The 56,879-nt window shown below is 68.8% G+C and carries 47 protein-coding genes and 7 pseudogenes (1 of these 54 running past the window's edge); 25 read left to right on the top strand and 29 right to left on the bottom strand.

Annotated features, from left to right (window positions below):
- The 3 genes in view from ACFU53_RS07455 to ACFU53_RS07445 are tightly spaced (at most 3 nt apart) and all read right to left on the bottom strand, a layout consistent with a single transcriptional unit that may run on beyond the window.
- Window positions 1-446, bottom strand: partial view of an FtsX-like permease family protein gene (locus ACFU53_RS07455; RefSeq protein ID WP_383987105.1) — the start only. The gene continues 1,849 nt to the left of window position 1, outside the view; only the first 446 of its 2,295 coding nucleotides appear in the window; the start codon lies at window positions 444-446; its stop codon lies off the left edge, out of view.
- Between the two features lie 3 nt (window positions 447-449).
- Window positions 450-1,199, bottom strand: a complete 750-nt coding sequence (locus ACFU53_RS07450; protein ID WP_383987102.1) for an ABC transporter ATP-binding protein — start codon at window positions 1,197-1,199, stop codon at window positions 450-452.
- Entirely contained in the window at window positions 1,196-1,711 is a 516-nt protein-coding gene (locus tag ACFU53_RS07445) for a PadR family transcriptional regulator (RefSeq protein WP_383987099.1), read from the bottom strand. The genes ACFU53_RS07450 and ACFU53_RS07445 overlap by 4 nt, the downstream gene beginning before the upstream one ends.
- A 124-nt stretch (window positions 1,712-1,835) precedes the next feature.
- Here ACFU53_RS07445 and ACFU53_RS07440 point away from each other — a divergent pair, with 124 nt between their 5' ends.
- The 5 genes from ACFU53_RS07440 (at window position 1,836) to ACFU53_RS07420 (ending at window position 8,531) form a co-directional block, all read left to right on the top strand.
- Complete coding sequence (locus ACFU53_RS07440) at window positions 1,836-3,104, top strand: ABC transporter substrate-binding protein (protein WP_383987096.1); 1,269 nt, start codon at window positions 1,836-1,838, stop codon at window positions 3,102-3,104.
- Window positions 3,105-3,300: 196 nt separating this feature from the next.
- On the top strand, window positions 3,301-4,947 hold the full coding sequence (locus ACFU53_RS07435; RefSeq protein ID WP_383987093.1) for a glycoside hydrolase family 13 protein: 1,647 nt from the start codon (window positions 3,301-3,303) through the stop codon (window positions 4,945-4,947).
- 52 nt (window positions 4,948-4,999) lie between these two features.
- Window positions 5,000-6,328, top strand: coding sequence for an ABC transporter substrate-binding protein (locus ACFU53_RS07430; RefSeq protein WP_383987090.1), 1,329 nt, complete (start codon window positions 5,000-5,002; stop codon window positions 6,326-6,328).
- A 5-nt stretch (window positions 6,329-6,333) separates the two neighbouring features.
- Window positions 6,334-7,689, top strand: a complete 1,356-nt coding sequence (locus ACFU53_RS07425) for an ABC transporter permease subunit (protein WP_383987087.1) — start codon at window positions 6,334-6,336, stop codon at window positions 7,687-7,689.
- Window positions 7,686-8,531 carry a carbohydrate ABC transporter permease gene (locus ACFU53_RS07420; protein ID WP_383987084.1) on the top strand — a complete coding sequence of 282 codons (846 nt, stop codon included), beginning with the start codon at window positions 7,686-7,688 and terminating at the stop codon, window positions 8,529-8,531. Before ACFU53_RS07425 ends, ACFU53_RS07420 begins: the two co-directional genes overlap by 4 nt.
- A 35-nt stretch (window positions 8,532-8,566) precedes the next feature.
- On the opposite strand, the gene ACFU53_RS07415 is transcribed toward ACFU53_RS07420, so the two are convergent.
- Genes ACFU53_RS07415 through ACFU53_RS07395 form a run of 5 tightly spaced genes read right to left on the bottom strand, consistent with a single transcriptional unit; the run spans window position 8,567 to window position 11,337 of the window.
- A complete protein-coding gene (locus tag ACFU53_RS07415) occupies window positions 8,567-9,355 on the bottom strand; it encodes an SGNH/GDSL hydrolase family protein (protein ID WP_383987082.1) in 789 nt (262 codons plus the stop codon).
- A gap of 47 nt (window positions 9,356-9,402) precedes the next feature.
- On the bottom strand, window positions 9,403-9,702 hold the full coding sequence (locus tag ACFU53_RS07410; RefSeq protein WP_383987078.1) for a hypothetical protein: 300 nt from the start codon (window positions 9,700-9,702) through the stop codon (window positions 9,403-9,405).
- 37 nt (window positions 9,703-9,739) lie between these two features.
- A complete protein-coding gene (locus ACFU53_RS07405) occupies window positions 9,740-10,555 on the bottom strand; it encodes a rod shape-determining protein (protein WP_383987075.1) in 816 nt (271 codons plus the stop codon).
- The gene (locus ACFU53_RS07400) at window positions 10,552-10,926 is read right to left on the bottom strand and encodes a TraR/DksA family transcriptional regulator (protein ID WP_383987072.1); all 375 of its coding nucleotides are present in this window, start codon (window positions 10,924-10,926) and stop codon (window positions 10,552-10,554) included. The genes ACFU53_RS07405 and ACFU53_RS07400 overlap by 4 nt, the downstream gene beginning before the upstream one ends.
- Before the next feature lie 48 nt (window positions 10,927-10,974).
- The gene (locus ACFU53_RS07395) at window positions 10,975-11,337 is read right to left on the bottom strand and encodes a TraR/DksA family transcriptional regulator (protein WP_383987069.1); all 363 of its coding nucleotides are present in this window, start codon (window positions 11,335-11,337) and stop codon (window positions 10,975-10,977) included.
- 301 nt (window positions 11,338-11,638) lie between these two features.
- Between ACFU53_RS07395 and ACFU53_RS07390 the strand changes: the two genes are divergently transcribed.
- The 3 genes from ACFU53_RS07390 (at window position 11,639) to secD (ending at window position 16,129) form a co-directional block, all read left to right on the top strand.
- Window positions 11,639-12,592: a HAMP domain-containing sensor histidine kinase gene (locus ACFU53_RS07390; RefSeq protein WP_383987066.1), complete on the top strand. Its 954-nt coding sequence runs from the start codon at window positions 11,639-11,641 to the stop codon at window positions 12,590-12,592.
- Entirely contained in the window at window positions 12,589-13,254 is a 666-nt protein-coding gene (locus ACFU53_RS07385) for a response regulator (RefSeq protein WP_383987063.1), read from the top strand. The genes ACFU53_RS07390 and ACFU53_RS07385 overlap by 4 nt, the downstream gene beginning before the upstream one ends.
- A 622-nt stretch (window positions 13,255-13,876) precedes the next feature.
- The gene (secD, locus tag ACFU53_RS07380) at window positions 13,877-16,129 is read left to right on the top strand and encodes a protein translocase subunit SecD (protein WP_383987060.1); all 2,253 of its coding nucleotides are present in this window, start codon (window positions 13,877-13,879) and stop codon (window positions 16,127-16,129) included.
- On the opposite strand, the pseudogene ACFU53_RS07375 reads toward secD, so the two are convergent.
- Window positions 16,101-17,109, bottom strand: a pseudogene (locus ACFU53_RS07375) (IS481 family transposase). The gene secD and the pseudogene ACFU53_RS07375 sit on opposite strands and share 29 nt — an antisense overlap.
- Window positions 17,110-17,180: 71 nt before the next feature.
- Entirely contained in the window at window positions 17,181-17,546 is a 366-nt protein-coding gene (locus tag ACFU53_RS07370) for a VOC family protein (protein WP_383987058.1), read from the bottom strand.
- A gap of 92 nt (window positions 17,547-17,638) precedes the next feature.
- Here ACFU53_RS07370 and ACFU53_RS07365 point away from each other — a divergent pair, with 92 nt between their 5' ends.
- Window positions 17,639-18,604 (top strand): helix-turn-helix transcriptional regulator, encoded by a 966-nt coding sequence (locus tag ACFU53_RS07365; RefSeq protein WP_383987055.1) that lies wholly within the window; start codon window positions 17,639-17,641, stop codon window positions 18,602-18,604.
- 109 nt (window positions 18,605-18,713) lie between these two features.
- Here ACFU53_RS07365 and ACFU53_RS07360 read toward each other — a convergent pair.
- Window positions 18,714-19,247, bottom strand: a pseudogene (locus tag ACFU53_RS07360) (non-reducing end alpha-L-arabinofuranosidase family hydrolase); the annotation flags it as partial.
- A 102-nt stretch (window positions 19,248-19,349) separates the two neighbouring features.
- Here ACFU53_RS07360 and ACFU53_RS07355 point away from each other — a divergent pair.
- The 4 genes and pseudogenes from ACFU53_RS07355 to ACFU53_RS07340 form a co-directional block, all read left to right on the top strand.
- Window positions 19,350-19,817 (top strand): annotated as a pseudogene (locus tag ACFU53_RS07355) (ATP-binding protein); the annotation flags it as partial.
- A gap of 202 nt (window positions 19,818-20,019) precedes the next feature.
- The gene (locus ACFU53_RS07350; RefSeq protein WP_383987052.1) at window positions 20,020-21,366 is read left to right on the top strand and encodes a flavin-containing monooxygenase; all 1,347 of its coding nucleotides are present in this window, start codon (window positions 20,020-20,022) and stop codon (window positions 21,364-21,366) included.
- Window positions 21,363-22,241, top strand: coding sequence for an SDR family NAD(P)-dependent oxidoreductase (locus ACFU53_RS07345; protein WP_383987049.1), 879 nt, complete (start codon window positions 21,363-21,365; stop codon window positions 22,239-22,241). The genes ACFU53_RS07350 and ACFU53_RS07345 overlap by 4 nt, the downstream gene beginning before the upstream one ends.
- On the top strand, window positions 22,238-23,662 hold the full coding sequence (locus ACFU53_RS07340; protein WP_383987046.1) for an aldehyde dehydrogenase family protein: 1,425 nt from the start codon (window positions 22,238-22,240) through the stop codon (window positions 23,660-23,662). Before ACFU53_RS07345 ends, ACFU53_RS07340 begins: the two co-directional genes overlap by 4 nt.
- Window positions 23,663-23,699: 37 nt before the next feature.
- Here the strand turns inward: ACFU53_RS07340 and ACFU53_RS07335 are convergent, their stop codons facing one another.
- Window positions 23,700-24,782, bottom strand: coding sequence for an AraC family transcriptional regulator ligand-binding domain-containing protein (locus tag ACFU53_RS07335; RefSeq protein WP_383987043.1), 1,083 nt, complete (start codon window positions 24,780-24,782; stop codon window positions 23,700-23,702).
- A gap of 310 nt (window positions 24,783-25,092) precedes the next feature.
- Here ACFU53_RS07335 and ACFU53_RS07330 point away from each other — a divergent pair, with 310 nt between their 5' ends.
- Window positions 25,093-26,250 (top strand): MFS transporter, encoded by a 1,158-nt coding sequence (locus ACFU53_RS07330; protein WP_383987040.1) that lies wholly within the window; start codon window positions 25,093-25,095, stop codon window positions 26,248-26,250.
- A gap of 641 nt (window positions 26,251-26,891) precedes the next feature.
- Here the strand turns inward: ACFU53_RS07330 and ACFU53_RS07325 are convergent.
- The 6 genes from ACFU53_RS07325 to ACFU53_RS07300 all read right to left on the bottom strand — a co-directional run bounded on the left by ACFU53_RS07325 (window position 26,892) and on the right by ACFU53_RS07300 (window position 32,426).
- On the bottom strand, window positions 26,892-27,530 hold the full coding sequence (locus ACFU53_RS07325) for a 3-oxoacid CoA-transferase subunit B (RefSeq protein ID WP_383987039.1): 639 nt from the start codon (window positions 27,528-27,530) through the stop codon (window positions 26,892-26,894).
- Window positions 27,530-28,294: a CoA transferase subunit A gene (locus ACFU53_RS07320; RefSeq protein WP_383987167.1), complete on the bottom strand. Its 765-nt coding sequence runs from the start codon at window positions 28,292-28,294 to the stop codon at window positions 27,530-27,532. Before ACFU53_RS07320 ends, ACFU53_RS07325 begins: the two co-directional genes overlap by 1 nt.
- 112 nt (window positions 28,295-28,406) lie before the next feature.
- A complete protein-coding gene (locus ACFU53_RS07315) occupies window positions 28,407-29,048 on the bottom strand; it encodes a nuclear transport factor 2 family protein (protein WP_383987036.1) in 642 nt (213 codons plus the stop codon).
- Between the two features lie 12 nt (window positions 29,049-29,060).
- The gene (locus ACFU53_RS07310) at window positions 29,061-30,593 is read right to left on the bottom strand and encodes an aldehyde dehydrogenase (protein WP_383987033.1); all 1,533 of its coding nucleotides are present in this window, start codon (window positions 30,591-30,593) and stop codon (window positions 29,061-29,063) included.
- A gap of 8 nt (window positions 30,594-30,601) precedes the next feature.
- On the bottom strand, window positions 30,602-31,537 hold the full coding sequence (locus ACFU53_RS07305; protein ID WP_383987030.1) for an intradiol ring-cleavage dioxygenase: 936 nt from the start codon (window positions 31,535-31,537) through the stop codon (window positions 30,602-30,604).
- 43 nt (window positions 31,538-31,580) lie between these two features.
- Window positions 31,581-32,426: a p-hydroxycinnamoyl CoA hydratase/lyase gene (locus ACFU53_RS07300; RefSeq protein WP_383987027.1), complete on the bottom strand. Its 846-nt coding sequence runs from the start codon at window positions 32,424-32,426 to the stop codon at window positions 31,581-31,583.
- Between the two features lie 59 nt (window positions 32,427-32,485).
- On the opposite strand from ACFU53_RS07300, the gene ACFU53_RS07295 reads away from it, so the two are divergent.
- On the top strand, window positions 32,486-32,962 hold the full coding sequence (locus tag ACFU53_RS07295; protein ID WP_383987024.1) for a MarR family winged helix-turn-helix transcriptional regulator: 477 nt from the start codon (window positions 32,486-32,488) through the stop codon (window positions 32,960-32,962).
- Window positions 32,963-33,060: 98 nt separating this feature from the next.
- On the opposite strand, the gene ACFU53_RS07290 is transcribed toward ACFU53_RS07295, so the two are convergent.
- From ACFU53_RS07290 to ACFU53_RS07280, 3 genes are all read right to left on the bottom strand, one after another.
- Window positions 33,061-34,017, bottom strand: a complete 957-nt coding sequence (locus ACFU53_RS07290; RefSeq protein ID WP_383987021.1) for a fumarylacetoacetate hydrolase family protein — start codon at window positions 34,015-34,017, stop codon at window positions 33,061-33,063.
- A 127-nt stretch (window positions 34,018-34,144) separates the two neighbouring features.
- On the bottom strand, window positions 34,145-35,107 hold the full coding sequence (locus ACFU53_RS07285) for an MBL fold metallo-hydrolase (protein WP_383987018.1): 963 nt from the start codon (window positions 35,105-35,107) through the stop codon (window positions 34,145-34,147).
- On the bottom strand, window positions 35,104-36,081 hold the full coding sequence (locus tag ACFU53_RS07280; protein ID WP_383987015.1) for an ABC transporter substrate-binding protein: 978 nt from the start codon (window positions 36,079-36,081) through the stop codon (window positions 35,104-35,106). The genes ACFU53_RS07285 and ACFU53_RS07280 overlap by 4 nt, the downstream gene beginning before the upstream one ends.
- Before the next feature lie 405 nt (window positions 36,082-36,486).
- On the opposite strand from ACFU53_RS07280, the gene ACFU53_RS07275 reads away from it, so the two are divergent.
- The 7 genes from ACFU53_RS07275 (at window position 36,487) to ACFU53_RS07245 (ending at window position 43,356) form a co-directional block, all read left to right on the top strand.
- On the top strand, window positions 36,487-37,347 hold the full coding sequence (locus ACFU53_RS07275; protein WP_383987012.1) for an ABC transporter permease: 861 nt from the start codon (window positions 36,487-36,489) through the stop codon (window positions 37,345-37,347).
- 32 nt (window positions 37,348-37,379) lie between these two features.
- A complete protein-coding gene (locus ACFU53_RS07270) occupies window positions 37,380-38,150 on the top strand; it encodes an ABC transporter permease (RefSeq protein WP_383987009.1) in 771 nt (256 codons plus the stop codon).
- Window positions 38,151-38,247: 97 nt separating this feature from the next.
- Window positions 38,248-39,075: an ABC transporter ATP-binding protein gene (locus ACFU53_RS07265; RefSeq protein ID WP_383987006.1), complete on the top strand. Its 828-nt coding sequence runs from the start codon at window positions 38,248-38,250 to the stop codon at window positions 39,073-39,075.
- A gap of 65 nt (window positions 39,076-39,140) precedes the next feature.
- Window positions 39,141-40,661 (top strand): long-chain fatty acid--CoA ligase, encoded by a 1,521-nt coding sequence (locus ACFU53_RS07260; RefSeq protein WP_383987004.1) that lies wholly within the window; start codon window positions 39,141-39,143, stop codon window positions 40,659-40,661.
- Window positions 40,662-40,714: 53 nt separating this feature from the next.
- Window positions 40,715-41,794, top strand: a complete 1,080-nt coding sequence (locus tag ACFU53_RS07255) for a maleylacetate reductase (RefSeq protein WP_383987001.1) — start codon at window positions 40,715-40,717, stop codon at window positions 41,792-41,794.
- A 300-nt stretch (window positions 41,795-42,094) separates the two neighbouring features.
- Complete coding sequence (locus tag ACFU53_RS07250; protein ID WP_383986998.1) at window positions 42,095-42,700, top strand: sensor histidine kinase; 606 nt, start codon at window positions 42,095-42,097, stop codon at window positions 42,698-42,700.
- Window positions 42,697-43,356, top strand: a complete 660-nt coding sequence (locus ACFU53_RS07245; protein WP_383986995.1) for a response regulator — start codon at window positions 42,697-42,699, stop codon at window positions 43,354-43,356. The genes ACFU53_RS07250 and ACFU53_RS07245 overlap by 4 nt, the downstream gene beginning before the upstream one ends.
- A gap of 183 nt (window positions 43,357-43,539) precedes the next feature.
- Here ACFU53_RS07245 and ACFU53_RS07240 read toward each other — a convergent pair whose 3' ends face one another.
- The 5 genes and pseudogenes from ACFU53_RS07240 to ACFU53_RS07220 all read right to left on the bottom strand — a co-directional run.
- On the bottom strand, window positions 43,540-44,691 hold the full coding sequence (locus tag ACFU53_RS07240) for an ABC transporter substrate-binding protein (RefSeq protein WP_383986992.1): 1,152 nt from the start codon (window positions 44,689-44,691) through the stop codon (window positions 43,540-43,542).
- 808 nt (window positions 44,692-45,499) lie between these two features.
- A complete protein-coding gene (locus ACFU53_RS07235) occupies window positions 45,500-46,687 on the bottom strand; it encodes a right-handed parallel beta-helix repeat-containing protein (protein ID WP_383986989.1) in 1,188 nt (395 codons plus the stop codon).
- A gap of 481 nt (window positions 46,688-47,168) precedes the next feature.
- Window positions 47,169-48,272, bottom strand: a pseudogene (locus ACFU53_RS07230) (polysaccharide lyase family 1 protein); the annotation flags it as partial.
- 300 nt (window positions 48,273-48,572) lie between these two features.
- Window positions 48,573-50,154 (bottom strand): annotated as a pseudogene (locus ACFU53_RS07225) (right-handed parallel beta-helix repeat-containing protein).
- 469 nt (window positions 50,155-50,623) lie between these two features.
- Window positions 50,624-50,936: pseudogene (locus tag ACFU53_RS07220) on the bottom strand (helix-turn-helix domain-containing protein); the annotation flags it as partial.
- Window positions 50,937-51,385: 449 nt separating this feature from the next.
- Between ACFU53_RS07220 and ACFU53_RS07215 the strand changes: the two are divergent.
- On the top strand, window positions 51,386-52,456 hold the full coding sequence (locus ACFU53_RS07215) for a calcium-binding protein (RefSeq protein WP_383986987.1): 1,071 nt from the start codon (window positions 51,386-51,388) through the stop codon (window positions 52,454-52,456).
- A gap of 71 nt (window positions 52,457-52,527) precedes the next feature.
- On the opposite strand, the pseudogene ACFU53_RS07210 reads toward ACFU53_RS07215, so the two are convergent.
- Window positions 52,528-53,356 (bottom strand): annotated as a pseudogene (locus ACFU53_RS07210) (IS5 family transposase).
- Window positions 53,357-53,719: 363 nt separating this feature from the next.
- Between ACFU53_RS07210 and ACFU53_RS07205 the strand changes: the two are divergent.
- Window positions 53,720-54,148 (top strand): VOC family protein, encoded by a 429-nt coding sequence (locus tag ACFU53_RS07205; RefSeq protein WP_383986984.1) that lies wholly within the window; start codon window positions 53,720-53,722, stop codon window positions 54,146-54,148.
- Between the two features lie 18 nt (window positions 54,149-54,166).
- On the opposite strand, the gene ACFU53_RS07200 is transcribed toward ACFU53_RS07205, so the two are convergent.
- Window positions 54,167-55,171: an IS5 family transposase gene (locus ACFU53_RS07200; protein WP_383986981.1), complete on the bottom strand. Its 1,005-nt coding sequence runs from the start codon at window positions 55,169-55,171 to the stop codon at window positions 54,167-54,169.
- Between the two features lie 239 nt (window positions 55,172-55,410).
- Here ACFU53_RS07200 and ACFU53_RS07195 point away from each other — a divergent pair, with 239 nt between their 5' ends.
- Window positions 55,411-55,683 carry a hypothetical protein gene (locus ACFU53_RS07195; protein ID WP_383986978.1) on the top strand — a complete coding sequence of 91 codons (273 nt, stop codon included), beginning with the start codon at window positions 55,411-55,413 and terminating at the stop codon, window positions 55,681-55,683.
- A gap of 464 nt (window positions 55,684-56,147) precedes the next feature.
- Here the strand turns inward: ACFU53_RS07195 and ACFU53_RS07190 are convergent.
- Window positions 56,148-56,879, bottom strand: a 732-nt coding sequence (locus ACFU53_RS07190; RefSeq protein WP_383986975.1) for a biotin/lipoyl-containing protein, incomplete at its 5' end; no start/stop codon positions are given.

Below are 56,879 nucleotides of genomic sequence, written 5' to 3'. Positions count from 1 at the left end.
AGTACGTCCCCGGGCTCGGCCAGCAGCGCCTGGGCGAGGCTGCTCTCCAGCACCACACCGTCGGGCCTCCCCGGGTCCAGCCAGCGGCCGGAGGTGAGCAACGGGCGGCCGGTGACGGGCCGTTCGGCGATGCCACGCAGCTCGACGGAGGCACGGGCGCCACGGGAGGTGACCGTGGCGGAGGCGGTGGGGTAGGGGCCCGCGACAGACTCGACGCCGTCCAGACCGGCGAGCCCGGACGCGTCGGCGGAGAGAGCGGTGTGGATCCACACATGCGCGCCCCGGGACTGCGTGAAGACACGCTGCCAAGGGTTCGTCGCGTACCCGAAGAGAGCCGTCGCCAGCAGCAGGGAGGCGACGATCCCGACGGTGGCGAATACCAGGAACAGCGCCTCGCCGCGATGTGTCCGCAGGTCCGAGTGCGCCCAGCGCAACGTGGCTCGCATCGGTCAGTCCTTCAGCTCCAGCACGGCGGAGGTCCCCGCGCCGGGTGACGGCGTGCCGTCCAGCTCGACGTCGTCGGCTATGCGGCCGTCGAAGAAGCTGATCACCCGGTCCGCGGCGCTCGCCAGCCGTGCGTCATGAGTGACCAGGAGGATCGTCTGGCCCCGCTGGTGGAAACGGGACAGCAGCCGCATCACCTCACGCGTGCCCTTGCTGTCCAGGCTGCCCGCGGGCTCGTCGGCCAGCAGCAGCGGAGGATGGTTGACCAGGGCCCGGGCCAGCGCGACCCGCTGCTGCTCGCCGCCGGACAGCTCGCCCGGCATGCTCCGCTCCTTGCCCGCGAGACCCAGCTCGGCCAGCAGCCCCTCACGCTCGGCGCGTGCCCGCCTGGCGGAGACCCCGGCCAGCAACGCGGGCAGTTCCACATTGTCCGCGACCGACAGATTGGAGACCAGGTTGAAGAACTGGAAGACGATGCCGATGCGACGTCGGCGCTCCACTGCCCACCGCGCCTCGCTGTAGGCGTCCGTGCGCTCGCCGGCCAGCCAGATGCTGCCGCTGTCCGGCCGCTGCAGTCCGCCGAGCAGATGCAACAGCGTCGACTTGCCCGCGCCGGACGGACCGGTGACGGCCACGAACTCACCGGGCCGCACGCACAGATTTACCCCACGCACGGCATGGGCGGGCGCGCCCTGTCCGTAGTGGGTCTTGACGAGGCTCTCGGCCCGCAGCACAGGAGTGGGGGCGTCGCTCACTCCAACTCCTCCAGTTCCTCCTGGCAGCGCTCCAGCCAGTCGAGGTCGGCCTGGAGGTGCAGCATGGCGCCCTCGATGAGCAGCTGGGCGATGCGGTTGTCCCGGTTGTCGGCCGTGGAGAGTTTCGACAGGTTGCGCATGGTGTTCAGGTAGTGGCGCCGTTGCTTGTTGATCAGGGCGATCTGGTTGGCGAGACCGGTCTGCGGGGCGAGCGCGAGCTTCATGAAGAACTCGTCCCGCACCCGAGGCTCGTCCGCCGTCTCCTCGTACCAGGCGCGCAGCGCTTCCTGCCCGGCATCGGTGAGGTGGTAGATCTTCTTGTTGGGCCGGCTCGACTGCTCGACCTCCTCGCCCTCGATCAGTCCCGACTTCTCGAGGCGGCCGAGGGTCACGTAGATCTGGCCGATGTTCGGCTGAGGGTACGCGGCACCCAGCAGTTGCTCAAGGTCCTGCTTGAGCTCGTAGCCATGGGCCGGGCCGCGCGCCAGCAAGGCCAGGAGGGGCAGGCGCACTCGAGCTGTCCTCCTCGCAGCCTCGTATTGTGTTCCAGGCCCTAGTATCGCCCATACCTAACAGGTATACATGGCCTCTGACTCCGGGCGAAGGTGCCCGGCGCCGGTGTACAGGGAGGAACCTATGCGGTGGATACGCGCCGCCGGTAGGGGCCTCCTCGTCCTCGCGGTCGTTCTGGCCGGTTATGGCGCGTCCGGCGCTCAGGCCGACGACGGACTCGAGGGCCGCGGACCGCTGACCCTCGCCACCGCGGGCGACCTCACCGGCTACCTCGGCCCGCTCCTTCAGGGCTGGAACCGCGCACACCCCGGTGAGAAGGTCACCCTCGTCGAACTGCCGGACTCCGCCGACGAGACCCGCGCCCAGATGATCACCGATCTGCGCGGGGGCGAACGAGGCCGCTTCGACGTGCTCAACATCGACGTCACCTGGACCTCGGAGTTCGCCGCCGCCGGCTGGATCCGCCCGCTGCCGCGGAACCGCTTCCCGCTGAGCAGCTTCCTCCCGCCGGTCGTGGACACGGCCACGTACGACGGACAGCTGTACGCCGTCCCGTACGTCACCAACGCCGGCCTGCTCCTCTACCGCAAGGACGTCCTCGCCGAAGCGGGCGTCCCGCCGCCCCGCACCTGGGCCGAACTGGAGCACTACGCGAAGACCATCGCGCCCAAGCACGGACTCGACGGCTACGCGGGTCAGTTCCTGCCCTACGAGGGTCTCACCGTCAACGCGGCTGAGGCCGTGTACTCGGCGGGCGGCACGATCCTGGGCGACGAGGGCGATCGCGTCACCGTCGACTCGGCCGCCAGCGAGGGCATCGGGTTCCTCGCCCGCGGCGTACGCGACGGCTGGGTGCCAAAGGAGGCGCTGGAGTACAAGGAGGAGGAGTCCAGGCAGGCCTTCCAGGACGGCCGGCTGCTCTTCCTGCGCAACTGGCCCTACGCGTACGTCAGTGCCTCCGGCAAGGGTTCCGCGGTCGCCGGGAAGGTCGGCGCCGTACCGCTACCGGGTTCGGACGGGCCCGGAACCAGTGTGCTCGGCGGCTCCAACCTGGCCGTCAACGCGCACGCCGAACACCCCGACACCGCCGCACGCCTGATCACCTACCTCACCAGTGAGCGCGTCCAGCGGCAGGTCCTCACCCGGGGTGCGCTGCCTCCCGTACGCGCGGATCTGTACAAGGACCCGGAACTGGTGCGGGAGTTCCCGTACCTGCCGACTCTGCGCGCGAGCGTCCTCAAGGCCGCGCCGCGCCCGAAGAGCCCGCGCTACGACCAGGTCAGCATGGTCGTGCAGGCGGTCGTGCACGACGCGATGACCGGGCACTCGACGCCCGAGGCAGCGGTGCGGCGGCTGGCCCGGGAGCTGGCCGACATCTCCCGCCGCGGCTGACGTTCTCCCGGCCGCGCACGCTCCCCCTAGTTACATGTTAGGTAACGCCCGCGTATCGACCTGCTCCCCGCTGGGATGAAAAGTCGGTATATAGCGGCCTGGCTGACAGATACCTGCTGTCCATTCGTTGACACCTTCGTGAAACGCCTACATAACATGCATGCATAACTGTCAACTCGCACAGACAGGTCAACGGGTGAGCTCCAAGCACATCGACACGCGTCGCTGGTGGCGTGACGCAGTGATCTACCAGGTGTACGTCCGCAGCTTCCTGGACAGCACCGGTGACGGCGTCGGCGATCTCGCCGGAGTCCGGGCCGGGCTGCCGTATCTGAAGAAGCTGGGCGTCGACGGGATCTGGCTGAGTCCCTTCTTCCCCTCCCCACAGCACGACCACGGCTACGACGTCGCCGACTACTGCGACGTCGACCCGCTCTTCGGCGATCTCACCGAGTTCGACCTGTTGGTGGCTGCTGCCCGGCGGCTGGGCGTCAAGGTGCTGCTCGACATCGTTCCCAACCACTGCTCCAGCGAGCACCCGTGGTTCCGCGAGGCGCTGGTCTCCGCGCCCGGCAGCGCGGCCCGGGCCCGCTTCCACTTCGCCGACGGGCGGGGACCGGACGGGGTCGAGCCGCCCAACAACTGGCACGCCATGTTCGGCGGCTCCGCCTGGTCCCGCGTCACGGAGGCGGACGGCCGTCCGGGCCAGTGGTATCTGCACATGTTCACGCCCGAGCAGCCCGACTGGAACTGGCGTAGCCCCGAGGTCGGCGCGTACTTCGACCGCGTCCTGCGCTTCTGGCTCGACCGGGGTGTCGACGGCTTCCGCATCGACGTCGCCGCCGGCCTCTTCAAGCACCCCGAGCTGCCCGACTCGCCGGACCCCGAGGCCGACGCCCGCACCCGCGACTCGGTCAACCCGCTCGCCTGGAACCAGCCCGAGGTGCACGAGGTGTGGCGGCACTGGCGGGCGGTGTGCGAGGAGTACACGGCGCACGACGGCCGCGAGCGGCTCCTGGTCGGCGAGGTCTCGGTCCCGACGGCACGCGAACACGCGGAGTACGTCCGTCCCGACGAACTGCACCAGGCCTTCTTCTTCGACCTGCTGAGCGCCTCGTGGGACGCCGACGCCTTCCGCAAGGTCATCTCCGAGGCCATGCAGGACATCGCGGGCACGGGCTCGACCGTCACCTGGGTCCTCAACAACCACGACCAGGTCCGCACGGTGACCCGCTACGGCGAGCCCGCCGTCGAGGGCAGCGGCCTCGGCGCCGCCCGCGCCCGCGCGGCCGCCCTGCTGATGCTGGCGCTGCCCGGGGCCGCGTACATCTACCAGGGCGAGGAACTGGGCCTGCCCGAGGTCGTCGACCTGCCCGACGACGTCCTCACCGACCCGATCTTCCGCCGCACCGGCAGTCGCGCCCGTATCCGTGACGGCTGCCGGGTGCCGCTGCCGTGGTCCGGGCAGGCCTCGCCGTTCGGCTTCACCTCCGGCGTCGAGGGTGCCAAGCCCTGGCTGCCGCAGCCCGAGTACTTCGCCGAGTACGCCACCGACCGCGCCCTCGCCGACACCCGCTCCTTCTGGCACCTGTACCGCGACGGCCTCCAGCTGCGGGCCGCGCTGCCCCAGCTGGGCGAGGGCACGCTGCGCTGGCTGGAGACCCAGCCCGGCGTCCTCGGCTTCGTCCGCGGCGACGGCCTGGTCTGCGCCGTCAACTTCGGTACGGCACCCGCCCCGGCGCCCGTCTCCGGCACCCCGCTGCTGTCCAGCGGCCCCTGCCCGGCCGGGGTGCTCCCCGGCTCCACGGCCGCCTGGTGGATCGGCGACGACACCGATTCCTGAAGCCCCACACCTCCCCACCCCGTCAATCACCCTCCCCGAAGGGACATCAACGATGATGCGACGACGTACCACCCTGCTCACCGGCTGCACCGCCCTCGCCCTGGCGCTCGGCGCGACCGCATGCGGAGGCGGCGGCCCCGTCTCCGCAGGCGGCGGCGACAAGGCGCTCAGCGGTCAGACGGTCTCCGTGGCCGGCGTCTGGTCCGGCAGCGAGCAGAAGAACTTCCAGAAGGTGCTGGACGCCTTCACCGAGAAGACCGGCGCCAAGACCCAGTTCGTGTCCACCGGCGACAACGTCTCCACCGTCGTCGGCAGCAAGATCGAGGGCGGCAACGCCCCCGACGTGGTGATGGTCCCGCAGGTCGGCGTGCTCCAGCAGTTCGCCGGGAACGGGTGGCTCAAGCCGCTGTCCCAGACCACCCAGAAGTCCGTCGACGCCAACTACGCGAACGTGTGGAAGGACTACGGCAGTGTCGACGACACCCTCTACGGCCTGTACTTCAAGGCCGCCCACAAGTCGACCGTCTGGTACAGCCCCGACGCCCTCGACCAGGCCGGCGTCCAGCCGCCGAAGACGTACGACGAGATGCTGAAGGCCGGGCGGACCGTCTCCGACTCGGGCCTCGCCGCCTTCTCCGTCGCGGGCCAGGACGGCTGGACGCTCACCGACTGGTTCGAGAACGTCTACCTCTCCCAGGCCGGCCCCGAGAAGTACGACGCCCTCGCCGCGCACAAGCTGAAGTGGACCGACCAGAGCGTGGTCGACGCGCTCACCACGCTCAGCAAGCTCTTCAAGGACAAACAGCTCCTGGCGGGCGGGCAGAACGGCGCCCTCAACACCGACTTCCCGGGCTCCGTCGAGAAGGTCTTCGGACCCGAGCCCGAGGCCGGAATGGTCTACGAGGGCGACTTCGTCGCCGGTGTCGCCAAGGACCAGTTCGGCCGGAAGATCGGCGAGGACGCGAACTTCTTCCCGTTCCCGCCCGTCGGAGGCGGCGAGGCCCCCGTGGTCAGCGGTGGCGACGCGGCCGTCGTCCTCAAGGACGGCAAGAACACCAAGGCGGGCATGGCCCTCCTGGAGTACCTGGCCACCCCCGAAGCCGCCGCTGTGTGGGCGGAGACGGGCGGCTTCCTGTCCCCGAACAAGGAGCTCGACCTCGCCTCCTACGGCGACGACGTCACCCGTACGACCGCCAAGTCCCTCATAACCGCCGGGGACTCCGTCCGCTTCGACATGTCCGACCAGGCTCCGGCCGCGTTCGGCGGGACGAAGGGCGCCGGCGAGTGGAAGATCCTCCAGGACTTCCTGCGCGACCCGTCCGACCCGAAGGGGACCGCGGCGCAGCTGGAGGCCGCCGCGGCCAAGGCCTACAAGGGCTGATCGCGATGACCGCCACACTCACGAAGGTGGGCGGTCCGCCCGCCGCCGGAACCGCCGCCCCCAAGCGGCGCGCCCGGCGGCGGGGGAGGATCATCGCCCTGCTCTTCGTCTTCCCCGCGCTGCTCCTGCTCGGCGCCCTCGTCCTCTACCCGGTGCTGTTCTCGGTCGGCCGCAGCTTCTTCGACGCCTCCGGGACGCGGTTCGTGGGTGGCGACAACTACACCGAGATGTTCCGCGACCCGGCCACCCTCAAGGCCGTCCGCAACACCGTCATCTGGGTCGTCGTGGCGCCCGCCCTCCTCACGGGGCTGGGACTGATCCTCGCCGTGCTCGTCGAGAAGATCCGCTGGGCCACCGCGTTCAAGCTGCTGCTCTTCATGCCCATGGCCGTCTCCTTCCTGGCCGCCGGCATCATCTTCCGGCTCGCCTACGACGAGGACCCCGACAAGGGCGTCCTCAACGCGGCGGCAGTCGGCATCCACGACGCCTTCCAGGGCACCGCCTCATACCCGACGGCCCGCGCCCGTGACGGCCAGGGCCTCACCGCCGGTGACGACGGCTCGTACCGTACGAGCACGACCGTGTCACCGGGCGACACGGTCTCCCTCGGCCTGGTCGGCGTCGCGCCCAAGGACATCCAGGGCGCGGAACCCGCCTACGGGGCGGCCGCCGGGAAAGCGGGCCCCGACGAACTGCGCGGCGTCGTCTACCTGGACTTCACCCCCGGCGGGGGAGGGAAGCAGGGCGCGGTGGACCGCCGGGAGAGCGGACTGCCGGAGATGAAGGTCGAGGCCGTGCGCGACGGGAAGACGGTCGCGAGCACCACCACCGCGGCCGACGGCTCCTTCCGCTTCCCGGGCCTGGAAGCGGGCTCCTACACCGTCACGCTGCCCGGCTCGAACTTCGCCCCGCCCTACGACGGTGTCTCCTGGCTCGGTCCGACGCTCGTCACCCCGGCGATCATCGGCGCCTATCTGTGGATCTGGACCGGCTTCGCGATGGTGCTGATCGGCGCGGGCCTGTCGACGCTGCCGCGGGACACCCTGGAGGCGGCGCGCATGGACGGCGCGGGCGAGTGGCAGGTGTTCCGCAGGATCACCGTGCCGCTGCTGGCACCCGTACTGACCGTGGTCTTCGTGACCCTCGTCATCAACGTGATGAAGGTCTTCGACCTCGTCTACATCATCGCGCCCGGACCGGTGCAGGAGGACGCCACCGTGCTGGCCACCCAGATGTGGCTGGTGTCCTTCGGCGGCGGCAACGACCAGGGACTCGGCAGCGCGCTCGGCGTACTGCTCCTGCTGCTCGTCGTCCCCGCCATGGTCTTCAACGTCCGCCGCTTCCGAGGGAGTCAGCGATGAAGGTCAACGCGCTCAGGCGGGCGCTCGGCAGCAGCCTCGTCCAGGCCTTCCTCGTGCTCGTCGGGCTGATCTGGCTCACCCCGCTCGCCGGCCTGCTCCTGTCGTCCCTGCGGTCCACCGAGGACACGGCCAGAGGCGGCTGGTGGACGGCGCTCACCAGCCCCGGCCAGCTGTCCTTCGACAACTACTCGGCGCTGCTGGGGAACGCCGGCATCACCCAGGCGTTCTGGAACACCGTGCTGATCTCGGTGCCCACGACCGTGCTCGTCGTGGTCATCGCAGCGCTCGCCGGATACGCCTTCGCCTGGCTGGACTTCCCCGGCCGCGACCCGCTCTTCCTGCTCGTGGTCGCCCTGCTGGTGGTGCCGGTGCAGATCGGTCTGTTGCCGGTGGCCAAACTCTTCGGCCAGCTGGGCCTGTTCGGCACGATCCCGGGCGTCGTCCTCTTCCACGTCTCCTACGGACTGCCGTTCGCGATCTTCCTGCTGCGGAACTACTTCGCCGAGATACCGAAGGAGATGCTGGAGGCGGCCCGCATGGACGGGGGCGGCGAGTGGCGCATCTTCACCCGGCTCGTCCTGCCGGTCGGGCGGCCCGCCCTCGCGAGCCTCGCCATCTTCCAGTTCCTGTGGGTGTGGAACGACATGCTGGTGGCGCTGCTGTTCGCCGACAGCTCGGCACAGCCCTTGACGGTGGAACTGCAGTCGCAAATAAGGCAGTTCGGCAGCAACATCGACGTGCTCGCACCGGGCGCGTTCCTGTCGCTGATCGTGCCCGTGGTCGTGTTCTTCGCGTTCCAACGGCACTTCGTGCAGGGGGTCATGGCGGGATCAGTGAAGTAGGACCGGTGCAGCTCCGGACCGGTGAAGCTCCGGACTCAGGCCGTGTCCTGGAGCCTCACCGGACCCGGCTCCGGCCTCTTCGCCGAGCAATCGTCGCCCGACGAACGTCCGCGCAGTCGCCGCCACAGCCACGGCCCGAGGAAGTCCACGCCCCAGCGCACCTCGGCGCCGAACGCCCGCAGGGCGGCAACGGGGGGATGCGGAGGAAGTGGCTCTGCCCAGTTGTCGTGGCCCGGCAGACCGAGCGTGTGGGCCATGCCTGAGGCGATCCGGGCATGTCCCAGCGGGCTCGCGTGCAGCCGGTCGTCGGCCCACAGGCGCGGATCGGTGGTGACGGGGTGCGCGAAGACGTCCAGGACGACGACGCCGTGCCGCTCCGCGGTGGCGCGCAGGCGGGTGTTGAGGTCGAGGATGCGGGGGAGCACCCGGCGCGCGAGCGGCGAGACCTTCCCCAGGTCCGGGAAGGTCACGGTGGCGACCTGCGCGCCCGACGCGGTGAGACGGGCGAACATCTCCTCGATGTCGGCGACGACCGCCCCTGCGTCGAAGCCGGATCGCACCAGGTCGTTCATACCGGCCATGACGGTCACGAGGTCCGGCTCCAACTCCAGTGCCGGGCCCAGCTGTTCGGCCCTGATCAGGGCGGCCGTCCTGCCGCGTACGGCGAGGTTGGCGTACGTCAGGCTCGGCTGGTGCCCCGCCAGGACTTCGGCCAGCCGGTCGGCCCAACCGCGGTGTCCGCCCGCCGGATCGGGGTCGCCGAGGCCCTCCGTCATGCTGTCGCCGATCGCCACATAGCGCCGGTAGGGGTGCGGAGCGGTCATGGCGAGAAGCCTACGCATTTACGTCAGTAGCAAAGCATCAGGGGGCCTTACGCCTGCGTCATGGAACGCGCCTCGGGCCCGGCGAGGTAGAGCCGCAGGGCACACTGGTCCTCCGCCTCGACGACCACTTGCCGTTCCCAGTGCACGCTGAGGCGGTGCGCAACGTCAACCAGCCGACGGCGCTCCTCCGGCGTGTACGCGGGAAACCGCGCCCAGCCCCGGTCGGCGATCTCGTTGCCGAGTTCACGGAACAGCACCGCCCGCACGCGTTGTTCCTCTTCGTCGGTCAGCGGTGTGGGACCTCCTTCCGTCGGCCGCAGCTGGACGTTGTACAGGTCTCGAATCATCAAAGGCTCCAGTAGTCGCTCGGTGTCCGTTCCGAGGCTACCGACCGGCGTGGCACGGGGGCGGTGTGGTGGAGGGGTGGTTGTGGTCGGCTTGGAGGAGTGTGGCGGCGCCGCGGACGGCTGCGGTGTGCGGGGTGGGAACGGGCTTCACGGGAACGCGCAGCAGCTTGGCGAGACGGGGGGCGATGTCGGGGCGCAGCGCGCCGCCGCCGGCCAGTAGTACGCCCCGCTGCAGCGCGTCGTATGTCCGGGACGTGTGGTCCTGTTCCAGCATGGCGGTCACCATGGCGGCGATCGCGTCGGTGATCTGCGTAGCCGGGGTGAGGCGGTCCATATCGCTGGTGCCCAGGGTGGTGCGGTGGGCATCGGTCACGGCGCCGTCGTCGAGAAGGACGACATCGGTGACGTGGGCCCCGATGTCGACCACGAGCAGGGGCCGGACCAGGTCGGCGTCCGCGGCGACGGCCACGGCTCGCGCGGCGGGAACGGTGAGGACGGTGTGCGGCCGCAGAATCTCGGCCGCGCGGCGGGCTTCGGTGCGGAAGGCGACTCCCCCCAGGACGGGTGTGGTCAGGATGAGCAGGGGGCGGGTCGAGCGGGGCAGACGGTGGCCGAGCAGACGGTCGAGCATCCGGGCGGTTGCGGCGGTGTCGACGATGGCGCCGCGCTGGATGGGATGGACGGTCCCGTTGCCGAAGGCCACCGTGGGTACGTCGAAGATCAGTCCGTTTCCGGAACTCCAGGCGCGGGTGCGGGCGCTGCCCAGGTCGAGGGCGATGCCGCAGCACTGCCGGTACCAGGGCCATGGCTGATGCCGGGGCCTGCCGGAGCGGGGGCGGCGAGTCGTGGTCACCGGCCGGCCTCCCTGAGGTGCTGGCAGCGGGCGCAGTAGCGGGCCTGCGGCACGATCATCAGACGCACGCGGTCGATGGGTTTGCGGCACAGATGGCAGTTGCCGTAGTGGCCTTGGTCCATGCGCTCGAGGGCTGCTTCGACGTCGGCGAGGACCATGCGGGCGGACGCGGCGAGTTTGACGCGGACCTCGGTCTGAGAGGCGGCCTGCCGGTCGAACAGCGCCTCGGCACGGGGCACGGCCGTGGCCGTGAGCTGCTGGATCTGTTCCTGGCGGAACAGGCGCTGCTCGTGCAGGTTTTCGCGCAGCGCGGCGAGGTCCTCGGTCGACAGGGTCGTGCCGTGTTCGCCGATGATCTGCTGGTTCACCACTTCACCCCTTGGGCAGGCCGGGAGACGGAGGGACTGGGCGGGCGGTTGTCAGGCGGTGTTGCGCTGGCAGGGGACGCAGAACCGCGTGTAGGGCAGGATTTCCAGGCGCTCGACCGGGATGGGCTTGGAGCAGCCCTGGCAGGTGCCGTAACTGCGGTCCTTGACACGGGTGAAGGCGGCGTCGATCTCCTTGAGGACCCGCTCGATGGTGTCCTTCTGCGTCGACATCAACTGATCCTCCGCATCGTGCCCGGCCTCGGCGATGGCCTGCAGCTGCGTCAGGCGGGTGGCGCGTTCGTGTTCGAGGCGCTGCCGGGCCTCGTGCGTGGGTAGACGCCCGGGCCGGGGTTCGGTGCGGGGTTCGGGCCGGGGTTCGATCCGGGGTTCGGTGCGGGGCGTATCGAGTGACATGGCGGGTCCTATCTTCCGCATGGTGGGTGGGACATGACCTCACCGTGACCGATGTGCGGCGCGAAACCCATCGGGCGCAATACCCATGTGCAGCCGTTCGGGTCCTACCGTGGCGTGGGCGAGCCAGAGGCGCGGAAATGGGCATTGGAGCCCATCGACGGAACCACCCGGGAGCGGGCAGGCTTGCAGGAGGCCGGCCCGCAGCGGTGGAGCGCACCACATGCTCCGGGTACGCGGCGACCATGGGAAAGAAAAAAGCCGTGTCACAAAGCCGTGTCACGAAAAGGAAGGCGTCATCGCGGTGTCCCTGTTCTGGCGGATCTTCGCTCTCAACGCCGTGGTGTTGGGGACCGCGACCGCGCTGCTGTTGTGGGCTCCGGTGACCGTCTCCGTCCCGGTGGTGCTGACCGAGGCGATCATCCTCGTAGCCGGCCTGGTCGTCATGCTGATCGCCAACGCGGCCCTGCTGCGGATCGGGCTCGCCCCCCTGGACCGGCTGACGAAGCTCATGACCACTGTTGATCTCTTGCGCCCCGGTCAGCGGCTGCCGGAGCGCGGCCGGGGTGAGACCGCCGAGCTGATCAGCACCTTCAACGCCATGCTGGAGAGGTTGGAACACGAGCGGGCATCGAGCAGCGCCCGCGCGCTGCTCGCGCAGGAGGCCGAGCGACGCCGTATCGCCCAGGAACTTCACGACGAGGTTGGCCAGAGCATGACCGCGGTCCTGCTGGGGCTGAAGCGGGCAGCGGACGACGCGGACGAGCCCCTGCGCGGTGAGCTGCACCAGGCCCAGGAGATCACCCGTGAGAGCCTGGACGAGGTCCGTCGCCTGGTGCGCCGACTGCGGCCGGGAGTCCTGGAGGATCTCGGCCTGGTCAGTGCCCTGACCTCGCTGACCACCGAGTTCGCCACCCACACCGGGCTGCGCGTCGTACGTCGCTTTGATGGCGGCCTGCCCGAACTTGATCAGGAGACCGAACTGGTGCTGTACCGGGTCGCGCAGGAGGCCCTGACCAATGCGGCCCGCCACGCCGAGGCCGGCCGGGTGGAGGTCAGCCTGTGCCCGACTGATGGCACGGTTGTGCTGGCCGTCACGGACGACGGCCGGGGGACAGGGGTGGCCCGGGAAGGCGCGGGGATTCGCGGGATGCGTGAGCGGGCCCTGCTCATCGGGGCGACGCTGGACGTCACCTCCCAGCCGCAGGCCGGCACACAGGTCCGGCTGACCGTACCCGTTCCCAGGAAGCAGCCATGACCACGACCGACCCGCCCGTGATCCGCATCCTCCTCGCCGATGACCACGCGCTTGTTCGGCGCGGTGTGCGGCTCATCCTTGACGGGGAGCCGGACCTCCAGGTCGTCGCCGAGGCCGGAGACGGCGCGGAGGCCATCTCACTCGCCCGCACCCACGAGGTCGATCTGGCCGTGCTGGACATCGCCATGCCCCGGATGACCGGCCTGCAGGCCGCCCGTGAACTGATCGCGCGGAAGCCGGATTTGCGCGTGCTGATGCTGACCATGCACGACAACGAGCAGTACTTCTTCCAGGCACTGAAGGCGGGCGCCAGCGGATATGTGCTGAAGTCGGTTGCCGACCGTGACCTGGTCGCGGCCTGCCGGGCCGCCATGCGCGACGAGCCCTTCCTCTATCCGGGGGCGGTCACCGCGCTCATCCGCAACTATCTCGACCGCGTCCGCCACGGTGAGGAACCACCCGACCAGGTCCTCACCCCCCGGGAAGAGGAGGTGCTCAAGCTCGTCGCCGAGGGGCACTCCTCCAAGGAGATCGCCGAGATGCTCTTCATCAGCATCAAGACCGTCCACCGGCACCGGGCGAACCTGCTGCACAAACTCGGCCTGCGTGACCGCCTGGAACTCACGCGCTACGCCATCCGCGCCGGCCTCATTGAACCCTGACGCCGCTCGGACCTTTGTGACTGCCTCAGGGCTCCGGCCGCCCGCTCCACAGCCTCCACAGCCGGAACTCTGAGCCCAGGCAAACCCGTTCGCACTAGCGGACCACCGACATCAAGAAGGGGACGGCGCATGGCACGCGGCTTGCTCACCGTTCCCCGCAGCAATGACCTCGGCCCGGCAGCGCTGATCGCTGTCCTGCTTGCCGTCCTCACCGCCGTGTTCCTTCCGCCTTCGTACGGCGGTACAGAGCCCGGCATGCCGGACCGCGTGGCGTCGGCCTCCGAGCACCGCGTGGCGTCGGCCTCCGAGGCCGCGCAGGCCGGCAGTGGAACGCGGGCGGACGACGGGCACTGCGCCGCCCTGCTCCGAAGCCCTCGCGATGTTCCTGGCGAGCGGCTGTCACCGCCGGGCATGGCCACCGTCGCCTCACACTGCAGGCCCTTCAGCCCGCCGTCGCCCGTACACACGGCGTCCTTGGCTGCGGTGAGCCTGCCGGCCTCCCCCCATCCGATGGGCCGTCACCAGGGGCGGGCGCCACCTCCACCACCAGGCACCTGAACTTCTCTCTCTTTCCGTCGACCGCAGTCATGCCTGGCTGCGGTGTGCCTGCCGGAGGCCCGTCTTGACCCGCGCCCTGCGCATCCGAGGGTTGCTCGCCCTCGCCGCTGTCGCCCTGTCCCTGTACATCGCCCTCACCGTGCCCGTCCACCTCGGACTCGACCTGCGCGGCGGCACGCAGATCGTGCTGGAAACCCGCCCCACCGCCACCGCTGAGGCCGACAGCGAAGCCACTGACCGCACCCTGGAGGTGCTGCGCGGCCGCATCGACGCACTGGGCGTCGCCGAACCCACCCTCGCGCGCTCCGGCAGCAACCGGATCGTCGTCGAACTGCCCGGAGTGCAGGATCCGGCCGAGGCCGCCGATGTCCTCGGCCGCACCGCCCAGCTCACCTTCCATCAGGTCCTCGGCACTTCGACCAGTGCCGACAACACGGACGAACCGCTGCCGAAGCGGCCGCGCCAACAGGTTCTGGCGGATGAGTCCGGCCGACTCCTGCGCCTTGAAGCGGCCTCACTGACGGGCGAGAACGTCAAGGAAGCCGCCGCCCGGCTCGACCAGCAGGCCGGCGCCGGATGGCATGTAACCGTCGACTTCAAGGGGGCCGGCCGCGACGGCTGGGCCCGCCTGACCGGCCAGGCAGCCTGTGCCCCGGCGGGGGAACCGTCCCGAAGGGTCGCCATCGTCCTCGACGACAAGATCATCGCCTCGCCCCAGATCGATCCCTCGGTCGGCTGCGGCTCGGGCATCAGCGGTGGCTCCACGCAGATCACCGGATCCTTCAGCGCCGACGAAGCCAAAGAACTCGCCCTGCTCATCAACGGTGGCGCCCTGCCCGTACCCGTGGAGAACGTCGAGCAGCGCACCATCGGTCCCACCCTCGGCGCCCAAGCCATCACCGCCAGCGCCTGGGCCGCCGCGGTGGGCACCGGGCTGACCGCGCTGTTCATCATCGCCGTCTACCGGCTCATGGGCGTTCTGGCCGTCGTGGCGCTGGCCTGCTACGGCCTGATCTCCTACGCCGCCCTGGCCGCCCTGGGCGCCACCCTCACCCTCCCCGGCCTCGCCGGTTTCGTCCTGGCGATCGGCATGGCGGTCGACGCCAACGTCCTGGTCTTCGAACGGGCCCGCGAAGAGTACGCCTCCCGCCACCGGCCCAGCCCGCGCTCGGCCCTGACCGCGGGATTCCGTGGCGCCTTCAGCGCGATCGCCGACTCCAACATCACCACCCTCATCGCCGCCGGCCTGCTGTTCTTCCTCGCCTCCGGACCCGTGCGTGGCTTCGGCGTCACTCTGGGCATCGGCGTGCTCGCCTCCATGTTCAGCGCCCTGGTCATCACCCGTGCGCTCGCCGACCATGCCGCCTCCCGGCGCCGGCTCCGTCGCCGCCCACGCCTGACGGGCATCGCCCATACCGGTACCGTCCGCGACCGCCTCACTCGCACCCAACCGCATCTGATGCGTCGGCCCCGGCGGTGGCTGGCCGCTTCCGCCGCGGTCCTGGCCCTGGCCGCGGCCGGGATCGCCGTGCGCGGCATGGACTTCGGTGTCGAGTTCACCGGGGGCCGCCTCATCGAATACACCACCGCCACGCCCGTCGACCCCGACCGGGCCCGCACCGCCCTCGCCGACGCCGGTTTCCCCCGAACCGTCGTCCAGACCTCCGGCGACAACCAGCTCACCGTCCGCACCGACCGGCTGACCAACGCGCAAGCGGCCGCCGTCACCGACACCATCAGCACTCTGACCGACCAGGCCGACAAGCTCCGCGACGAAGCCATCGGCCCCAGCCTCGGCGAGGAGTTGCGCCACGGCGCCCTCATCGCCCTCGTCGTCGCCCTCGGCGCCCAACTCCTCTACCTCGCGGCCCGCTTCCGCTGGCTGTTCGGCACCTCCGCTGTTGCCGCCCTCGCCCACGACGTGGTGATCCTCATCGGGATCTTCGCCTGGCTGGACAAGCCCGTAGACGGTGTCTTTCTCGCCGCTCTGCTCACCGTCATCGGCTACTCGGTCAACGACTCCGTCGTCGTCTTCGACCGCATCAGGGATCTGAGCCGTAGTGACCGCACGCCCCCCTTCGCGGCCATCGCCAACCGAGCTCTCCTGCAGACTCTGCCCCGCACCGTCAACACCGGCATGGGTGCCGCCTTCATCCTCACCGCCTTGGTCGTCCTCGGGGGCGACTCCCTCGCCGACTTCGCCCTCGCCCTGCTGATCGGCCTCGCCGTGGGCACCTGTTCCTCCATGTTCACCGCCACCCCACTCGCCATCGAACTTCACAACGCAGCTAGCTGTATGAGGGCTCGACGTTGGTGACGCTCTCGCGGAGGCGTGCTGCTGGCGGCTTTCCGGCGGCAGCACTATGCGGCCGGTGGTAGTTGTAGTGGATGTTCCACACTGCGATCGCGGCTGACCGGGCGTCCTCGCTGGTGAACTCGCGGACGTAGAGGACTTCCTCGGCCATGATGCGCTGGTAGCGCTCCACCTTCCCGTTGTGCCGAGGTGTGTATGGCTTGGTTCTCTGATGCCGGGTGCCTTGCCCGACGATGCGGGCGAAGTCGTCGGAGCGGTAGCAAGCGCCATTGTCGGTGACGACCCGGTGGATGTGGTTGATGCCGTGGGCGGCGAACCAGACCTTCGCCCGGGCGAGGAAAACAGCAGCCGTCGCGCCCTTCTCATCGCCCAGCGGTGCTGTGTAGGCGAGCCGTGAGAAACCATCGACGACGGAGTGCAGGTAGACGTAGCCACGCTTTGCCCCGGCCGACTTCGCCCGACTAGCGACCTTGGCCTGATCGCTGTCCCGGCCATGGATCCGCCACCCGCCGCCATCAGGGATCCGGCCGACCTTCTTCACATCCAGGTGCACCATGTGTCCGGGCCAGCGGGCAGTGATCTTCCCCGGCTTCCGGTTGTTCTCACCGCCTGGGTCGATGAAGCGGCGTTTGCCGAGGCCGAGCCGGGTCAGGTGTCGGCTGACAGTTCGCCGGTCGATCACAAAACCGCTACTGACAAGTTCGTCGGTGATCCGTTGCGCGGACCACTTGAGCTCGCGGCGCCAGGACTCGATCTGCTCGATGACCCATACTGGAGTCGCGTTCGGACTCCGGTGCGGACGAACTTGACGGCCGGTCTTGCAATCCCGCATCACCGTGTAGCCGCCAGCGATTTACCCACTTGCTGGCGCATGCGCGAGAGATACCCATCTCAGCGGCGACGTGGGCGATGGGACGTGTCCGGCACCGCTTCACGAGCCGCCTACGGCCCTCGACGCTCAGGGGCGCATTCGCGTGGGGCACTCGTCGTCCTCTCGAAGTCAGACGACGGCAGGCGCGACACCTATCGTGCGCGCCTGCCGCATTGCGGCCTTTCAGTCCCGCGGTGCGACGCGGATACGGTTCCCGTCAGGATCGGCTGCGAGGAAGGTCAGCCCGAACCCCGCATCATGAGGCTCGCGCAGGATCGTGACCCCCTTGGAATTCCACTGCTCAAAGGTCGCGTTGAGCTCGTCGGGTCCACCGTCGATGGCCAGGCAAACCTCACTGGTGCGCGGGACGTCCGGTGACAGATCCTCGAACTGGCCAGACCACAGACCGAGGTCAGCGCCTGGCCCGAGGTCGAAGGTGATGTATCCCGGAGTCTCGAACGAGGGGCTCATGCCGAGGAGGTCGCCGTAGAAACGAGCTGCGGTGGGAGCGTCGTTCACGTAGACGATGGACACGACGGATGTGGTCATGGTTGTTCCTTCTCACAGGTGGTAGGTACGCATCCACCAGCCTGACCGGGATATGCGCCGCATCGTGTCGCAATTCCTGAAAAAATTGATGTGTGACCCCAGACCGCTTCTTCACCCTGATGCTGCTCCTCAAATCGAGGGATGCCGTGACCACACAGGAACTCGCCTCAGCGCTCGGAGTGTCCCTTCGAACCATCACCCGAGACCTGAACTGGCTCCGCGACGCCGGTCTGCCGGTGACCGCACACCGGGGCCGCCTCGGAGGCGTGACCATGCTGCCCGGATCCGGACTCGACCTCACGCGACTCACACCGGGCGAGCGTGATCATCTGTCGCTCACCGGGCTGGATGAGAAGCAACGTGCGGAGCTCAACGCATCGGTCGAAAGCCAGCGCGCGCTCTCCAAGATCGCCGCTACACAGCCACGTCGAGTTCATGAGCTCCTGCCGCTCACCGACGTAGTGCACGTGGACAGCCGTCCCTGGCGTCAGGCACGAGCTTCCGGCACGACTCCGGCTTCGCTGATCGGCGCAGTGCGGCGAGGTCGCCGGCTACGGATCGAGTACGACAGCCCACGCGAGTCATGCCCACGCGACCTGGTAGTGGATCCCTACGGGCTGTTCGCCAAGGCCGGCATCTGGTACCTCGTCGCCGACTGTGCCCGAGTGTCACGGATGTACCGACTCGAACGGATCACGACGTGGAAAGAAGTCGACCAGCCACGACGGATCCGCGAGAGCCAGACCCTGGCCACCGTCGCTGGAGCGCTCATTGATCAGTGGGAGCACAACCACGCGATAGAGGTCAGCGCCACCATCGACCAGACCCAGATCGAGCGAGCGCAACGGATCTTTGGCCTACGACTCGTCTGGGACGACCATGAAGAATCCGCCACCGGCCGCAAGGTAACCATCCGCTTCCTGCATCTGGAGGACGTGCGAGCACTACTGCCGTTCGGGAGCGCCATCACTGTGCACGGCCCCACCGAAGCCAGGGCTCACCTTCGCGACCTCGCCACCAATCTTGCCCACCACTATGCGCCGTCACCAACGTCCTGACCCGCAACAGCTAGCGACCTGCGCCGGAGATCGGCCTGAAGTGCCCGTGGACCCTGGGGTGTTGGGACGACCACTGGAACTCAAGGTGAGCCGGGGGCCTGCGCCGAAATCAGCAGGTCGAGTTGGTCTGGGTGAGGAGGCCGAGCCGCCACGGGAGGGTGTTGTAGTCGTCGCCCGCGTTGGGGTTCATGCCCTGGTAGAGGTATTGGAGTCGGCAGGCGGGGATGGTGAGTGTCTGGTCGTAGCCGGCACGGATCATCTCACCGTGGCTGATGTCCCTGGTCCAGGCTCCGGACGGGAAGGTGACGTTGTTCGCCCTGGCGAACGGGTTGCTCTCGGACGCGGCCAGTGGTGTCCAGGATCCGGCGAGGCTGCCGGCGGTCCAGGAGCGGAAGTAGCGTCGGCCGTCCGATCCGATGGCCTCGACCAGGAGCAGATACTGGTCGGCGCCCTGCACCTTGTACACGTTGCTCGCTTCGAAGAGGGCGTACTTGGAGTCCTGGGCCGCGATGACGGTGTTGGTGAAGCCGTTCGGGAACTGGCCGACGGTCGTCTGCGACCGGTACAGGTGCCCGTTGTCGTCGGAGGAGAACAGATGGCAGTTGGCGCTGTCGCAGATCACCCACATGTCGACCCAGTAGCCGCACTTGGGGTCGAAGGTGCTCAACGGCCGGTCCGGAGTGTCGGACGAGACGCCGGCCCGCGTCGAGCGACTCATCCACCAGTACGGTTACCGCACGTGCCCCCTGCCGACGGCATCGTCCTGCTCCTGGCCCGCACCTCCACGCTCGGCGCCGACCAGGTACGCAGCTCTGGCAGCTGCCCATGGATCCCGCGGCCGTCGCCGGGGCGCGCCGGATGACGGACGAACAGCTGGCTGACTGGGGGCTGTCCGAGCTGGAGTTCGCCACCGAGCTGGTCGTCAGCGAGCTGGTCACCAACGCCATCCGCTACGGCATCGCCCCCGTCCAGCTGCGGCTCATCCGCGCCGACGCGCTCATCTGCGAGGTCTCCGACGGCAGCAGCACCGCCCCGCACCTGCGGCGGGCCCGCGTCTTCGACGAGGGCGAACGCGGCCTGCTGCTCGTCGCCCAGGTCGCCGAACGCTGGGGCAGTCGTCAGAGCTCCCTTTAAAAAGACGATCTGGGCAGAACAGCCCCTGCCGGATGAGCGTGCGCGCGAGCGCGACAGCCGGCCCAGTGCGAGCGGCTGACGCACATCCCGCGATGTTCACCGATCACTCTGGACGGTCATCAGCGGTCGGCCGAGCAAGTCAGGCTGCCGCGCGGACGGGTGCCATGGTCGCGCGGCCGCTGAGGTCCGGTCCATGGCCGCGCAGGTCAGTTCCCGCCGCACGGCGGGCGCATACGTTTCCTCCAACACCCGTGATGCGGGATGAACGAGGAGGCAGGCCCATGAAGGAAAGCCAGTTTGATACGTGCGTGATCGGGGCGGGCCCTGCCGGCCTGGCGGTCGCCAGGGCACTGGCGGAGCGGAATCTGCCGTATACGCACCTGGAGCGGCACACCGGGCCCGGCGGTATCTGGGACATCGACAGTCCCGGCAGCCCGATGTACGAGTCGGCCCACTTCATTTCCAGCAGGACCCTGTCGGGCTTCGGCGGTTTCCCGATGCCCGACCACTTCGCGGACTACCCGCCCCACCGGCAGATCCTGTCGTACCTGCGGTCCTTCGCCGACGCCTACGGGCTGACGGACCGCATAGAGTTCGGCGTCGACGTCGAAAACGTCGAGAACAACGCGGACGGCACCTGGACGGTCACCCGGGCCGACGGGCGGGAAAGTGTGCACGGGCAGGTCGTCGTGTGCACGGGCTCGCAGTGGCACCCCAACCTCCCCGAACTGCCGGGGGAGTTCAGCGGGGAGGTCCGGCACACCGTCGGCTATCGCAGCGCGGAGGAGCTGCGGGGCAAGCGGGTCCTGGTCGTGGGCGCGGGGAACTCCGGCTGCGACATCGCGTGCGACGCGGCCCGGACCGCGGACCACGCTGTGATCAGCATGCGACGCGGGTACTGGTTCGTCCCCAAGCACCTGTTCGGCCGGCCGGTGGACACCATCGCCAACAGGGGGCCGCACCTGCCGATGTGGCTGGCGCAGCGGGTCTTCGGCGCTCTCCTGCGGGTCCTCAACGGCGACCCGACGCGGCTGGGGCTGCCGAAGCCGGACCACAAGCTGTTCGAGACCCATCCGGCCATCAACTCGATGCTGATCCACCACCTTCAGCACGGCGACATCACCGCCAGGCCCGGGATCGCCCGCACCGAGGGCCGGACCGTGTACTTCACCGACGGCACGAGCGACGACTTCGATCTCGTCCTGCTGGCCACCGGGTACGTCCACAAAGTGCCGGTCGCGCAGCGGTACTTCGGCGACGAACAGCACCCGGACCTGTATCTGTCGTCGTTCTCGCGCGAGCACGAGGGCCTGTTCGGCATCGGCTTCATCGAGACCAACTCCGGTGCGTACCAGCTCTTCGACTTCCAGGCGCAGCTGATCGCCGGGTACATCCATGACGCGCGGCACCGGCTGCCGAACGCGGAGCGGTTCGCCCGTATGATCCGCGCCGACCGGCCGGATCTGTCCGGCGGGCTGAAGTTCGTCGACTCGCCCCGCCACACCGGCTACGTCGACGGCGGGGCCTTCGTGAAGTACCTGAGCAAGGTCGCGGGGCAGATGGGCTGGCGCACCGAGGGCCAGCCTCCGCCCGTGCGGTCCCTTCGACGCGCGGAGGCGGCGGCATGAGAGGGTTCGACTTCACCGACAAGGTCATGCTGGTGACCGGCGGCGCGGGCGGCATCGGCAGTGCGCTGTGCCGCCGCTTCGCCTCCGGCGGCGCCCGCTGCGTCGTCGTCGACATCGACGCGGTCCGCGCCATGAAGGTGGCCGCGGACCTTCCCGGCGCCGGGCACACGGGCATCGGATGCGACCTGATGGACCGCGCCCAGGTGGAGCGGCTGTTCGAGCTGGTCGCCGATGAGCACGGTCGCCTCGACGTACTCGTCAACAACGTGGGCATGACCAGCGCGGAACGCTTCGACGTCCGCAGCGTCGAGAGCATCGAGCGGGAGATCACCCTCAACCTGACCTCACCGCTGGTCGCGACCCGGATCGCCATTCCTCTTCTCTTGGCTTCCGGGGACGCCCGGGTGGTCACCACGGTTTCCCTCGGCGGGATCTTCCCGCTGGGCGAGACCCCGATCTACACCGCTTCCAAGTTCGGGCTGCGTGGCGCGATGCTCGCCATCGGGCTCGACCTGAGGAGCAAGGGCATTCTGGCCGGCTCGGTACTGCCGTCGGCGACCGACACCCGGATGCTGCGTCAGGAAGCCGTGGACGGCGGCAACTCCATGCAGTTCCAGGACCGGCCCCAGCAGCCCGCCGACGTCGTCGCGGCCGTGGTGAGCCTGCTGGACAAGCCCCGACTTGAGGCCTACCCCCGGCCCGGTGAGTCCCGTCTGGTGCGGTTCGCGATGCTCATGCCGAACCTGCTGCCCCGGGTCTTCCCGCTGTTCCGCAAGCGCGGTGACCGCGGCATGGCCCGCTATCTGGAGGAACTGGGCCGACGCGGACTGGCCAGCCGGACCGACGGGCGCTGGGAGCTGGTGGAGGAAGCATGACCCCGAACGAGACGCTGACCGGGACGCTGCTGGTCGTCAACCCCGCCACCGGTGAGCCGATCACCACCCTGCCCGCCGCAAGCGCCGACGATGTCGCCAAAGCCGCCGAGCAGGCCCGGCAGGTCCACGACGCCGGGGTGTGGTCGCGGCTGCCGGTCCGGGAGCGCGGCGCGGTGCTGCTGCGCCTGGCCGACCTCATGGAACGCGACGCCGAGATCCTCGCCCGGCTGGACAGCGAGGACGCGGGCAAACCGATCACGGAGTGCCGTACGGGCGACGTACCGGGCGCGATCGAGTCGATCCGCTGGTTCGCCGAGGCCGCCGACAAGGTCTTCGGCCGTCTCGCGCAGAGCGGCTCCGGCGGTCTCGGTCTCATGAGCCGCGAACCGGTCGGGGTCGTCGCGGCGATCCTGCCGTGGAACTACCCGCTGGCCATGACCGCATGGAAGGTCGGACCGGCCCTGGCCGCAGGCAACTGTCTGCTGGTCAAGCCCGCCGAGGCGACCCCACGCTCGGCACTGCACCTGGCCGCCCTCGCAGCCGAGGCCGGCCTGCCCGACGGCGTGCTCACGATCCTGCCCGGGTACGGCCGGCAAGCCGGCGCGGCCCTCGCCCTCGACCCCCTCGTAGGGGCGCTCTCCTTCACCGGGTCCACCACGACCGGCCGCCGCATCCTCAAGCACGCCGCCGACAGCAACTTCAAGCGCGTCTCGCTGGAGATGGGCGGCAAAAGCCCCCAGGTCCTGATGGCCGACGCGCTCTCCTACGGCGACGAGCTCATCGACAACATGATCGAGGCCGCGTTCCTGACCATGGGGCAGAACTGCACGGCCGGCTCCCGGGTTCTGGTTCACCGCAGTATCGCCGAGGAGGTCCTGGAGCGGTTCACGGCCGCGGCGAGAAAGCTCGTCATCGGCGATCCGGCCGACCCGAGCACACAGATGGGGCCGCTCATCAACCACACCGCCTTCGATCGGGTCGCGGGAGCCGTGGAGGCCGCCCGGGGCGGCGGAGCCCAGATCCACACCGGGGGACTGCCCAACGGGCTGCCTCCCCGCGGCGCCTACTACCCGCCCACCGTGATCACCCGAGCCCCCGACGGCAGTGACGTCCTCACCAAGGAGTTGTTCGGTCCTGTCGTCACCGTCCAGACCTTCACCTCCGAGGACGAGGCGGTACGCAGGGCCAACGCCACCGAGTACGGTCTCGCCGCCTCGGTCTGGACCCGCGACCTGGACACCGCGCTGCGACTGGCCCGCGGCATCGAGGCCGGCGTCGTCTCCGTCAACGCCTACAGCGAGGGTGACATCACCACACCTTTCGGCGGCTGGAAGCAGTCCGGATTCGGTGGAGTGGAGAAGTCCACCAACGCCTTCGACCAGTGGACCCGGGAGAAGACGATCTGGATCCGCACCCGCTGACCCGGGCCGGCAGCCGGCAGGCGCGGCAGCCGACGCGTCATTCCGTGTACCCCGCCCCCCGGAGCATCCGCTCGCGCAGCTGGACCGGGGAGGTGCCGTGCCAGCGGCGTACCGCACGGCGCAGCGCCCGTTCGTCGGAGAACCCCGCCCGGCGGGCGATGTCGCGCAGTGTCAGTTCCGGGCGGAGCAACAGCTGTTCGACGCGTTCCCGGCGCACCCCCTCGACGAGTGCCTCGTACGTCGTGCCGCAGTCGGCCAGCCGACGGCGCAGCGTCCGCTCGCTCGTCGCATGCCGCCGCGCCTGCTCACCGAACGAAGGCACCACCGGGAGGCCCTGCGCGACGGAGATCTCCAGCACCTCCAGCAGGTCCTGTTGGTCACGGCGGCCGGCCATCTGCGTATCGAGCATCTCCAGTGTCGACGCGTAGCTCACCGGATCCCGGCCGGGCATCCGGGTACGGGCCCACGCGGAGTCGATGACCATGCGGTTGGCGGGGGCGCCGAAGCGAACCGTGCAGCGGAACAGGGCGTCGTACAGGTCGAGTTGGCGCGGTGGCGGAAAAGAGAACTCCACCGCCCTCGGCGCGAAGGCCGGACCGACGGCCAGCCGGGACAGGGTGACCACCGAGGCGAACGCCTCCTCGCTCAAAAAGGAAGCCACGGCCGGGTCCATGGCGGGATCGGGAAGATCGGCGCGCAGCACGAAGGCGTCGTCCTCCTCACCCACACCGGCCGACCACACCACCATCGCCCCGGACAGGTTCTGGTACTTCACCCCGGTCTCGATGGCGTGCCGCAGCGTGTCATCGGCCATCAGGGCGAAGCCGAGCAGGCCCCACGCGGTCAGGTGCTGCGCCGCGCCGACGTTCAGACCCAGGCGCTCGTCCCTGGTGAGCTCCAGCGCACGGCGGATCACCGCGCTGCCCTGCCGGTACGACACCCGCAGCGCGGCGGAGCGCATGACCGTCTCGTCGAGTCCCATCTGCTTCAGCAGGGGCCGCAGATCGACGCCACGCTCGTCGGCGACCACGACTAGATAACGCAGGATGTTCGGCTGGATCGTCGCCGAAGTGCTGCGGCTGGTCCCGGGAGGGTCTGCCGGGCCGGGGGCAAGGGACATCGCACTCACCTTCTCCTCGAACGACCACCGTAGGCAACGGGCATCACCGGTCGCCCGCCCTGGCCCCCGAAGTCCCCTGTACGGCCCCTGGCGTCCTGAGCCCGCCGTCCGCGCCTGCATACGGTTTCCGTAACCCGCATGGCATTCGACCTGCTGGTCCTCGACTGGTCACTCCAGCGCACACAGGAAATGAGGGCGCGACAGCGTCATGTCCTTCAATGCTCCAGCCCGGGCGGGGGCCGGGCAACCGGTCTCCAGGATTGGCGCCCGAAAGGGCGCGACCCTCGCCTTCGCCGCACAAGGTGTCTCCGTGGCCGCCGTGTACACGACCGTCCCCGCTGTCACCGAACACCTGAAACTGTCTCCGCTCCTGACGACCCTCCTGATGGTCGCGGTGGCGCTGATGGCAGGGGCCGGCAGCTTCCTGGGTCTGGCCGTGATCCGCCGCGCCGGTCCCGTAGCCACGATGCGCGGGGCCGTGCTGACGGCCGCCGCCGCGCTGGTGCTGATCGGGTGGGCCCCCGACGAGGCGACCGCCATCTGCGCGTACATCCTCTTCGGGCTCGCGGTCGGCGCCCTCGATGTCGGGGTCAACACCCGGGCCGCGGCGATCGAACGCGCCTACGGCCGCAGCATCTTCGGCTCCTTCTACACGGCATGGAGCGTGGGCGGCGTGGTCGCGGCCCTGCTCACTGCCGGGGCAGCCCGCCTGGGATGGCCCGTGGCCGCCGGCCTGAGCGTTCAGGCGGGCATCGTGCTGCTCCTCGCCGTCTGTATACGCACGCATGCCCTCCCCTCCTCCGCCGCGGGGCCGTCGGACCCCTCCGCGCAACCGCCGCTGGGGCGTCGCCTGTGGATCCGGCTCATCCCCTTCGGCCTGGTCCTCCTTGTCGTCTACGTCGTCGACTCCACCGTCTCGGCCTGGTCGGCGGTCTACCTGCGCCAGACCCTCGCCGCGTCCCTCACGGTCGCGCCGCTGGCGTACGCGGCATACCAGGCCGGCACAGTCGTCGGCCGCGCCGCCACCGACCGCATCGTGCAACGGTTCGGAGCGGTCGCCGTCGTCCGCACCGCGGCCCTGCTGGTCGCGGGCGCCCTGGCCGCCATGGCCGCCGCGCCGAGCTGGCCCTTCGCCGTTCTCGCGGCCGGGGCTGCGGGTCTGGGGGTGTCCGTCCTGGCTCCGCTGTGTCTGGCCTACGCCGCACGGCTGCGTCCCGCTGCCTCGGAGTCGGTCCTTGCGCGCCTGAACCTCTTCAACTACGTCGGCATCATCACCGGTGGCGCAGTGAGCGGACTCCTCGGCTCCACCGGCCAGTTCCGTCTCGCCTACGCGGCACCGGCCGTGATGGCGGTTCTTCTCCTGGCCGCCGCCCGCCACTTCAGCCCGCAGCCTTCAGACTCGGCCGCCGACGACGGAGGAACACGACAGCGCCGAACCGCACGCCCCCCGTTCCTGCCGCGCTCGTAGCCTTGTGCGGTGCTTGCCACTTCGCCAGACGTCCCTTGTGCGGTGGTTGATTGGAAGCGTGCTTGCCCGCCCGCTGTCCCAACAGGCGCCGCTGGATCTCCCGCCCGCCGGTAGCCCTTGAGCGTCCTGTCGAGAGGTGCCCTGCGACGCGTACGCCACGCTGAAGGCGAACCTGAGGGCGGGCCATCTCGGTCGTCCCGGCTCGTCACGCTACCGCCGCGCCACGCAGGGTTGGACGTACTTGCGGGGGACGGGTGCCCGAAGTGGCCGCCCTGCGCGCTCCGAGTTCCGTGACGCAGGGGAGAGGCCCGCGCCTACAGCGCTGCTTTGAGCAGTTGCGCAGACTGGAGGCCGCGGACAAGTCTGGTCCGCCGAACGGACCCTTGAGGCACTGGCTGCCGAGGCCGGACGGCTGGGGATGGCGATTGGCCGCAGCCGGTCCGCAGGATTCTGTCGGCCGAGGGCCTACGCCTACGCCGGCGCCGCACCAGCTCCTGGACTCGTTCGAAGGATCCGGACTTCGAGGGAAAGGACACGGATCATGGGCCCGTACACATACCCGCCCGAGGGCGACGGCTGTCTGCGCCGACGTTCTCGGGCCGGTGATCCCACGTACGTTCCCGCCGGCGCCGGGCCGGCCATCATCGCTCGGGCAGCAGCAGCTCCGGGGCGGTGCGCTCACGCACGTCCGAGAGGGCCGTTCCGGGGGCGAGTTCCGCCAGGGAGAGGCCCTCGGGGGTGATGTCGAGAACGGCCAGGTCGGTGATGATCCGGTGGACGCAGGTACGGCCGGTGAGGGGGAGGGAGCATTCCTTGAGGATCTTCGGGGAGCCGTCCTTGGCGGTGTGCTCCATGAGGACGATGACCTTGCGGGCGCCGTGTACGAGATCCATGGCACCGCCCATGCCTTTGATCATCTTCCCGGGGACGGTCCAGTTGGCGAGGTCGCCGGTGGCGGACACCTGCATGCCGCCGAGCACGGCGACATCGATCCGGCCGCCGCGGATCATCCCGAAGGAGAGGGCCGAGTCGAAGAAGGCGGCGCCCGGAAGTACGGTGACGGTCTCCTTGCCGGCGTTGATCAGGTCGGGATCGACGTCGTCGTCGTACGGATAGGGGCCGGTGCCGAGGATGCCGTTCTCCGAGTGCAGCACCACGTGCACACCGGGCGGGAGGAAGTTCGGTATCAGCGTCGGGAGTCCGATGCCCAGGTTGACGTAGCCGCCGTCGGGCAGCTCTTCGGCGGCGCGGGCCGCCATCTGCTCACGGGTCCAGGCCATCAGTGCCGCTCCTCACGCTCGCGCACGGTGCGCTTCTCGACGCCCTTGCCGTCGGCCGGGACGGGACCGACGACGCGGTCGACGTAGATGCCGGGGAGATGTACGGCGTCGGGGTCGATGACGCCGGGTTCGACGAGTTCCTCGACCTCGGCGATGGTGATCCGCCCGGCCATGGCGGCCAGGGGGTTGAAGTTGGCGGCGCTGCGGTGGAAGACGAGGTTGCCGTGCCGGTCGCCCCGCGCCGCCCGTACCAGGGCGAAGTCGGTGGTGATGGCCTCCTCCAGGACGTACGCCCGGTCACCGAAGTGCCGTGTCTCCTTGGGCGGCGACGCCACGAGAACGCCGCCGTCGCGACCGTTGCGCCAGGGCAGCCCGCCCTCGGCGACCTGGGTGCCGACCCCGGCCGGGGTGTAGAAGGCGGGGATGCCGGCACCGCCCGCGCGCAGCCGCTCGGCCAGGGTGCCCTGCGGGGTCAGTTCCACCTCCAGTTCGCCGCCGAGGTACTGGCGGGCGAACTCCTTGTTCTCCCCGACATACGAGCCGGTCACCCGGGTGATCCGGCCGGCCGCGAGCAGGACGCCGAGGCCATGGTCGTCCACGCCGCAGTTGTTGGAGACCACACTCAGGCCGCCGGCGCCCTGTGTGTGCAGGGCATCGATGAGCACGGTGGGGATGCCGCAGAGACCGAAGCCACCTACGGCCAGTGAGGCGCCTTCCGAGATGTCGGCAACCGCCTCGGCGGCCGAGGCCATGGCCTTGTCCACGTCGTTCATGCCTTTCTTCGACAGGTGCAGGTGCAGGTGCAGGGGTGCAGGTGCAGGTGTGCACGCCGGATACGGAGCGCCGAATGCCGTACGCGGCCTGGCGTCCCCGTTGTTACGAGGTCGGGGCGCCCGGGAAAGCCCTCTCGTCGAGCCAGGCGGCCCCCTGGGCGTAGAGCTTCTCGACCTCCGGACCGGTCAGTCCCGGCATGTCCGGTTTGACCTCGTAGCCGATCCTGCTCTGGAGGTAGGCGAGGTGCCGGTAGCCCTCGGGAAACCGGGCCAGCAGCTCGGGGTCGAGCGCCGGACCGGGGCCCGTGCCCACGGGGTCCAGCCGATCCTTCTCGTAGATGGGCTGGCGCAGCACGATCTTCCAGCGTCCCTCGTGCTTCTCGAGGAAGTCGTAGAAGCGGCCGGTGCACACCACATCGCACTCGACGCCCTCGACCGGACCGCGCTGCGAAATGGTCATCTTGGTCTGCGCCGTCGCCCGCGAGCCGCGTACCTCGATCGTCGTACCGCCGAGAAAGTGCAGGATACGGACGCCGCGCTCGAAACCGGCGCGGCTGACGCGGATGAACTCGTCGCCCGAGCCCTGGAACCAGGTGGCCATCATCCGGCCGTCGGGATGCCACACCTCGCGGAAGCGGTCCCAGTCGCCCGCGTCGCGCCACAGCACCCAGTTCTCGATCAGTTCGCGGATCCCCAGACGTTCCGTCACCTGATCCGTCGTTCGGTCCGTCAGCTGGTCGGTCATCTCTTTCGGCTCCTAGATCGGGTAGTGGCGCGGCTGCTGTGAGACGGTGATCCACCGCAGATCGGTGAACTCGTTCAGTGCCGCCCGCGCGCCGAAGCGGCCCCAGCCGCTGTGGCCCACCCCGCCGAACGGCATCATCAGCTCGTCGTGCACGGTGGCGCCGTTGACGTGGGCGATGCCGGTGCGCAGCCGCTTCGCCACTGACATGGCACGTGATTCGTCCCGGCCGAACACGGCGCTCGACAGTCCGTACGGGGTGTCGTTGGCGATACGGACGGCGTCGTCGAGGCCGTCGGCGACCACGACACTGACCGCGGGGCCGAAGGACTCCTCGTGGTAGAGCCGCATCTCGGGCGTGACCCCGGTGACCACGGTGGGCTCGTGGACCAGGCCGTCGAAGCCGCCGCCGGCCGCGATCCGCGCACCGCGCTCCTGGGCGTCGTCGAGCAGCGCCCGCAGATGCTCGAAGGCCGCCCTGTTGATCATGGGGCCCACCTGGGTCCCGGGGTCCCTCGGATCGCCGGTGGTGAGGGCCCGCGCGCGGGCCGCCAGCCGTTCGGTGAACGCCTCGGCGACGGACCGGTCGACGACGATCCGTTCCGTGGACATGCAGATCTGGCCCTGGTACATGAAGGCGCCGAAGGACGCGGCGGCGGCCGCGTCGTCGAGGTCGGCGTCGTCGAGGACGACCAGGGGCGCCTTGCCGCCGAGTTCCAGCAGAGTCCGCTTGAAGTGCGTGGCCGCCTTCTCCGCGATGATCCGACCGACCCGGGTGGAGCCGGTGAAGTTGATGACGCGGACCGCCGGATGGACGATCAGTTCCTCCACCACCTCGGGGGCGTCCTCCGGAGCGTTGGTGAGGAGGTTCAGCGCGCCGTCGGGGACACCGGAGTCCCGCAGCACGGCGGCGATCGCGCCATGGGTACGGGGGGACTCCTCCGACGCCTTGAGCACCACGGTGTTGCCGTAGGCCAGCGCCCAGACGGCAGCCCGGGTGCCGAGTATGACCGGGGCGTTCCAGGGTGCGATGCCGACCACCACGCCCACCGGCTGCCGTACGCCCATGGCCAACAGCCCGGGGATGTCGGACGGCAGGACCTCGCCGACCAGGCCGTAGGCCTGCGCGGCGGCCTCGCGCAGGATCCCGGCGGAGAGGCGGACGTTGAAGTGCCCCCAGGCCGCCGACGCGCCGGTCTCGTCCGTCATCGTCTCGGCGATGAAGGGGGCACGTTCTTCCAGCAGATCGGCGGCGCGCAACAGGATCGTGCGCCGCTCGGCGGGTGCGGTCCCCGACCAGGTCTCGAACGCCGCCTGCGCGGCCTCGATCGCCGCGGTGGTGTCGGCGCGGGACGCCGCGGCGACGGGGCCGAGCGGCTTCTCGGTGATCGGGCTGAGGGTGCACGTCGTACGGCCGCCCTCGGCCTCGCGCCACTCGCCGCCGATCAGCAGCCGCTGGGTGCCGCCCCCCTGCTCCGGCGCGTCAGTGGTGCGTACGCCAGTGCTAAGTGCGGTGTCTTGCCCTTCGGGTGCGTTGCCGGTTTCCATCGTCGCTACTACTCCTCTGTGGCAGGTGGTGATGGTCGGGTGCGCAGGCCGCGACGGGTCAGGACGAGGTCGTTCTCGACCGAGAACCACTCGCCGTCGACTCCGGCGGGCCGCTCCGGGGCGTCGGGCTTGCGCGGAACGAAGGTGCGGATCAGTGATGGCTTGACCGCGAACACGGTGTCCGAGTCGAGGTATTCGCTGTCCGCGTCGAAGATGTGCGTGGTCAGCGGCTCGTAGCCGGGGGCGTCCACCTTGATGTGGATGTGTGCGGGCCGCCAGGGGTGGCGCCCGGTGGCGGCCAGCATCCGGCCGACCGGCCCGTCGTCCGGGATGGGGTACGCGGTGGGCCGTACGGCGAGGAACGCGTAGCTGCCGTCCGCGCGGGTGCGGAAGCGGCCCCGCAGGTGGTGCTCGGGGGCGCCCGGGTCCTGGACCGCGTAGAGCCGGTCGTCCCCGTTCTGCCAGACGTCGAGTTCGGCCCCGGCGAGCGGGGCGCCCGTGGTGTCCAGGACTCTTCCGTGGACCCAGGCGGGTACCCCTGCCTGGCGCTCGGCGATCGCGGCACCGTAGTCGCGCAGCGGGGAGCCCTCCGCCCAGAAGGGCCCGAGCACGGTGGACTCCGTGGTCTCCCCGCCCTGTTCGTGGTTGATCGCGTCGATGAACATGGACAGTCCGAGCGTGTCCGACAGGAGGATGAACTCCTGCCGTTCCTCGGTGGTGAGGTGGCCGGCGTCGGTCAGGAAACGGATACCCGCGTACCACTCCTCCTGCGTGAGCTCGACCTCTTGAGCGAAGGCGTGCAGGTGGTGCGCGAGCATCTGCATGATCAGTCGCAGCCGTGGTCGAGGACAGCCGGCGAAGCTCGCCACGACGGCCGACGTGATCTCTTCGGGTGCGGTGCTGTCTGCCGCCGGGCACGCGCCCGGCGTGATGTCTCGGGTCATCGCGGCTCCCCTTTCCGGTCCCTGTTCCAGTTCCCGGGTCGGCTCAGCCGGCCGTCGGAACGGGGCGCTCGTACGCCTGGAGGCCCGGCCGGATGCGCTTCTCGTCGAGGAACTGGGTCAGTCCCTGCTCGCGTCCGCGCTCGGGGTCGAGGAACTGGGACTGCTCCAGCTTGGCGTAGAGATAGTCCTCGGCCTGGCCCCAGCTCATGTCGCGGCTGTGCTTGAAGCCCAGCTTCGCGGCCCGGAGCACGACCGGGTTCTTGCCCAGCAGGTCCTTGGCCAGCTCGACGGTGGCAGCACGCAGCTGTTCCAGCGGGACACTGGAGTTGACCAGGCCCATCGCGGCCGCCTCGGTGCCCTTGAAGGTGCGCCCGGTCATGATGTACATGAGTGCGTTGCGGTATCCGACGACCTCCGACAGTGCCTTGGTCACCAGATTGCCGGGCGGGATGCCCCAGTTGACCTCGGAGAGACCGAATGTCGCCTCGTCGGCGGCGATCGCGAGGTCGCAGGCGACGAGCGGAGTGAAGGCACCGCCGAAGCACCAGCCGTTGACCATCGCGATGGTCGGCTTGGAGTAGACCCGCAGCATCCGCCACTGCCACAGCGAGCAGTCTCGCCGGACCTTCAGCTGGATGTGCTCGGGCCCGCCGTCGACCTCGCGGAAGTACTCCTGCAGGTCCATGCCGGCCGAGAACGACTCACCACTGCCGGTCAGCACGACCACACCGCAGCGGTCGTCGGCCTCCAGCGCTTCCAGAACCTCGATCATTTCGGCGTTGAGCTTCGGGCTCATCGCGTTGCGCTTGTCCGGCCGGTTGAGCACCACCCACGCGATGCCGTCCTCGAACTCGACACGCACGGTCTCCCAGCTTTTCTCGGTCATCATTCCTCCGTTTGTCTGCATCCTCATCAACTACCTGACAAGAACTTGATATATTGCTTGGCATGACGGACCGCGATGCGATCAGTACTCCCCGGCAGGCCCCGCGAACGGAGCCCCGCGTCACCTATGTGATCGCGCGCCTGGAGCGCGCCATGCGGCGCCAACTGGACGAGGCCGTACGCCCCTTCGGGCTCACCACGCCCCAGTACGCGACGCTGGCCGAGCTCGGCGCGCGTGCCGGGCAGTCCAACGCCCAGCTGGCGCGCCGGACTTTCATGACCCCACAGTCCATGAGCGAGGTCATCAAAGCGCTCGACAGCAAGGGCTTCATCAGCCGGGAGGCCGACAGTTCGCACGGCCGACTGATCCGCATAGAGCTGACCTCCGCCGGCTTCACGGCCCTGTCCGCCTGCGAGGAGGCGGTCGAGGTCGTGGAGAGCCAGATGCTGCGTGAACTGACACCGCGTGAACGCGAGCAACTGCTGGCGGACCTCAAGAGCTGCGTACGAATGCTTGGCGCCGGCTTCGCCGAGATGTAGCCGAGATCCGGCTCACCGTCGCCCTCTTAGTTATCAGGCTACCTGACTAAAATATGTAAGGCAACCTGATTAACTGTCGGAGTCCGTCCCGATGCGCCTCAGTCGGACACGGTCTGCCGTACGCGAGCCGGGATCGGGCGTGGCGCGACGCCTGGCACAACGGTGTTGCGGATCGTGCCGAGCCGCTCCACGGTCATCGTGACCACATCGCCCACCTGGACAGGTGGAATGGCGTCCCGGCCCTTGCGGCCCCACAGTTCGGCCAGGCATCCGCTGCCGCAGGTGCCCGAGCCCAGTACGTCCCCTGGGCGGACCCAGGTTCCACGTGAGGCGTAGGCGACCATCTCGGCAAAACTCCACGCCATGCTCGTCAGCCGGTCGGTGCCGACGACCGCGTCGTTCACCGAGACCGTCATCTCCAGGTCGAAGGAGTCGCCGCTCCGGCAGGACGCCAGCTCATCGGCCGTGACCAGTACGGGCCCCATGGTGGTCGCGGTGTCCTTGGCCTTGGCCGGCCCGAGGTGCACCCGCATCTCGGCGGCCTGCAGATCGCGTGCCGACCAGTCGTTCATGACCATGTAGCCCGCGATGTGCTTCTCCGCCTCCTCGACGGAGAGATCACGCCCGGCCTTGCCGATGACCGCGGCGACCTCCAGTTCGAAGTCGAGCACCCGGCAGCCCGGCGGGACGGGCACATCGTCATACGGTCCGGTCACGGCATACGGATTGGTGAAGTAGAAAGCCGGTATCTCGTACCACTCGTCGACGGGCTTGCCCCCGTCGCCCATCAGCATCGAGACGCCTTCCACATGCCGCTCGAAGACCATGAAGTCACGGACTGTGGGCGGCTGCGGCAGCGGAGCGGCCAGCCGTACGTTCTCCAGCGGGACCACGGCCGCCGGTCGGGCGAGCACCCGCTCGCCCGCCGCCCGCAGCGCGTCGGCATCCCCGAGCAGATCCAGCAGTGCCGTGCCCACGGGGAACAGGTGTACCTGGTCGCCGGCGAGGAGCCCGGCCCGGTGACCCTCGGGTTCCGTTACGGTGACAAAACGCATGCGGCGACTCCTCGGATCGGGCGTCGGCGGTCGGCGCCCGGGGCGGGTTCCTGGTGATACCGGCGCTCGGACGTCGTCCGCCAACAGGCCCCCGTACGGCTTCGGGCAGGTGTACAGCGCCCGGCCGTCATACGGCACACCGCAGTGGACGGCCGCCGTTGTACGCCACGGTGTCGGCGAAGGCGGCGGGATAGTCGAAGTCGAGTGCGCCGCGGCCGTCGAGATCGGCGTACGCGCGGTGCAGGTTGAGAACGATACGTTCGGGGTCGATGAGTTCCGCGAACTCACCGAGGTCGAGCTCGCGTGCCGTCTCCAGCGGGCCGAGCCCCGCGGACCGGCCCTGTACGGCAGAGTCCAGTACGAAACGCGCGTACCGCTCCAGCGGCGCGAACACCTCGTCGCCGCAGGGCTCGCCGTGCCCTGGGACCAGGGTCCCCGCTCCTATCGAGCGGACGGTCTCCAGGGCCTGGAGGTATCCGGTGACCGAGCCGCTCATCAGCAGGGGAGTGCCGCCGTTGAACACGAGGTCACCGGTGAACAGCACATCGCGCTCCGGGATCCAGACCACGATGTCGCTGTCCGTGTGCGCCGGCCCTCCGACGTACCGGAGCTCGACCTCCAGACCGTCGACCCACACGGTGAGCCGGTCGGCGAAAGTGACCGTGGGCGGCGCCTTCCGTACCGACCCCCACTGCGGCATGGGCTCGAAGACGGCTGGCGTGTGCTCCAGCACCGGATCGGCCAGCACCCCGGCGCGGCATCGGTCGTGGCCCACGACGACGGCCTCGTCGAAGAGCACGTTTCCGTGCGTGTGATCACCGTGATAGTGCGTGTTGACCAGGGTGCGTACGGGCCTCGCTGCGGTCCGGGCGATGGCGTCCAGCAGCGCCCTGGTCCGCCGCTCGGTGGCACAGGCGTCGACCGCGAGGACCTCACGGCCTCCGGCGACGAATCCGGTGGTGTTCACCCACCAGCCGCCGTCGTGCTGCACATAGGCGAAGACCCCGTCGGCGACCTCGGTGACCCGGGTGCCGGATACAGGCTCCGGCCCCGTGGCCCTCGTGGCGCCCGCGCCGCTACTCGATGTCAACTGGCACTTCCCAGCATGGCGTCGACGTCTATGTCCTTCTTGAACAACTCGTACTTGCGTCCCTGGCTGATGAGCAGCCGGATCGACTCCGTATTGAGTTCGGACGTCCAGTGCGGCAGCCTCATCCTCTGCGCGACCTTGGCCGGGACCTTGGTGTGCTGCGGGATGACGGTGCGCACCTCGTCCTCGTGCTTGGACGCGTAGTCGAGCGAGCGGTTCATGGCCCGCTGGAACCGCTTGACGACATCCGGGTTCTTGTCGATGTACTGCTTGGAGCTGAAGTAACCCGACAGTGAGAGGTGTGGGGCGGTCTCGGAGATCGAGTCCATGACGACCCGGTTGCCGGCGGCGAGTCCCTGACTCATGAACGGCTCGGTCGAGAAGGCCGCGTCGATCGAACCGTTGGCGAGGGCGGCGTTCATCTCGGGGAAGTCGAGCTCGACGAACTTGATCTTGGAGGCGTCGACGCCTCGCTTCTCAAGCGCGGTTCTGATGGTGATCTCGCCGAGCGCCTTGAGCTGGTTGACCCCGAAGGTCTTCCCGGCCAGGTCGTCCGCGGTGCGGATCTTGCTCTTCTTGGCGACGGTGATGCCCGTGGTGTTGTCCTTCGGGTCGGTGCCGCCCTGGGCACCCTCGGTCACGAACTGCATGTCGATGCCCTGCAGTTGGGCGTAGGCCATGGAGATGGCGTTGCCGAAGCTGAACTGGATCTCGTTCGACATCAGCATCGGCACCGCCTCCGCTCCTCCCTGGACGGGGCGGAACTCGACATCGAGGCCCTCATCGCTGAAGAACCCCTTGTCCTCCCCGAGGTAGGCGGGCGCCACGGCCGCGACGGAGAGCAGTCCGACGACGACCTTGGCGGGCTTCCCGGACTCGGCCGCGGGCTGCGCAGTGCCCGAGCCGCCCGAACCGCACGCCGTGACGCCGAGTGCCACTACTGCGGCACAGGCCATTGTTCGCAAACCCCTCATGGTGCTTCCTTTCAGGCAACCTGGCCTCATTGCCAGTGATGCGAACAGATGGCAGCACGGCCATCTCATAGATGTCAATGAGTTTGACAGGTTGCCTTACTACTCGGCTGAGCCTCCACTTCGCGTCGACATCCGCTCCTTTGAGGGACCGACAGGCGAACGATCAGCGAAAACGCCAGCGCGTGAGGTAGGCGCAACGCCGACTGGATCTCGCGCTGCAGCCGTCCTGTGCAGGAGTCTTGTCAGGTAGCTTGACAAGTTTCATGTCGCTACGTACGTTGCGATCACTTCGGCCCCGCCCCGGTCCGAAACAACCGCGCAATGAGGAGCGGCCATGCTAAGCGATGATGCTTTGCCCGAATCCGAACCCACCCGGAACAGCCGGACGGGACACGGTGGCATGGCATGAGCACGCACTCCGAGATCCGCGGCGGCCCGGCCGGGTCGGCCGGCCGCCCACGCCGGGCTGAGAGAGGCCGGACCGCCGGCCGCAGCCTGTCCGTGCCCGCCTGGGCACAGACATGGTCGGGCGTCCTGGGCATCATGGCGCTGGCCGAGCTGACCGTCCGCACCGGAATCGTCTCGCGCGAGCACTTTCCGCCGCTCAGCTCGATCTTCACCACCCTGTTCCGGCAGTTCCAGGACGTCACCTACTGGAACGCCGTGGCCGGCACCCTCCAAGGGTGGGCGGTCGGGCTCGCCATCGCCACCGTGATCGCCGTACCGCTGGGGATGGCGATCGGATTCAGCGAGCTGGCCTACCGCGCCCTGCGCCCGATCATCGAGTTTCTCAGGCCCGTCCCGTCGGTCGCACTGATCCCGCTGTCCATCCTGATCTACGGCACCGGCCTGGGGGGCAAGGTCTTCCTGGTGGCCTTCGCCGCCACCTGGCCGATCATGATCCAGGCGCTGTACGGGGCACGCGATGTGGACCCCGTACAGCTGGACACCGCCAAGTCCTACCGGATCCCCCCGGTGCGGCGCGCGCTGCGGGTCGTGCTGCCGAGCACCGTCCCGTACATCGCGACCGGTCTGCGGATCGCCTCGGCCACGGCGCTGATCCTCGCTGTGACCGCGGAATTGATCATCGGCTCCACCGGTCTCGGGCGGTCCATCAGCGAAGCCCGCCAGGGCGGCGCCGTGGAGCTGATGTACGCGCTGATCACCACCACCGGCCTGCTGGGATGGGGGCTCAACAGCCTGTTCGCCCTCGTCGAACGGCGAGCCCTGCACTGGCACCCCTCGCACCGGCAGGGGCAGAAATGAAGGGGAGTACGGGCATGAAGGGGAGTACGGGCATGAGCCGCCGCACCCTGGGGACCGTCCTGGAGATCACGGTCCCGCTCGTCGTGATCGCCACCATCTGGATCGTCTCGGCCTCCAGCCAGACCTACTACTACCCGCCGCTGAGCGAAGTGCTCGGCGTCTTCCGCGAACTGTGGCTCTTCGAGCGCTTCGGCAGTGATGTGCTGCCGAGCCTCACCCGGCTCTTCGCGGGCTACGCCCTCGCGGTCGTGGCCGGTGTGCTGCTCGGGCTGCTCCTCGGACGTTCACGCGTGCTGGGCAGAATGGCCTCGCCGATCGTCGAGTTCCTCCGGGCCATCCCCTCGACGGCGTTGATCCCGCTGGCCATGCTCGTCTTCGGGGTCGGGGACACCTCCAAGATCTTCCTGATCGCGATCGCCTGCCTGTGGCCCGTACTGCTGAACACCATCGACGGCGTCAGCGGTGTCGAACCCACCCTCCTCGACACCGGCCGCGTCTACCGCATCGGACGGTTCGACGAACTCCGCTCGGTGGTCCTGCCGTCCGCCGCACCGCAGATCTTCGCCGGCATGCGCACCAGCCTGTCCCTGGCCGTGATCCTCATGGTGGTCAGCGAGATGGTGGCCAGTTCCAACGGCATCGGCTACTTCGTCCTCCAGTCCCAGCGCACCTTCGCCATCACCGAGATGTGGTCGGGCATCGTCCTGTTGGGCGTCCTCGGCTACGTCCTCAACGCCCTGTTCGTTCTGGTCGAGAACCGTGTCCTGGCCTGGCACCGCGGTGCCAGGGCCGGCGCGCGCTGAACGCGCCGCGCCTCCGCCCCGAACGCGCCGCGCCTCCGCCCACGAACACGCCGCCCGGCTCCTCAACGCGCCGCCCCTCCCGAAACAGAGGTTCCCCATGCTCGAGGTCACCCACCTCTCCAAGACCTACGGCTCCGGCACGGACGCCACCCTCGCCGTCGGTGACATCAGTTTCCAGGTCGCGCGCAGCGAGTTCGTCTGTATCGTCGGGCCTTCCGGCTGTGGCAAGACAACGCTGCTCAAGATGCTGTGCGGGCTGCTCGAACCCACGTCGGGCGAGATCACCCTGAGCGGCCGACGGGTCGTCGAGCCGCCGCCGGAGATGGCCCTGGTCTTCCAGGACTACAGCCGCTCGCTCTACCCATGGATGCGGGTCGGTGAGAACATCGCGTTCCCGCTGCTACGAAAGAAGAGCCTGGGTAAGCGGGAACGCCGCGAGCTCGTGGAACAGGCCGTCGAGGCGGTCGGCCTGACCGGGTTCATCGACAAGTACCCGTGGCAGCTCTCCGGCGGTATGCAGCAGCGCGTGGCGATCGCCCGCGGCCTCGCCTACCAGCCCGAGATCCTGCTCATGGACGAACCCTTCGCCTCGGTCGACGCCCAGACCCGCGCCGACCTGGAGGACCTGTTGCTGCGCGTGCGCCACGAATACGGCGTCACCGTTCTGTTTGTCACCCACGACATCGACGAGTCCGTCTATCTCGCCGACCGTGTCGTCATCCTCTCTCCCCGGCCGACCACGGTGCAGGAGGAGCTGAGCATCGACCTGCCGCGCCCGCGCGACCAGGTCACCACCAAGGAACTGCCGGAGTTCGCCCAGCTGCGCGCTCATGTGTACCGGGCTATCAAACGACCGGAGCAGCAGCAGGACGCCATTCAGGACGACGCCGCGTCCGTCGCCGTGGTGAGCGGCAAGGCGAGCTGAGCGCCCCGGGGGCCCGCACCCATCCAGCTGACAGGCCGACTCGCAATCCAAGGAGCAGAACGAGGATGTACGACCAGGGCATCGGCTCTTGGCCGCGCCGCCGAGCCCGCAAGACCCCGGAGCGGGTCGCCGTGGTGCATGGCGGATCGGAACTGACGTACGGCCGGCTGTACGAACGGGTGACCAGACTGGCCCATGTGCTGCGGGAGGACCTCGGGGTCTCGCGCGGCGACCGGGTCGGCTATCTGGGCCCCAACCACCCGGCGTTCCTGGAAACGCTGTTCGCCGTCAGCGCGCTGGGGGCCGTATTCGTCCCACTCAACACCCGGCTCTCCGCCCGTGAGTTCACGTACATGCTCGAAGACAGCGGCGCGACCGTCCTCGTTTCGGGCCCGGAGCACGAGGTGACGGCGAAAGCCGTCACCGACCAACTCCGGATGCGGCTGCTGCTCCTCGGCGACGGCTACGAGGACGCCCTGGCCGCTGCCTCCGACCAGCCCGTCGACGAGCGGGTCGGGCCCGAGGAAGCCTGCATCATCATGTACACCTCCGGCACGACCGGCGCCCCGAAGGGCGCCACGCTGTCCCACGGCAACGTGATCTGGAACTGCTACAACGTGCTCGTCGACGTCGACATCGCCGCCGACGAGGTCACCCTCGTCACCGCGCCGATGTTCCATGTCGCCGCGCTGAACATGACCTGTCTGCCCACCCTCCTCAAGGGCGGAAGGGTCGTCCTGGAGCCCGCGTTCCTCCCGGAGCGGGTGATCGACCGGATCGAGCAGCGCGGCGTCACGTTCCTGTTCGGCGTACCGACCATGTACGCGGCCATCGCCTCCTCGCCCCGCTGGGCGGACGCCGATCTGTCCTCGGTGCGCATCCTTCTCTGCGGCGGCGCCCCGGTCCCGACCACCCTCACCCGTACCTATCTCGACCGTGGGTTCTCCTTCATCCAGGGCTATGGGATGACCGAGGCGACCGCCGGAGTCCTCTGCCTCGACAAGGAGATGAGCCGGAGCAAGGCCGGATCCGCCGGCGTTCCCCACTTCTTCACCGACGTACGGGTGGTCGGACCCGGTTCGACCGAGGTCGGCCCGGGGGACCGCGGCGAAGTTCTCATCACCGGACCCAATGTCTCAGCCGGCTACTGGGGCCGGCCCGACGCGACCGCCGAGTCCTTCGCCGACGGCTGGTTCCGCTCCGGCGACGTGGCCGTGATGGACGAGGACGGCTACGCGTTCATCGTCGATCGGGTGAAGGACATGTTCATATCCGGCGGGGAGAACGTCTATCCGGCGGAGATCGAGAACATCCTGTACGGCCATCCGGAAGTGGCCGAGTGCGCCGTCGTCGGCATACCCGACGACAAGTGGGGCGAGGTGGGAAAAGCCATCGTGGTCCCGAGGCCCGGCACCGATCCGGACACGGACGAACTGCTTGCGTTCGTCGCGGCACGGCTCGGCAAGTACAAGGTCCCGAAGACGGTGGAGTTCGTGGAAACCCTTCCTCGCAACGCCACCGGAAAGATCCTCAAGTCCGAGCTGCGGGCCGCCCGCGGCCCTGAGCGATCCAGAACCCGAACCTGACCCTTGTGACGGTGACCGTGCACCTCGACCCGGTCCGAAGAAGGAGGTCCCGTATGGACCCCGACGCCGTACGCGAAGCGTTCGCGTTCGACCACCAGCCCGCGCCGACCGGGGTGAGCTTCGGCCCCGGGGCGCTGGGTGAACTACCGCGGATCATCGACCGGCTCGGCCTGCGACGAGTGCTCGTCCTGTCGACCCCCGGGCGCGGCCGCCTCGCGGACACGGTTGCGGAGCTACTCGGCGACCGCTGCGTCGGTGTCTGCGCACAGGCTCGTATGCACGTACCCTCGACCGTCGTCGAGCAGGTCCGCGCACAGGCCAGAGACCGCACGGCGGACGGCTGTGTGGCCATCGGCGGCGGATCCACCACTGGCCTCGCCAAGGCGCTCGCCCTGGATCCAGGCCTCCCCTACGTCGCCGTACCGACCAGCTACGCCGGCTCGGAGATGACGCCGATCTGGGGAATGACCGAGGACGGACGGAAGACGACCGGCAGAGACCCGGTGGTGCTGCCACGGGCGGTCGTGTACGACGCGGAGCTCACGCTGTCCCTTCCCGCCGGTACCTCGGTCACCAGTGGAATGAACGCGATCGCGCACGCGGCGGAGGCCCTCTACGCGCCGGACACCTCGCCGTTCGTGGCGCTGCTGGCGGAGGAAGGCGTACGACGCCTCGCCGGTGCGCTGTCGGCGATCGCGAAGGAACCGTCCGACCTCGTGGCCCGCAACGACGCCCTCTACGGAGCCTGGCTGTGCGGCACCTGCCTCGGCGCCACCACGATGTCCCTGCACCACAAGCTGTGCCATGTGCTGGGCGGCGCGCTGGACCTGCCACACGCCGAAACGCACACCGTGGTCCTGCCCTATGTACTGGTGTTCAACTCCGAGGCCGCGGCGAGGCAGCTGGCGCCGCTCGGGAACGCGCTGTCCACCTCGAATCCACCGGCGGCGCTACAGGATCTGGCCCGACGACTCGGCGCTCCGCGATCGCTGCGCGAGCTCGGGATGGCGGCAGCGGACCTCGACAAGGTCGCCAGGCTGGTCGTCGCCCAGCCCTACGCCAATCCGAGGCCGTTCGGCCTCGACGACGCTCGGGCGCTCCTGCACCGCGCCCACCTGGGGCTGGACGTGTGACCCCCCGCGCGGGCCCACTCCGGCCGCGCGGGCCTTTCGGGCCGCAGGGCCCTTCAGACCGGGAGGGACGTGTCACCGCGGCTGCGCCGGCTCCGTCGAGCTGCCGAAGGCCGGCTGATCCGCTCCTGCTTCCATCCGCCGTACAGTCCGCCCCCGCTCGAAGGAGACGCCGTGAACGACGCATTCCCGGTTCACCGGCCATGGACCGCTACCGGGAGACGACTCCGGCCTCGCGGCCATCCGGTACCGCTGCCCGGCGTCACCCTGCGGGTACCGCGAGAACGGGCGACCGTCGGTGTCGTGGCCGCGATCACGGGCATGCTCGGCTTCGCCCACCTCCGGCAGAGCGGCGCGTTTCAGCCCGAACCCGCAACCGCCGCCGCGGTCTGGGGCACGGTGGCCCTTTTCCGCGCTCAGCAAGGGGAATACACTGCCCGTCGGCGCCTCGTCGAAGAGTTGCGCGATTTCCACGGTGAACTGGCCCTGCGTCGGCGGGAGGCCAGAATGCTCGCCGAACGCGCCCGGATCGCCCGCAAGATCCACGCCTCACTGGCCCAGGAACCATACGGCAGCCGGATGCTGCTCCAGGCCGCCGAGTGCGACCGAAGACGGAGCCCCGAACCATCCTGGGCCAGAATCCGGGCCGTCGAGGAGACCCTGGGTGAGAACCTCGCGGACACCCGCGGACTCGTCAACGACCTCACTCCGTCCGCACTGGACACCCACGACCTGCAGTCAGCACTCAGGGCGCTCTGTTCGCCCACTCAGCGGTTCGGCATCAAGTGCTCCGCCACCCCTCCGCGAGCGTCATTCCACGATGCCCCGGGGCATGAGATCACCCTCGTCGCGGCGGTGCCACTGCGGTACGCCGATCGGTGGGCGCCTCGGGCGGGGGTCTCCGGATGAGCTCCTCACCACTCGGAATCCTGCTGGTGGACGACCACGTGATGGTCCGGGCCGGTCTGCGGGCGCTCATCGAGAGGGAACCCGGTCTGTCGGTGGTCGGTGAGACCGGGGACGCCACGGCGGCCGTCCGGCTCGCCGTGGAACTGCGGGCCGATGTGGTCCTGATGGATCTGCGGCCGACCGACAGCGAAGGCGGCCCCGACGCCGAGACCGACGGAGCGGCGGTCACCCGACGGCTCGTCGCCGCCGTACCACGGGTGAACGTGGTGATGCTGTCCAGCCATAGCACCGGAAGCAAGGTCGTCCGGGCGATCGAGGCGGGAGCTCGCGGCTATGTACTCAAGGAGAGTCCCCCGGAGGAACTGTTCCGTGCCATCCGCACGGCGGCTTCCGGCGGCATAGGTCTCGCCCCCGAAGCGGCCCGCCTGTTGGTCGGTCAAGCGGCCGCCCCTGCGCAGATGGTCAGTGACCGTGAGATCGAAGTGATACGTCTGCTGGCCCGCGGCCTCACGAACCGGGCCATCGCCAGTGCCCTCTTCCTGACCGAGGCCACGGTCAAGACCCATCTCGTGCACGTCTACCGGAAGTTGGGGACCGGCAACAGAGCGGGGGCCGTATCGGAGGCCGTCCGTCGCGGACTCGTCGAACTCGGTTGAAGGCGCCGGCGGGGACAGGCACACACGGGAAGGCACGGGCAGGCACCGACTGACACCGGCGCCTTTGGACGAGCGGGACCGGCAGGGCCGGCCGCGCCCAAGCGCGCCGACCCTGCCGTCAGTGCCCGGTCAGCAGTGAACGGCGACACGCGCGCCCTTCACAACGGTCCCACGCCCCGCGTCCTACGCACCGGGGTGGAGACCGAGCCAGCCCGGGCTCGGGTCGCCCTTGACCTCTCCGAAGTAGAGGGCGAAGGTCTGCTTCCAGCGCTCGATCTCGGCACGGTCCGCCATGAAGCGGGGGAAGCCGTCGACGTGGGCATCGGGGTACTGCCAGATCGGCGCCAGGCCGCCGGGCGGGGTGACGTCGGTGCGGACCGACCAGCCGTTCCAGGCGGCGGCCTGCTGGCGCGCGGCGGAGATCTGCCAGTTGAGGTAGAGCTTCGCGGCCGTGGGGTTCTTGGCGTCCTTGAGGATCGCGGCTCGCTGGCCCCAGCCCATGAACGGGTGGCCGTCGGCCGCTACCCACTTCGTGGCGGCCGTCGACGGAGCGGTCAGTGTGCCGGCCGCACCGAGACCGATGATCTTCTGCTTGGTGTTGACCGCCACGCCGGGGGTGTGGGTGCCGCGGCCGAACTGGATGTCCTGGGCCGCCAGCTGGGCGATCCAGTCCCAGCCGTAGGTTTCCGCGTACAGCTTGAACAGGTAGAGAACCGCATCGTCGTCATGCGGGTAGGAGGAGGCGATCTGCCCCTTCCACTGCGTGCCGACGAGGTCCTGCGGCGTCTTCGGGGCGCCGGTGCCGGCCGCGGCGACGTCGTAAAGGAAACTGAAGGCGACGATGCTTATGGCGGTCCAGGACCCGTCGGCGTCCTTGAACTTGTCGTAGACCTGGGAGAATCCGGCGGGCTTGTACTGCAGCAGCCGACCCTGCCCCTTCCAGCGGGGGAAGTCCTGCAGGGTCTGGAGCTGCATTACATCGGGGACCAGGGTCTGGGTCGCGAACTGGTTGTCGACCCGCACGTTGTGGAACTTGCTGTAGTCGACCACCAGGGTCAGCTTGATGTCGGGGAACCGGGCACGGAAGGCGGCCTTGGTGGCATCCTGCTGGGTCGGGGTGTCGCCTCCGGCATAGACGACGAGGTTCCCACCGTCGGCGAGCGCCGCCTGGTAGAGCTCGTCGAGCGTTCTGGTCTCTTCCGGCACATCCGCCGCCTTCGCGCGCGGGGCCGCCGTGGCGCCCGCGCTGTCCACGAGCGACCCGCCCAAAGCCGTTCCGCCGATCGCCGCCGCGCCGGCGGCAAGCACCCGGCGTCTGTTCAGGAAACTGGTCATAAGAGGATTCCCATCTTTCGCGGCTCGGGGCTGAAGAGGCCGCCCGCCTGGGAAATCAGGATGCGGAGCACTGGGCGGCACGCTCAGGATTCTGGCCTGGCCGAGCACGGATCCGCGTCGCCCGAACGATCGACCCGGGAACACTAACGATGGAACCTGAAACCATCCGAACGGATGACTGCGCAGAGACGGACGCTCCGAGGCTGTGTTGGGCCGCGGGGGTGGTCAGGCGAATCCCGCCGGAGGCTTCAATGCGCCGGCCGATAATCCACCCTTACCTCCCCCTCCGTGATTTCCGACCCCGCCCTGGCCCCGTCCTGGCGTCCCTGGCGCCCGACTGGTACGACGCCAAGGCGCTCGTGGAAGTCGCCGCGGCGGCGCGTACTACCTGGGCGCCGTCCCACTCCGCGCGGCCCCACATGGGCGGGTTGCTGGCCCGCGCGACCTGCGCAGTCAGAGACGGGATTCGCTCGCCGGAACGGGGGCGGAGGGACATCGGGCGCCCGACCACTGCATCGGCCTTCGGGACAGCTCCGAGCATGCCGCTGGCCGGGGTCAGCCGGCTACGGACGGCTCGGAGAGTGTGGGGCCGGCGGACCAGTCGAGGTGAAGTTCGGTGGCGGCGGATCGCACCGTCGGTGCGGACAGGGAAGTCGGCCCAGCCGAGTTCGCCCTTGACCTGCTCGACGACGCGGAGAAGATCACCTTGTAACTGGTCACCGCCCTGCCCCGTCCCGGCAGCCCACGGGTTGCGATACACGACGACGACCGTTCCGTCAGGTTCCTGGGGAGTCTTCGGGCAAGCCGCTCAGAACCGTGCCCCGGCGTCCGCGCCGTTGCTGGGGCGCAGGAACGCTGAGGACGGGATGGCGCCGTCGGCCGCCCGGGGGCCCGTGATCGTGCTCGCGTTGGTGCTGACGAACGACCAACTACCGCCGAGGTTCCAGGAGTTGCCGCTGCCCGTGGAGTTCGAGCCCAGCGATACGTTGGTGGCGTTGGCCACCGCGACGTTCTTTGTCAGGGTGCTGGAGGAACGGTTGAAGTTGAAGCCGGTCTTCGGGTTGTTCCACGCGGTGCAGCGTTCGATCTTCATCTTGCCCGGGTTGTTGTTGTCGACGAAGCCGCCGGCGGAGTTGTCCCACGCCATGCTGTTGCGGACGGTGTGGTTGGCGGCCACGCCGTTGCCGCCCATCTTGAAGCCGTTGCCGTCGCCCTGGTAGTCGGGCAGGTTCCACCGGTTGAACCCGTTGCCCCAGGCGAGGGTGTTCTCGACGAGGATCGGTGAGTTGTCGAACATCCAGAAGTCCAGGCCGTCGTCGGCGTTGTTCCACAGCCGGGCGCCGCGCAGCACGTTGCCGCTGCCGGAGCCTTCCTTGATGGCCAGGCCGTCGGCGCTCTCGCCGTTCTTGCGCGGGTCGCGGTTGCCGTGACTGTCCAGGTTCAGGATCTGGTTGCTGCTCGAGGCGCCCTGGAGGTGGAAACCGGACTCGTAGTTGTCCCGGGTGACGAGCCGGTCGAACACGTTGTTGCTGGTGTCCAGACCGAACACGCCGTAGGGGCCGTGGACTATCTCCAGGCCCACCAGCCGCCAGTGCTCCCCCTCGATGTGGAGCGCGCCGCGCTCGGGACGGGGGATGGTAGAGCCCACCGCGCCTGGTGTGTACGGCATGTTCTCGCCGTCGATGACCACTCGCTCGCCGTTGTGGCTGCGCAGGGTGATGGGCTGGCTCGCCGTGCCGCTCTTGAGTAACTGGATGTTTGTGCTCGGTGTGTACGTTCCGCCCCGGATCTGGATCGTGGTCCCCGCTTGCGCCAGATCCACGGCGCGTTGGATCGTCTGCAACGGGGCGGTGAGCGTCCCCGGGTTGTTGTCGCTGCCGTTCGGCGCCACGTACAGGTCGGTCGCGGCGTGCGCACCGCCGGCGGAGGTCAGGGTGAGGAAGCCGGCCAGCAGGCCGGAGAGGGCGGTGGACGCGGCGACGTGCTTCAGGCGCATGATTCGTCTCCAGGATGCAGCCTTGCATGGGATGAAGGGAAAGCGCTCTTTCCGAGTCGAATAACTGTTCGCGGCGACCACGGCAACCCGAGCCGTGATCATGTGGCGGGGTGAAGTGGACCAATCATCGTAGGCTGATCAGCGGGTGTTGTTCAGGCTCGTACTGGGGGTCATGGCCGGACCTGCCAGGGCCGGGTCGTATGGCCCCTGGCAGACCGTCCACGAGTGCGGTAACCGCGCTGGTGGGCCGGCGGCACCTGGCAGACGATCCTGGCCCAGTCGGACGCCGGATCATCCAGGTCCAGCCCGAGGGTGAACCTGGAGTCGGTCCGTGACCACGCCGCCTCCGCCTCCAGCCGGTTGGCGGGTTCTTCCTCCGGTTACACCGTCGGCGTCGGGAGCTTGCGGGAACCGGACCTGACGTTCGACCTCCGGGAAGCCGACACCGACCTGATCACAAAATCGCACTGGAGTTCCACTATGAGCACTTGCCGTCAGACACTTGCAGACCCTTGTTGGCGCCTGCCGTCCTGCTCACGATGCCCGGCACGCAACCGGCCGTGTCGAGGCTGTAGGAGTAAGGGATGCCGACCGTGGTGTTGGACTGTGGATCGGGTCCGGCCGGGTGGTTCTCGCTGCCGGGGCTGGACCACTGCACGTTGTCGAAGACGTTCCCGCTGACCTGCCAGTAACCGGCAGCGTCGGTGTAGAAGGTGCCGAGGACGTCCTTGGAGTCCTCGAAGTAGTTGTTGTCCACCTTGGCGCGAGCTCCGGCGCGGGAGTTGATGCCGGACTCGTTGAGGCTCACGTAGTGGTTGTTGTACATGTGGGCTGTACCGCCACGGAGCAGCGGGGCGCGGGAGTCGATGTTCTCGTACCGGTTGTGGTGGTACGTGATGAAGCTGTTCGACAGGTCACTCTCGCTGTTCCCGACGAGACCCCCGCGACCGGAGTTGCGCAGGATGCTGTAGGACAGGGTGACGTACCGGGTGTTGTCCTTCAGGTCGAAGAGACCGTCGTACCCCTGGGATTCCCCGCCCGACGCTTCCAGGGTGGCGTGATCGATCCAGACGTTGCGGACGTTGCGCTCCAGACCGATGGCGTCACCACCGTTGGACGTGGGGGAGCCCGACTTCTTGACGTTTCGGACAGTCACGTTCTGGATGATGATGTTGCTGGCGTCACGCAGGTGGATGCCCAGCTGATCGAAGACGGCGCCGCTGCCCACCCCGATGATCGTGACGTTGCTGATCTCCTTGAGCTCGATGACACCGGCGGCGGTGTTACAGCTGTTGCCCGACACCTTCGTGGTGTTGCCGTGGTTGATGGTCCCCTGAACCTCGATGGTGATCGGGGTGCTGCTGCTGGCCCTGCCGCACAGGGCGGCATGGATCGCGGTTCCCGTGGTGGCCCGTATCGTCCGCCCGCCCGCGCCGCCGGTGGTCCCGCCGTTCTGGGTCGCGTAGCCGGTGACGCTGCCGGTGGCTGCCGACGCCTCGGGTGTCGACACCACTGTTCCGGTCCCGGCCGCGAGAGCTATCGTGGCCAGCGCCGCGTGAAGCCGCCGTGAAACGGGTTTCCTCATCTTCGCCTCCCTGTATGTCTTCGAATGCTGGGTGTCGTCCTGCCACTCGGCAGGCCGCTGGTAGGGCCGGAAAGGGGTGGTCCGGCGCACGAGAGCAGATGAGCCTCGCTGTGCGGCCGCCTTGTCTGCTGTCGCCTCGCAAGCGGGCGGAGTGGGGCGGTGGACGCATGCCGGAACCCGCACCGCGACGTACACGTCCGACCGTTGCCAAAACAGGTGCTGCCTCGCCCTGTTCGCCCATCCGGGTAACCGGACCAGACGGGCAGGGCATCGTGCCGGCCCGCTGAGCGGCGGGTTCGGTTACGGCGATACCTGATTGCTGCCGAAGGTCACGACGAGGCGGCCGTCCGAGGCGAAGGACCACTTCATGGCGCCGGAGTACGAGGAGCAGCGGGAGCCGTTCGTACCGGACCAGAACTGGTTGGTGCTGTCGGGTGTGGGGACGATCTTGTCGTTCGTGCCGCTGCCGCTGCGGCACGAGGTGTTGTTCCGGAACACCGAACTGCCGGCGTCGAAGGAGAAGTTGCGCTCCTCGTTCTCGATGCTGATGTTGTCCGACATCGTCATCGTGCCGGGGTTCCTGTTGTAGGTGAACCCGTGCTTGCCGTTGTTGTAGGCGATGCTGCGCCGGATGACGTGGTTGACCTTGATGTCCTCGCCGCCGAGCTTGTAGCCGTTGCGGTCGCCGTTGCCGGCCTGGCCGCCGTTGGAGAGAGTGCCGTTGTCGTAGGCGAGGGAGTCCTCGATGGTCACCGGACCGATGGCACCGGTGTCCGACTTGGTGTAGAGGTCCCAGCCGTCGTCGATGTTGTTGTGGGCCACTGCGTAGCGGAAGACGTTCCCGGGGCCGGAGGTGAGCTTCGCGGCGAAGCCGTCGGCGTCCTCGCCGTCCGAGTCGGCGTTGTCGTGCGACTCCGCACTCAGGATGAGGTTGTTGGACGGCCACTGCTCCTTCGGCGTGCTGGAGAGCATCCGAGAGAGCTGCAGACCGGTGTCGCGGTTGAACCGGGTCACCGTGCGCTCGAAGACATTGTTGCTGCCGCCCACGAAGATCCCGTTGTCACCGGCTCGCTCGACGACGAGGCCCTTGAGGTGCCAGTAGGCGCCGTTCACGGCGAGCCCGCGGTTGGCCGGATCTTCGGTCTGGGCCGAGAAGTTCAACACCGGGGTTTCGCCGGGGTATGCGGCCAGTTCCGTGCGGTCGCTCGCGGTGCCGTTGGCTCCGGCAGGGATGGTGACCGTCTGCGAGTAGCGGTAGGTGCCGCCGCGCATGTAGATGGTGCCGCCGGGGGTGATGCGGCTGATCGCCGAGGTGAGGGTCGTCGGCGCCGACTGGGTTCCGGCCGCGCTGTCGGTGCCGTTGGGTGCCACGTACAGTGCGGAACTCGACGGCGGTGGTGTCGTGGTGTCGCCGGGCACGTCGGCGTCGAGGTAGTCGATGTTGGGCAGGCCGGCGGAGGCAGTGGGGCTGATCCGGATGGTGTTGCTGCCCGAACTCACCGGCACCGTGAGCGTCTTCGTCGCCCATGTTCCCCACGCACCGGTGCCCTCGAACGACACCGATGTGGCTGCCGAGCCGTTCACCGTGACATTGGCGGGACGTGCGGTGGTGGTTCCGTTTCGCGAACCGGATCGTCAGTGTCGCCGTGCCCGGTGCGGGTGCGATCACGGTGAACTGGGCGTATGCGCCGACGGCGTTGTCGCCGTTACAGAATCCGCTGCCTGAGTATCCGGCCCAGTCGGAGTCAATGCTGCCGGTACAGGACGCCGGAGACCTCTCGGCCTCATAGCGAGTGGCCGCGGCCTGAGCCGTGTGGGGGGAGAGCGCGACGAGCGCGCCGGCCAGCGGGCCGGCGCCCGCGGTGACGGGTCTTGATTGCATCGTTCGTCTCCAGGTTTGGTTGGCTCGTCTGACCAGGGCCCAAGAGAAGAAGGCGGTCGGGCAGCGCGAGGCGGGCACAGTTTGATTCACCGCCTTGATCTGCGATTGCCGCATCGGACTGCTGTGTCCGCGCCTTCCTCGCGGATGGGGGGCCGTCCAGGCCTTGCGCCAGGGAAGCGGCGCACAAGGCTTGATTCGTCTGTAGTGGCTCCGGCTGCGCTGGTACGACCCCGGTTCTGCACCTTGAGGAGGTGCTCAGCGGTCCATTGCGCCCGGATGGAGTAAGCGCTTTCCTTGAAGTTAGAAGCTTGCCGTGAACGGGTCAATAGACATGCATGTGATCCTTAATCACAAATATGAACAGAATCGGTCGGCCGACGGGTGGAGGCTTGAGCCATGCTCGTGGTCGAGCCGTCGCGGAGCCGCCGTGCGGTCCACTCATCGAGCCCTGTGTGACCTCCGTTCTGATGCGGTCGCGCAGGACGTCGAGCACGGTGAGCGCCACGTGGAGTCCCGAGCTTTGTTCGCCGGATTCGAGGTCGCAGCCGAGGACACGCTCGATGCTGCACAGGTGTTGATAGATGGTTTCCCGGGACAGGCCGCCGTGGCGGACGGCAACCGTCTTGTTGCCAGCGGCTTTCGGATGTGGCCCAAGGGGTTGAGCAAGTCGGTGCCGGGCGCTGTCGTGTCGAGGAGCCTGCCGGGCTGACCTTCGGCGTAGTCCTGGATCCGGGTGTCTTCGCGGAGGGCGAAGAGGAGGGGTGGCGCAGGCCGATGTCGGTTGAGTTGGCGGGAGCAGGACCCGCTGGAACCGCGTGCGCGCGAACTGCTCGTTCAGCGGAGACCGGCTGGGGCCACGGTGTGGTGCGGCGGGTGCCTTGCTGACCTACGTCAGGCAGGAGCGCCCGTCACATTCGTTCGGCTGCGGACCATGTCGTCGCGTGCGCTATCGACCAGGAAGGTACCTAGAGCGTGTCTCCTTGATGCGTTCGTGAGTTGATCGGGCACTCGCGGCCAACGCGGGGGTCTCCACCAACGGTCGCCTGCCTCAGAGTGAATATGCCCGGGCCCTCGGTGGTGCCTTGCGTCAGGCGCCACGTCGGAGGGAGAGAGTGGGATGTCAACTGACGAATAGCTATCTGCTGCGCACTTACCCCGATGCGGGACTATCGGCGGGATGTGGGCTATCGGTTCCCAGGAGGGATCTGCAGTGCCAACAATCGGTGGCCGCGTGCTGGCCGTCATCACCCTCGCCGTAACTTCTGGGCTTGGGTTCGGTATTACCGCCACCCCCGCCCAGGCGGCGCAGGCTCCCTGCCTTGTCAACGGAGTGTCGACTGCCGGCACCGTGATCGACGGCGTCAGAGTCATCAACGGAACCCCGGGCAACGACACCATCGAATGCAGGGGCGATGACACCCACCCCACCGTTGTGGAGGCCGGGACGGTGGTCAACGGCCTCGCCGGTAATGATCGGATCGATATCGGGTTTGAGCTTGGCACGCGGGTTCCCATTGCCCGTGGCAACGCCGGCACCATCAACGGTGGCGACGGTGACGACAGTATCGACGTCTACGTTGTACGCGTCGGCGAAGGCAATAACAATATCGGCAACACTGGCACCATCAACGGCGGCAACGGCAACGACTTCATCGGTGTCGGAGGGTCCCTGCGCGGCAATGCCGGCACCATCGGCGGCGGCAGCGGCAACGATGAAATCTTGGGCGGAGGCGGCAGTGCGACCTCACACATCAACGGCGGTGACGGCGACGACATCATCATCGGCGGAGCATCAGATGGCGACCCCGAGGATGGTGCCACGCTGGCCGGCGGCAACGGCGACGACCGCATCTGCGGCGACAACGGCGACTTCGATAAGGGGCTGGTGTACTGCTATTCAGGGGCGCGCAGGTTCGGCACCGACATCCTGGGCCACCGGCAGGTCATCCACGGTGGGCCCGGAGCCGACAGCATCGCCGGTGGCGGCGTCGGCGACACCATCACCGGTGCCGGCCTGACCGCCGGCACTGACCTGGGCGACACGATCTGCGGCGGCACCGGCACTTTCGCCGCTGTCGGGACCGCGACCAGTTGCGGGATGAACCCCGACGACGGCGACGACACCATCCACGGCAACGAGGGCGACGATCTGATCTCCGGTCAGGGCGGCGATGACCAACTGTTCGGAGATCCGGGGGCTGACACCCTCAACGGCGGCAGCGGCACCGATACCGGCAACGGCGGCGACGGCAACGACGTATGCCTCGGCGTGGAAACCCGTATCTCCTGCAACCTTCAGTAAACCCATCGCCGCCTTTAGTCGATCCGCTACCAACCAGCCCCGCCCGCAAGGGCTGGATAGGGTCTCTTTGGTCAGTTGCGGGTCCAGATGAGGATGGCGGCGACGTGGAGTGCGGCCTGGTAGGCGATGGCGAGTTTGTCGGTTCGCATGGCCAGGCCGCGCCATTGTTTGAGGCGGTTGATGCAGCGTTCGACGGTGTTCCGCTGTTTGTAGGCCTCGGCGTCGAAGCCGGGTGGCCTGCCTCCAAGACGACCGCGCCGCAGGCGGTGGCCAATCTGGTCGGCCGGCTGCGGAATGACAGCGCGGATGCCGCGGCGGCGGAGATGCCCGCGGATCGCGCGGGATGAGTACGCGCGGTCCGCGAGGACGGCTGCGGGCCGAGTTCTGGGCCTTCCGAACCCGCTTCGTGGCACCCGAATCCGGGCCATGACGGCCTCGAAAGCCGGTGCGTCACCGGCCTGGCCTGCCGTGACGATGAGGGCCAGAGGTCGTGCCCGGCCGTCACTGGCCAGGTGCACCTTGGTGCTCAGCCCCCGCGGGAGCATCCAAGTGCGTGATCGCCGGGTTCGGACCGGTCGGCCGCCCCCTTTTCCTTGCTCCGGCGGCGTGCTGGTGAGCCCGGCAGACGGTTGAGTCCACCGACACGGTCCAGCTCACGTCGTCACCGGCGTCTGCTGAGGCCAGGATGGCGGTGAGGATCCGTTCCCACGTGCCGTCGACCGCCCACCTGATCAGGCGTTTGTGGGCGGTCTGGAACGAACCCAGCTCATCGGGCAGGTCCCTCCAGGGCGAGCAGGTGCGGTACTTCCACGCGATGGCCTCCAGCGTGAAGCGGTGGTTGGCCCACCGCCGTCCACGGACCGGATCGGCCGGCATCAACGGCTCGATCCGGACCCACATCGCATCAGTGATCACAAACCGGACAGACGCATCCGATCAATTGGCCAACCCATCAAAGAGACACGCTCTAGGGCGCATATCGGGTCGTGATCAACAGAGCTGTGACGACCCGCTATGACGCAGCGGCGGCTCGATCCGCGGCCAGGCACGGCCAAGGAACGATGTTGCCCCAGCCTGTGATGGTCACTAAGGTCGGTCGGGTGACTGCCGGGTCGGCCATGGGCCACGCACGAGTGAGGGTCCCGGCCTCGGCGTGAGCACGAGGCGGGCGAGAGGCCCGCCGACCTTCTCCGCGTCTTAGCTCCCGGCGCCCGCATACGGCGCCCCATTCCAGCGGATCCCAAGACCGGAGACACACCACTGATGTCCTTTGAACAGCAGTACCCGCATGAGTCCGAGCTGTCGGCGGCCAGCGTCCAGCTGAACCACACTGCCATCTACGCAAGCGACCGGCACCTGTCAGCCGAGTTCCTCGCCGCGGTCCTGGGCTTGAAGGTCGGCGCCCCGTTTGGGCCGTTCCTGCCCGTCGACCTTGGCAACGGCGTGACGCTCGACTACTACGAGAAGAGGGACGAGCCGATCCAGTCGCAGCACTACGCCTTCCTCGTCCCTGACGAGCACTTCGAGGCCGTTATCACCCGCCTGGAGGTGGTCGGGGTCACCTACTACGCCGACCCCAGCCACACCGAACCCGGCCAGATCAACCGTCTATTCGGTGGTCGCGGCGCCTACTTCGACGACCCGGACGGTCACAACATGGAAGTCATGACTCGGCCTTACGCACGCCCTTAGGGCGCGACGGGGCTGTGATCAAGGGGTGCCTCGGGTGAGGTCATTGATCCAGATCATCGAGGCTCGTAGGTGGAGGCCGGTGAGGTAGCTGTCCGGGGTCTTGTCGTATCGGGTGGCGATGCCTCGCCAGGACTTGAGCTTGTTGATCAGGCGCTCGACGGTGTTCCTCTCCTTGTAGAGGGCGACGTCGTGGCTGACGGGCCGACCGCCCCTGGAGCCCTTCTTCTTCCGGTTGGCGGCCTGGTCCTTCTTCTCCGGGATGACTGCCTTGATGTGGCGTTTGCGCAGGTGGGCGCGGTTGCCGCGGGACGAATACGCCTTGTCCCCGGCGACTGCCTCCGGTCGGGTGCGGGGGCGGCCGACAGGACCGCGGACGCGGATCCTTCTCAGCACTGGGATGAACTGCGGGCTGTCAGCGGCTTGTCCTGCGGTCAGGACGAACGCCAGCGGGCGGCACTTGCGGTCGGCGGCGAGGTGGACCTTGCTGGTCTGCCCGCCCCTCGAACGTCCGAGGAGGGCGGCCTTCAGCCGGAGCTTTTGCCGACGTCGGATGCGTCGTCGCTCGTCCCGTTGGGGATCAGCTTCGGCGTCCTGCCCGCTTTGTTCTTCGCGGCCTCCCTCTTTGACCTGGCCTTCTCCTCCTCGGCGGCAGCCCTCCTCCAGCGCGGTGATGACGTCCTGGTCCAGGTGTATCCCGGCGGCGCCGTGGTGGGCCCGCACGGTGGTGGAGTCGATGCTGACCAGGGACAGGTCCACCTCACCCCGTCTCGCAGCCTCCGCGATCAGCCCTTCCATCAGGGCCTCTAACACACCCGCGTCACGCCACTGCCGGAAGCGGTTGGAAACGGTCGACCAGGCACCGAACTCCTGCGGCATTTCCCGCCTCTGCCCGCCTGTCTTGAACCGCCAGATCACACCCTCGAACTGCTGCCGCAGCCGCTCGGGGTATGGCCCGTACTCGCCGATCGGCAGGTACGGGCCGATGAACTCCCACTCCGCATCTGTCAGTTGTACTCGCGTCACGCAAAACGATCTATGGATCAGGCCCCGCCGGGAAGGCGAATCCCGCAGATTGATCACGACTCGAGACGCGCCCTAGCGTCCGCGGTGCCGCGTCTGCGACCGGCTCCACTGCGCCGGTAGGTGGTGCGATGACCGGTGTCGTACACGGGCTTTGACGCCGGCACCGGACGCGCGGCAACCCGCCAGGGGGTGCGCATCTCTCGTCCCGGAGTGAGCCGATGGGCCCTACCAGTGCCTGGATGGAGGTCTCCGAGGTGGAGGGCGAGGCGGCGGCGTCGGGCTTGACCGTCGGGGACGGGCGCCCGGGCGCGCTGGGCCGGTCCTTGTCCGCCTGGGTCACCGCGCCGCGGGCGTCGCGCGATGTGATCGTTCCGTCTGCGCCGACGCCACCGAGGCGTCGAACAGCCAGCGTTGGCGACACGCTCGCGGTTGTTGATCTTGCGGTCCGGCAGGAGATCGCGCACGACGCCGCCCGGCCGTCCCGCCTCGTCCTCCCCGTCGTCGGGGCGTAAACACGTACGTTCGACGACCGTCCTGACCTTGGCGGAGGACCGTCCCGCGCGCGGCCCTCCGCGCCTGCTGTGGCCCAGCTGGACCCAGGTTCAGCTGGGCCGCTCGTATGTCTTCCTTGGTTCGGGCGAAGGCCTCGGCCGGCCCCTCGGCCTCCTGATGCCGCTTCGGACCTCTGGTATGCGCAAGCTCACGGTGGACGGGCGCAACCTGTACGTGTGCGGCGTACTGCGCCACACCCACCTCGTGCCTGGCGGCCGAACAGCGTGCCATCGCCCTCGCGGAGCGCCTGACGGCACGCGAACCGCTTGCACCGGCGGCCTGAAACGCAAAGAGCCCCCAGGTCCGAAGGCCTGGGGGCCACCCCTGCGTGAACCATGTTGCCGAGAGCGGGAGCACGGGCTCTGCGCATCCCGGGGAGGAAATGCCGCCTCTGGGAGGGGGACGGCGGGGCGTGTATGGCCTCTCAGTCCTTGATTTCGCAGATGGCTGCGCCGGAGGTGATGGAGGCGCCGACCTCTGCGCTGAGGCCCTTGATGGTGCCGGAGCGGTGGGCGTTGAGGGGCTGTTCCATCTTCATGGCTTCGAGGACGACGACGAGGTCGCCTTCCTTGACCTCCTGGCCCTCCTCGACGGCGACCTTGACGATGGTGCCCTGCATGGGGGAGGCGAGGGTGTCGCCGGAGGCGACCGGGCCGGACTTCTTCGCCGCGCGGCGTTTGGGCTTGGCGCCCGCGGCGAGACCGGTGCGGGCCAGGGTCATGCCGAGGGCGGCCGGGAGGGAGACCTCCAGGCGTTTGCCGCCGACCTCGACGACGATCGTCTCGCGGTCGGTGTCGTCGTCGGCCTCGGTGTCGGTGGGGGCCGCGAAGGGCTTGATGTCGTTGACGAACTCGGTCTCGATCCAGCGGGTGTGGATTGTGAAGGGGTCCGTGGAGCCGGTCAGTTCGGGGCCGAAGGCCGGGTCCTTGACCACCGCGCGGTGGAAGGGGATGGCGGTGGCCATGCCCTCGACGGTGAACTCGTCCAGGGCGCGGGCCGCGCGCTGCAGGGCCTGCTGCCGGGTGGCGCCGGTGACGATCAGCTTGGCCAGGAGGGAGTCCCAGGCCGGGCCGATCACCGAGCCGGACTCCACGCCCGCGTCCAGGCGGACACCGGGGCCGGTGGGCGGGGTGAAGGTGGTGACGGTGCCGGGGGC

Origin of the sequence: Streptomyces sp. NPDC057474 (assembly GCF_042802555.1) — a bacterium.
GTDB lineage: Bacteria > Actinomycetota > Actinomycetes > Streptomycetales > Streptomycetaceae > Streptomyces.
Note: the sequence above shows the minus strand (reverse complement) of the source record. Positions and strands in the feature narration are given on the sequence as shown.

Excerpts from the sequence above, each read along its gene's own strand:
- ACFU53_RS07235 (WP_383986989.1), bottom strand. The coding sequence starts at position 46,687 with ATGCGCCTGAAGCACGTCGCCGCGTCCACCGCCCTCTCCGGCCTGCTG.
- ACFU53_RS07420 (WP_383987084.1), top strand. The coding sequence starts at position 7,686 with ATGAAGGTCAACGCGCTCAGGCGGGCGCTCGGCAGCAGCCTCGTCCAG.
- ACFU53_RS07345 (WP_383987049.1), top strand. The coding sequence starts at position 21,363 with ATGAGAGGGTTCGACTTCACCGACAAGGTCATGCTGGTGACCGGCGGC.
- ACFU53_RS07410 (WP_383987078.1), bottom strand. The coding sequence starts at position 9,702 with ATGATTCGAGACCTGTACAACGTCCAGCTGCGGCCGACGGAAGGAGGT.
- ACFU53_RS07385 (WP_383987063.1), top strand. The coding sequence starts at position 12,589 with ATGACCACGACCGACCCGCCCGTGATCCGCATCCTCCTCGCCGATGAC.
- ACFU53_RS07255 (WP_383987001.1), top strand. The coding sequence starts at position 40,715 with ATGGACCCCGACGCCGTACGCGAAGCGTTCGCGTTCGACCACCAGCCC.
- ACFU53_RS07195 (WP_383986978.1), top strand. The coding sequence starts at position 55,411 with ATGGAGGTCTCCGAGGTGGAGGGCGAGGCGGCGGCGTCGGGCTTGACC.
- ACFU53_RS07395 (WP_383987069.1), bottom strand. The coding sequence starts at position 11,337 with ATGTCACTCGATACGCCCCGCACCGAACCCCGGATCGAACCCCGGCCC.
- ACFU53_RS07240 (WP_383986992.1), bottom strand. The coding sequence starts at position 44,691 with ATGACCAGTTTCCTGAACAGACGCCGGGTGCTTGCCGCCGGCGCGGCG.
- ACFU53_RS07310 (WP_383987033.1), bottom strand. The coding sequence starts at position 30,593 with ATGGAAACCGGCAACGCACCCGAAGGGCAAGACACCGCACTTAGCACT.
- ACFU53_RS07415 (WP_383987082.1), bottom strand. The coding sequence starts at position 9,355 with ATGACCGCTCCGCACCCCTACCGGCGCTATGTGGCGATCGGCGACAGC.
- ACFU53_RS07315 (WP_383987036.1), bottom strand. The coding sequence starts at position 29,048 with ATGACCGACCAGCTGACGGACCGAACGACGGATCAGGTGACGGAACGT.
- ACFU53_RS07335 (WP_383987043.1), bottom strand. The coding sequence starts at position 24,782 with ATGTCCCTTGCCCCCGGCCCGGCAGACCCTCCCGGGACCAGCCGCAGC.
- ACFU53_RS07245 (WP_383986995.1), top strand. The coding sequence starts at position 42,697 with ATGAGCTCCTCACCACTCGGAATCCTGCTGGTGGACGACCACGTGATG.
- ACFU53_RS07205 (WP_383986984.1), top strand. The coding sequence starts at position 53,720 with ATGTCCTTTGAACAGCAGTACCCGCATGAGTCCGAGCTGTCGGCGGCC.
- ACFU53_RS07275 (WP_383987012.1), top strand. The coding sequence starts at position 36,487 with ATGAGCACGCACTCCGAGATCCGCGGCGGCCCGGCCGGGTCGGCCGGC.
- ACFU53_RS07340 (WP_383987046.1), top strand. The coding sequence starts at position 22,238 with ATGACCCCGAACGAGACGCTGACCGGGACGCTGCTGGTCGTCAACCCC.
- ACFU53_RS07305 (WP_383987030.1), bottom strand. The coding sequence starts at position 31,537 with ATGACCCGAGACATCACGCCGGGCGCGTGCCCGGCGGCAGACAGCACC.
- ACFU53_RS07270 (WP_383987009.1), top strand. The coding sequence starts at position 37,380 with ATGAGCCGCCGCACCCTGGGGACCGTCCTGGAGATCACGGTCCCGCTC.
- ACFU53_RS07300 (WP_383987027.1), bottom strand. The coding sequence starts at position 32,426 with ATGATGACCGAGAAAAGCTGGGAGACCGTGCGTGTCGAGTTCGAGGAC.
- ACFU53_RS07425 (WP_383987087.1), top strand. The coding sequence starts at position 6,334 with ATGACCGCCACACTCACGAAGGTGGGCGGTCCGCCCGCCGCCGGAACC.
- ACFU53_RS07295 (WP_383987024.1), top strand. The coding sequence starts at position 32,486 with ATGACGGACCGCGATGCGATCAGTACTCCCCGGCAGGCCCCGCGAACG.
- ACFU53_RS07260 (WP_383987004.1), top strand. The coding sequence starts at position 39,141 with ATGTACGACCAGGGCATCGGCTCTTGGCCGCGCCGCCGAGCCCGCAAG.
- ACFU53_RS07265 (WP_383987006.1), top strand. The coding sequence starts at position 38,248 with ATGCTCGAGGTCACCCACCTCTCCAAGACCTACGGCTCCGGCACGGAC.
- ACFU53_RS07280 (WP_383987015.1), bottom strand. The coding sequence starts at position 36,081 with ATGAGGGGTTTGCGAACAATGGCCTGTGCCGCAGTAGTGGCACTCGGC.
- ACFU53_RS07440 (WP_383987096.1), top strand. The coding sequence starts at position 1,836 with ATGCGGTGGATACGCGCCGCCGGTAGGGGCCTCCTCGTCCTCGCGGTC.
- ACFU53_RS07325 (WP_383987039.1), bottom strand. The coding sequence starts at position 27,530 with ATGGCCTGGACCCGTGAGCAGATGGCGGCCCGCGCCGCCGAAGAGCTG.
- ACFU53_RS07290 (WP_383987021.1), bottom strand. The coding sequence starts at position 34,017 with ATGCGTTTTGTCACCGTAACGGAACCCGAGGGTCACCGGGCCGGGCTC.
- ACFU53_RS07430 (WP_383987090.1), top strand. The coding sequence starts at position 5,000 with ATGATGCGACGACGTACCACCCTGCTCACCGGCTGCACCGCCCTCGCC.
- ACFU53_RS07370 (WP_383987058.1), bottom strand. The coding sequence starts at position 17,546 with ATGACCACATCCGTCGTGTCCATCGTCTACGTGAACGACGCTCCCACC.
- ACFU53_RS07350 (WP_383987052.1), top strand. The coding sequence starts at position 20,020 with ATGAAGGAAAGCCAGTTTGATACGTGCGTGATCGGGGCGGGCCCTGCC.